Here is a 56,357-nt window from a genome sequence, read left to right on the forward strand (position 1 = left end):
GGCCTACGGATACCGGGACAGCGACTACTTCTTCCTGAAGATACGAGCCGCTTTTCCCGGTAATGCGCGATGAACCTAAAAAAAGCGGAGCCGCGGCTCCGCTTTTTTTATGCCTGTTGTGACGACTCAGTGGTTACACTTGCCGTCGGTGCTGACGCCGTACAGATAGAGACTGTGGTTGGTCAGTTTAATGTTGTGCTTTTGAGCAATCTCGTGCTGACGTTGCTCAATCACCTCATCACTGAACTCCACCACTTTGCCGCAATCGAGGCAAACCAGATGGTCGTGATGATGTTGAGTCGCCAGTTCAAACACCGCTTTACCGCTTTCGAAATGGTGGCGGGTCACGATACCGGCATCGTCAAACTGGTTGAGAACCCGGTAGACCGTTGCCAAGCCGATCTCCTCTCCCTGGTCCAGCAGAAGCTTGTAAAGGTCTTCTGCGCTGATGTGTTGATTGCCTGGGTGCTGCAACAACTCCAGAATTTTAACTCTGGGCAGGGTGACCTTCAGTCCAGCTTTCTTTAGTGCTTGGTTTTCGTCCGTCATAGCATTCTCTTGCTTGAAGTCAGTGGGCTGACATTTACTAATTAGACCATTATAGGTAGCTTGCCTTCAACATTAAACCTTCGATAATGCAGGTATTTGCGAATATCCGGAGGTTATGGCAAAAAGTGCCGCTGGAAAAAGCAAATAACACTCCGGAAAGGGGGGAAATTTTCACCAAACTGGAATCTGACGCACCGACAGGGTAAAAAGGGAGTGAGAACTGGCTCACTTCCTGACGTCAGCTCGATTGTGTCACCTCAGGGAAGACAGGATGTATAAAAAGATAGTGGTACTTACCGGGGCCGGCATCTCCGCCGAGTCCGGCCTTAAGACCTTTCGCGCCGAAGATGGTCTTTGGGAGCAGCACAACATTGAGGATGTGGCCACCCCTGAGGGGTATGAGCGCAATCCGGAGCTGGTGCGCGCGTTCTACAACGCCCGCTGGGACCAGTTAAGAAACGGCCAGGTCGAGCCCAATCCGGCTCACCTGGCGCTCTCCGAACTGGAGGCCCTGGAGGGGGTTGAACTGACCCTGATTACCCAGAATATCGACAACCTACATGAGCGCGCCGGCAGCCGCCGGGTGATTCACATGCACGGCGAGTTGGCCAAGGCAAGGTGTCCCCGCAGTCAGCAGGTGTTTCCCATGGCGCAACCCTTTGCCGAAGACAATTGTTGCACCTGCTGTATTCCCGGTGAACCCCTGCGTCCCCATGTGGTGTGGTTTGGTGAGATGCCCCTGCAGTTGAATCGCATCTATCAGTCCCTGTCTGACTGCGATCTCTTCATCTCCATCGGCACCTCAGGAACGGTCTACCCTGCTGCAGGCTTTGTGGAGATGGCCAGCCAGGCCCACGCCTACACCGTTGAGGTGAACCTGGAGCCCTCAGAGGTACACAGCCAGTTCCAATACCATATGCAGGGCAGGGCCGGCGAGATGGTGCCCAGATTGGTATCGGCCATTGCCGGCGGACAGTCCCTGGAAATGCTGTTGGGGCGCTGACGCCATCGAACTGTCAGACAGAAACACAAAGAGGGCTCGCAATGAGCCCTCTTTGTGTTTGAGGAGGAGGGTTACAGCAGGAAGCTGATGTCGCTGCCCGGCTCGATGGGCTGTTTCTGAGTGGTGCCTTCAAACAGGTAGGCATCCAGCTCTCCCTGAAGCACCAGGGCGTCTCCCTGACGGCGGATGGCGCTGCCTTCGCAGATCCCCACAACCGGGGAGAGGGGGTCGACACAGGTAAATTCCCGCAGACGGTCGGCGCGGGTCTCGCCGTTGTGACCCGGAGGCTGGTAGTCGGTGTAGTGGGGGTTTACCTGGAAGGGCACCAGGTTCAGTGCGTCGAAGCTGGGGGGTTCGATGATGGGCATGTCGTTGGTGGTGCGAATCGACTTGCCTGCCACGTTGGAGCCTGCGCTCCAGCCAATGTAGGGCATGCCGTTGTTCACCTTGTCGCGAATCGCCTCCACCAGGCCATGGCGATAAAGCTCATGCAGCAGATGGAAGGTGTTGCCCCCGCCGACAATCACGCCGTCAACCTCTTCCAGGGCGACCACCGGGTCTGGGGTTTCGTGGGCACTGACCAGTTGGCAGCCAAGGCCACCCAAGGCCTCCACCACCTTCTGATGATAATCATCGTAGCTGATGCTGACGCCAGCATAGGGGATGAACAACCAGCGACTGCCGGGGCTCATCATCTTTTCCAGCATGGGCAGGGCGTGGCTCAGGTAGGGGGTATCCCCGGCTCGGGAGCTGCTCAGCAGCAGGATGGACTGACTCATGGAGCTGATTCCTTAATTGGCGCTATCCATCTGATAATAAAGCCAAAACCACAAGATGTCTGCAACAATTCCAGAAAGATTAAAAACGTTTAGGGATCAAAAGGATAGGGCAGGATGCCAAGCTGCCAGCAACATGAGAACTAATTGTTATATAAATATAGGCCAAAAGTTATGGTGTGGCGCATCTTGTGGTTGAACAATGAGTTCTGTGGCATATACTGTATTTCGATACAATTTGGTTTCCCAAACCACTGTCAAAAGCCACCGCCCCCAACGGTGGCTTTTTCTTGTCTGGCCGCCTGGGTGTGAAAGCCGGGGTTCAGCCTTTTCTGTATACACTGTCCTTTTCAAGGATAAGTTGCAAAACAATCGGCATTGCCGAGGTGTTGGTGTAACTTTTCCGTAGATACAAGGCCTTGAAGAGGGGACTCTTTACCCCCAAATAGTGTCTATACAGGGGTGGCCGGAGTGGCCACCTTTGAACCTTGTGTTTTTAGGAGAATCAATGAAACGCATACTGTTGTTCCTGGCGACTAACCTGGCTGTGGTGCTGGTGTTGGGTATTGTTCTGTCCGTGCTGACGTCGGCACTGGGGATTGAGTTCCACAGCATGGGCGGCATCCTGATGCTGGCTCTGGTGTTTGGCTTTGGTGGTTCCCTTCTGTCTCTGCAGATGTCCAAGTGGATTGCCAAGCGCTCCATGGGCCTGCAGGTGATTGAACAGGCCAGGGATGAGACCGAAGCCTGGCTGCTGGACACCGTGGCCGACCAGGCGCGTCGCAGTGGCATCAAGATGCCGGAGGTGGCGGTTTACTCCTCCCCTGATATGAATGCTTTTGCCACAGGGCCAAGCCGTAACAACTCTCTGGTGGCGGTATCCACCGGTCTGCTTTACGGCATGAACCGGGATGAGGTTGAAGCGGTACTGGCCCACGAAGTCAGCCACGTCGCCAACGGCGATATGGTGACCATGGCGCTGATCCAGGGAGTGGTAAACACCTTTGTGATCTTCATCGCCCGGTTGATCGCCGGCACCGTCAGTAATGTGATTGGCGGAGACGAAGAGGGCAGTGGCGAAGAAGCCAGTTATATGACCTATTTCCTGGTCTCCATGGTGTTGGAGATGGTGTTTGGCATTCTGGCCTCGTTTATCGTCATGTACTACTCTCGCCAGCGCGAGTACCGAGCCGACGCCGGAGGTGCCGCCCTGGCCGGTCGTCACAAGATGATTGCCGCCCTGGAGCGACTGCGCGGTGGCCAGGAAAGTCAGATGCCGGCGACCATGGCCGCCTTTGGCATCAGCGGTAAGAAGAGCATGAGCGAATTGCTGATGAGCCATCCGCCACTGGAGAAGCGAATCGCCGAACTGCAGGCTTCTGCGTAAAAAACGGTGGTAATCCGACACAACAGGCGGCCCAGGGGCCGCCTGTTTTCATTCTATGAGCCAAATAGAATTAGTTTGTAAATTTAGACACCTGCAACAAATTTCCCCCTCCTTTTTTGATCTGAGCGGCATTTTCCCCGGTGCTTAGCTGATAAAGTTAGCCGGCCTCCGATTGCAGGGTTGATATTGATCAACTAGCTTAGTTGGAGACAAGAAAAAAACTGGCGGTCTGACCGCCTTTAATGCGTGTGAGGATGAGAATAATGTTTAAGCAACTGCTGTGCGCCATGTTTGGCATGGGGCTGGCCTTCAGTGCCGCCGCTGCCGACGTACTGGCCGATATGCATGCCGAGATGTCCGGCTGCGAAACCTGCCATGCCGATGGTGCGCCTTCTGAAGATGGTGCCCACGAAGCTGCTGCCTGTGCCGACTGTCACGGTGGCCTGGCGGATATGGAAGCTCCACACCCTGCCCACGACGGTATGCTGGAGTGCACCGACTGTCACATGATGCATGAAGATGAAGTGGGCTCCCGTCCTGCTTGTGATGCCTGTCATGATGACGGCCGCACCGCTGGTTAATCAGTGGCGCCAGTCAGAAAAAACCCGCCGGTTGGCGGGTTTTTTTATCTCTGAGCTCAGAGCTCTTTGAGGTAGTTCAGCACCACGTCGTGATGATCTTTGGTTTTGAACTTATCAAACCTGTGAGCCACCTTGCCCTCCTCGTCGATGAGGAAGCTGAGGCGGTGGATGCCATCGTATTCTCTGCCCATAAACTTCTTGGGGCCCCAGACGCCAAACAGGTCGGCCACCGCATGGTCTTCGTCGGAGAGCAGATCGAAGTTGAGGTTGTCTCGTTCGATAAACTTGGTCAGGCGTTTCACCGGGTCCGGGCTGATCCCCAGGACCACGGTATTGAGGGCTTCCAGCTCTGCCTTGGTGTCCCTCAGGCTGCAGGCCTGTACCGTGCAGCCGGGGGTCATCGCCTTGGGGTAGAAGTACACCAGAACCCGTTTGCCGCGAAGGTTCGCCAGGCTGATCGCTTCATCGTTCTGGTTGTGCAGAGTGAACTCTGGTGCCTGAGCACCGGGTTGAAGTGGTTGCATAACGTCCCTAGTTGGTGTTTTCGTTGAGATCCATTCGCCGTATACGGCAATCCAGGCCGATCTGATCACCCAGTTCCCTCAGTTGCACCTCCAGATGGTCGGTGTCGGTACCCTCGGGGATATTGATGAACAGCTCCAACTGCTGCAGTGCTGTGCCATTCTCGTCGGCATCTGCATGAGTCCGCATTCCAGCCAGATCCTGGCCCAGATCTTCCAGGCACTGGGTGATCTGCTTCATGGTTCCGCGGCGGTTTTCACCGGAGTACTCAACCGCCAGACGGGCAATGTGGTTTTGTGGAACGTGTTCACTGGTTCGCTTGGTGATGGTGAGCAGGTCCAGTTCCGCCGCCTTGGCGGGTAACTGGTTTTCCATCAGAGTAATGGCAGTGTGACTGCCCGCTACCAGCATAATCAGGTTGAACTCATTGCCGTAAGTCGCCATGCGGCTGTCGATGATGTCGCAGTCACAACTGGCGGTGAGTTTGGCCAACTGATTAACTATGCCAGGACGGTCGGTCCCCATAGCCGTTACCGCAAGATACTGGGTCATGGTGGTCCTTACTTGGCAGGTAATAACTTGTTATTGCTTTTATATCGGTCAATCATCCTAGCACAGTTGTTTCCCTCCAATCATGAGAAAAACTTATCAATAAAGGTTATGAGTTAACCGCGACCGGTGCAGTCCATCGAACCGGGGCCCGCCCTGGCGGTCCCTGACCTTGTCAATGTCCCTGGCCACAAGTACCATAGCTTGCTCAATGGTCTAGGGAATTCGAAAGATGTTTAGCGGAAGTATTGTTGCCTTGGTCACCCCATTTAATGAGGATGGCGCCGTCGATTTCAACGCCTTGAACGCGTTGGTTGAGTTTCATATCGAGCAGGGAACCGATGCCATCGTGGCGGTGGGGACCACAGGTGAGTCCGCGACTCTGAACCCGAAAGAGCATATAGAAGTGGTGGAAGCGGTGGTCAAAGCCGTGGACGGTCGGGTCAAGGTGATCGGCGGTGCCGGTGCCAACGCCACTCAGGAAGCGATCGACCTGACCCTGGCCTGTGAGGCTGCGGGCGTGGACGGTACCCTGTCTGTGACCCCTTACTACAACAAGCCGACGCAGGCTGGCCTGATAGCCCACTACAGTGCCATTGCCGAAGTGGCTGCCAAGCCCATCATCCTGTACAACGTCCCTGGCAGAACCTGTTGTGACCTGTTGCCGGAAACGGCGGCAGAGTTGTCGAAACTTCCTGGGATTATTGGAATCAAAGAGGCTACTGGAGACCTGTCCAGGGTGGCCAAGCTCAAAGAGCTCTGCCGGGAAGATTTCCTCCTGCTCAGTGGTGATGATCCGACGGCCATGGAGTTTATCCTCCTCGGTGGCCACGGGGTGATCTCCGTGACCAACAATGTGGTGCCTGGCGTGTTTAAGGCGATGTGCGCCGCCGCCGCGGAAGGTGATCGCGCTGCAGCAGCCGAGCAAAACGACAAGATGACAGGGCTCTACAGTGCCCTGTTTACAGAAGCCAACCCCATCCCTGTTAAGTGGGCCCTGGCTGAGATGGGCAAGATGCCCCTGGCAGACCTGCGTCTGCCGCTGACAACATTGTCCGAAGCGCATCACGACACGGTGCGCCAAGCACTGGCCCAGGCCGGTGCCCTATAAAAAGGAAAAAAGAATGAAGCGAGTTTTATTGGGGGTGCTGGTGGTATCGGCACTGGCCGGGTGTTCCACTCCTCTTGAGCGGCGTCAGGCCGAGGGCAACTACAACTACCTGGAGCAGCCTGAGCCGGTGCCTCTGGTGGTGCCCGAAGGGCTGAAATCCCCCAAGGTGAGCAGTGAGTACGTGATTCCTGCTCCCGCCACTGGTGACCGGATTCTGGGTGCCAGGATTGATGTTCGTTCTCCACTTCAGGTGCTGCCCCTGGGCGAAGGGGTGCGGCTGCAGGAGAGCGCCGACAGCGTCACCGTACTGCTCGAAAATCAGCGGGACGAGGTCAATCTGAAAGAGCAGATCATGACCAACCTGAGCGAATTCCTCGGCCACAAGAATATTGGCATTGCCAGTCAGGATGACCTTCAGGGTAGGGTGGATACCGACTGGATCGAGGTGGTTGAAGAACTGGGAGGCTCCTGGTGGAGCAAGGAGCAGTACAAGCTGCGTCAGCGTTATGGCTTTGAGGTGCAGGTCCGCGATAATGGCCATACCGGCTCCCTGACCATTGAGCTGCTGGATCACGAGGAGTTTGTTGACCAGCAGGATCAGGATATCGCCCTGACCGATTCGGATAAGCGTCGTTACACCATCGACATGCTGAACAACGCCATCTCCTACATGAACTTCAAGCAGACCCAGCAAAACAAGCTGCGGGACCTGGAGCGTGCGGAAGGGATGGCTCTGAGCCTGGCCACAGACGCCGACGGCAATACCACCTTTGAAACCCAAGCCGGCTTCGAGCGGGTGTGGAGCCGTTTGGACCGGGTGCTGCCGGTGCTTGGGTTTACCGTGAAGGACCTGGACAAGAGCCAGGGCACCTATTACGTGGACTATGACCCTAACGAAGGCTTCTGGGCCAACCTGTGGGGCAATAACGACATTCTGGCACTGACCTCAGGTGCTTACCGTGTCAAGCTGACCGAAGTGGCGCAGGGCACTCAGATTCTGCTGCAGGACGCCGATGGCGTTGCCTTGGACGGCGAACTGATGAATGCTCTGTTTGAGCAGTTCTCCGACTATATGCAGCGCAACGTAAAATCGTTGTAAATCAAGAGTTAATAGCAATCCCCGCTTCGGCGGGGATTTTTTTTGCCTGAACGTTTTGAGTAGAGGCAAAAGGGCATTCTCAGTATCTGTTGGCTAATGGTTTGATTTGTCACAAAGCTGGTTTGCCTCTGTTGCTGAACCGGGGCGAGATCGACCTGAATCCACCGAACTGCCTGAAAGGTAAACAGACAACCCGCATGAGTAATAAAAGGATTATGCGAGATGTCATAATTGTGATCTTTGGCAAGATAATTCAAGTTTGCCCGCTGAAGATCACATTTAACTTCTGGTTGACTCCCTTTTGAGCCGCGCGGTTTCCTCAATCCCACGGCCTTTTTCGAACCAGATCATCCACTGCTAAATTTCGTGACCCACTTCAAGTTAAAAAAGAGCCTTCGTTACAATTGGGTTACATGGTTTTTTGCTAATTCATTGATATACATTCGATTATAGGCACAATCTATCACAAACTAACTTTTGGTTATATTGGTCGTTAAACAAAATTATGTCTCTGATATTTAAAGAATTTAAGTGTCAGATTTAGGTATTTGGCCCTTTGGGTGAATCTGCGTCGATAAAGTTTTGATGAAATTAGAGCCTGAATTCCACTGTTTGATTTGCAGAATGCGTCTAACTAGAATTCGTCGACAACGAAAATGAAATGTAAGCCGACTGTTGCGGAAATAGTGGTCAGCCATTTCTCCAGCTAACTGTTGGATTAATCCCCAGAGGTTATCGATGTCAACACAAACTGCTTCCTATAAGGATCGCCATAAGCCGGCCAGTTCCTTCGAGAATCGTCAGAGCTATCTCGAAAACGAACTGACCATCATGAACTTCCGGCGCTGGCGTGTGCACCTGCCGTTTCGCGATTTCGGCATTGAATTCGAAGATCTGATCCCGGCTCTCGCCGCCACCATCGGTAAGGTGGTGATGGTGACTGCCATGGCAGCGGCCTTTGCTGCCCAGTTCGGTCTGTCTCCCGAGTTCATCGCCGAAAACGTGCGTTACGAGCTGCTGATTGCGGGTGTGCTGTTCGCAGTCGTCTTCTCAGCCATCCTGAACCCCAACACCAACCTGGCCGGTACCCACGGTCCGATGATTCCGTTGATTCCTCTGATTGCTGCGGCGGGTGGTCACCCACTGGCGCTGGGGATCATGGTGGGCGTCTTCGGCTTGCTGCTCAGTTGGAGTAAGGGCGGTTCCCGACTGGTGACCATGACCGGCGAAGGGGTGAAGGGCGGCCTGCTCATCTACCTGGGCGCCATCGGTCTGGTTGGTCAGATCACCAAGCTCGAAGCCTGGTCCTCTGGCATCGGCATGGGCTACGTGTCCTTCGGGGTTATCTTTGCCACCGTAGTGATCTACGCCTACCTGGCTCGCGTGAAGATGCGCTGGTTGGCGATTCCTCTGTGTTCCTTCCTGGCCGGTGTCGTTGCCTGGGCCATGGGCACGCCGTTCGAGTTCGTTACCGAACCCGGTCTGCCGCCGCTGAGCCCCTTCTTCTGGTGGGGTGAGAACACCGGCTGGCAGATGGGCTGGCCTGAGCTGAGCCACTTTGTTGCGGTAATTCCTTTTGCCATCCTGGCGGTTGCCATGTGGTCCCCTGATTTCCTGGGCCACCGCGTATTCCAGGAGCTGAACTATCCCAAGAAGGCCAAAGGCGTTCTGATGAACGTGGACGACACCATGACCGTGTGCTCCATCCGTCAGATCGTAGGTTCTGTGCTGGGCGGCGGTAACCTGGCCTCCTCCTGGGGTACCTACATGATCCCTGCGGCCATCGCCAAGCGTCCTATCCCTGGCGGCGCCCTGCTGACCGGTGTGATGTGTGTGCTGGCTGCTGTCCTGGGTTACCCCATGGACCTGGCCATGTGGGAGCCTGTACTGCGTGTGGCCCTGCTGGTAGGTGTATTCCTGCCTCTGCTGGAAGCGGGCATGCAGATGGTACGTGACAATCAGAGCGCCCAGAGCGCCGGTGTGTGCATGTTCTCCTGTGCCTTCGTAAACCCAGTATTTGGTTGGGCTCTGACCATGCTGCTGGATAACCTGGGCCTGATTGGTGACAAGGAGCGTTCCGCTCAGCTGTCCACCGCTGACCGTCTGGTTATCCCTCTGATCGCCTTCGTTATCTGTGTAGGCGCCCTGGCCCTGGTTGGTCAGCTGCCCGGTATTCCAGCCCTGCTGTAATGCCCTAGGGAATTGAGAGAGAGAAGAAGCGGCCCCAAATGGGGCCGCTTTTTTGTGTCAGGCACCTTGAGGCCCGCTGAGGCGCAGATGCTGTCGGTATAGGGCGATGCCGTCGCTTGGGGGGACGGCATCGCCCTGCTGAAGGGGTTATCCCCGCTGGAAGGGGTAGACGCTGCCCAGTTTCAGCAGCTGAGTCAGCTCGTCCAAAGCGGTGAGGGATTCGTTCAGCAGGGACGGGTCACGCAGGTCATCCAGGGTCAGCTGGTCGCGATAATGCTTGCTGACCCAGGCACTCAGGCTGGCGTGGCTGGCCTGGTTGATCAGCGTTGCCTGATTCACTCCGGCCAGCTCCTGCTCGTTCATCGCCACCCTCAGGCGCAGACAGGCTGGGCCACCCCCATTTTGCATGCTCTGCTTGACGTTGAAATAGAGCACCTTGGCGATGGGGTTGTTCTGGGCCACCAGGGTCTCCAGGTAGGCTGCCACCTGGGCATTTTCCTGGCACTCGGTGGGGGCAATGATCACCATCTCACCGCTGGGCAGGGTGAGGATCTGGGTATTGAACAGGTAGCTCCTGACCGCGTTGTCGATGCTGACCGCCTCGGTGGGCACCTTGATAAAGTGCAGTTCGCCCTCGCCGAACTTGCGGCGCACCTCCTCCAGCTTGGACTGGGTGTCGAGGAAAGCCTGCTCATGGTAGAACAGCACGTTGTGGTTGCCCACGGCGATCACATCGTTGTGGAACACCCCCTGGTCAATGACATCCGGGTTCTGCTGGATAAAGACGGTGTTGTCTTCATTCAGCTGGTGCAGCCTGGCCACCGCCTGACTGGCTTCCAGGGTCTGACGGGCCGGATAGAGGCTGGGCTTGGGGGCGGTGGGATCCGAGCCGTGCTGGCCATAGACAAACAGCTGAACCCCCTGCTGGCCGTAGTCCCGGCACAGTCGGGTATGGTTGGCGGCCCCCTCATCGCCGAACATCTCATGAGCGGGGAGGGCGTGGTGGTGGGCGAACCTCTGTTGGTCGACAAAGGTGGCCTTGAGGATGCGTCCGGTCACCCCATGCTCGATGGCCCGGTGGAATTTGTTCACCAGATTGGCCGGGGTGAAGTGGACCTTGCCGTCGGCACTGTCGGCACTGGGTGAGACGGTGGCGGCGTTGGCGGTCCACATGCTGGAGGCGGAGTAACAGGCCATCAGCAGGTGAGGAGCGGTATCGAAGGCTTTCTGCAGGATCTCACCGTCACTGCCGGAGAAGCCCAACTGCTTCAGGGTGTGGATGTCGGGGCGCTGCTGGGGGGCCAATACCCCCTGCACCATGCCCAGCTGCTGGACGGAGAGCATCTTATCCAGCCCCTGCAGGGCGGCGGCCCTGGGGTTTGAAACCGCCTGAGCGTTGGACTGGGAGGCAACGTTGCCAAAGGAGAGACCGGCATAGTTGTGGGTGGGGCCTACCAGGCCATCGAAGTTGGCTTCAAAAGCTCGCATGAAAATTCCTTTGCTTATTTATAGTTAAACCTCTCTGCCTGAGCCCGGGAGGGCCTGAACAAGCAGGTGAAGAAAGTCAACAGTATAAGGCGCAAACTGTGATGGACAAGGGGGGAACTGCTGCTCAGATGTAACATCTGCATAACTATTACTTGCGTTGCCTCCCTCATTGCATTAGTAATTTTTTTATATGCGAATCTAGTCCCAAAAAAATTCTCGATTGGACAAATTTCGACTAACTGATGGCTTCCTTGGGGGTCAAGGCTTGAAACTCACAGGTCTTCCCTCTATATATGGAGCCACTTTGTATAAACCGCTTGCAGACAGGTGTCCTAACCCCCGCCATGGCTAAATCACTGGTAATTGTGGAGTCGCCCGCCAAGGCGAAGACCATTAACAAATATCTCGGCAAAGACTTCATCGTGAAATCCTCGGTGGGGCACATCCGTGACTTGCCCACCTCTGCCAGTCAATCTGAGTCAGCGGCCCCGGCCAAGAGTGCCGCGGAAGTGCGCAAGATGGCCCCGGAGGCCAAGGCCGCTTACAAGCGTGAGCGTGAGTATCAGGGACTGATTGCCCGCATGGGCATCGACCCGGAACACGACTGGAAGGCCAACTACCAGGTGCTGCCTGGCAAAGAGAAGGTGGTCAAGGAGCTTCAGACCCTGGCTGCCAAGGCGGACCACGTCTACCTCGCAACGGATTTGGACCGCGAAGGGGAAGCGATCGCCTGGCATCTTCAGCAGGTGATTGGCGGCGACGACAGTCGCTACCGTCGGGTGGTGTTCAACGAGATCACCAAGGGCGCCATCAAGGAAGCCTTTGCTCACCCACTGGAACTGAATCAGGCCAGGGTCAACGCTCAGCAGGCCCGTCGTTTCCTCGACCGGGTGGTGGGCTTCATGGTGTCGCCTCTGCTGTGGAAGAAGATCGGCCGCGGCCTGTCTGCGGGCCGGGTTCAGTCCGTGGCGGTGCGACTGCTGGTGGAGCGCGAGCGTGAGATCCGCGCCTTCGTGCCGGAAGAGTTCTGGGACCTGCACGCCGATCTGGGTTCCGCCTCAGGCGATGCCCTGCGGATGCAGGTCGCCCGCTTCCAGGGGAATAAACTGGAACTGGGCAATGAGACCGAGGCGATGGCCGCGGTGGCCGCCCTGAAGGCCGCGGGCTACACCGTCGCCGGCCGCGAGGATAAGCCCAGTAAGAGCCGTCCCCAGGCTCCCTTTATCACCTCCACCCTGCAGCAGGCGGCCAGTACCCGTCTGGGCTTCGGGGTGAAGAAGACCATGACCCTGGCTCAGCGTCTGTATGAGGCCGGTTACATCACCTACATGCGTACCGACTCCACCAACCTCTCCAAAGAGGCGGTGGCCAACTGTCGTGATTACATCCAGCAGTGGCATGGTGATGCCTACCTGCCTGAGGCACCCAAGGTGTATGGCAGCAAGGAGGGCGCCCAGGAAGCGCACGAAGCGATTCGTCCTTCCGACGTGACCGTGAAGGCCGACGGCCTCTCCGGCATGGAGCGTGACGCCGAGCGCCTGTACGACCTGATCTGGCGCCAGTTTGTGGCCTGCCAGATGACCGAAGCCCGTTACGACGCCACCACCCTGACGGTGACCGCCGGTGACTATGAGCTCAAGGCCAAGGGCCGCATCATGCGCTTTGACGGTTGGACCGCGGTTCAGCCACCGTTGCGGCGCAAGGGCGAAGAGGATCTGATCCTGCCACCGGTCAAGGTGGGGGACAGCCTCAGCCTGAAGGAACTGGATCCACGTCAGCACTTCACCAAGCCACCGGCACGCTTCAACGAAGCCTCCCTGGTGAAGGAGCTGGAGAAGCGCGGTATCGGCCGCCCCTCCACCTACGCTTCCATCATCTCCACCATCGTGGACCGGGGCTATGTGAAGGTGGAAAACCGCCGATTCTTCGCCGAGAAGATGGGCGAGATCGTCACCGACCGCCTGGTGCAGAACTTCACTGACCTGCTCAACTACGACTTTACCGCGGAGATGGAGCAGACCCTGGATAAGATCGCCGACGACCAGCGCGACTGGAAGCAGGTGCTCAACGAGTTCTATGGCGGCTTCACCCAGCGCCTGGATCAGGCCGGATTGCCCGCCGACGAGGGTGGCATGGTGGGCAACGAGATGGTGTTGACCGACATCCCCTGTCCTACCTGTGAGCGCTCCATGGGCATTCGTACCGCCACCACAGGCGTGTTCCTGGGGTGCAGCGGCTACAGCCTGCCGCCGAAAGAGCGGTGCAAGACCACCATCAACCTCACCCCGGGTGAGGAAGCGGTTGCGGTACTCGAAGGCGAGGACCTGGAAACCGAAGCCCTGCGTCACAAGCGTCGTTGTCCCAAGTGCGGCACCGCCATGGACAGCTACCTGATCGACGAACAGCGTAAGCTGCATGTGTGTGGTAACAACCCGAGTTGCAGCGGCTACGAGGTGGAGAAGGGCAGCTTCAAGATCAAGGGCTATGACGGTCCCATCATCGAGTGTGACCGTTGCGGCGCCGACATGGAGCTGAAGAACGGCCGCTTCGGTAAGTACTTCGCCTGCACCAACACCGAGAACTGCAAAAACACCCGTAAGCTGCTCAAGAGCGGTGAGGTGGCTCCACCGAAAGAGGATCCGGTTCAACTGCCCGAGCTGCCTTGCGAAAAGTCCGACGCGCACTTCGTGCTGCGTGATGGCGCCGCCGGCCTGTTCCTGGCTGCCAGCACCTTCCCCAAGAGCCGGGAGACCCGCGCACCCAAGGTGGAGGAGCTGGTTCGCTTCAAGGATCGCATCTCGCCCAAGTTCCACTACCTGACCGAGGCTCCGGCCAAAGATGGTGATGGCAACCTGGCCGTGGTGAAGTTCAGCCGTAAAACCAAGGAGCAGTACGTGGCCACCGAGGTTAATGGCAAGGCCACAGGCTGGACCGCCAAGTACATCGAAGGCAAGTGGGTCGAGGAGCAGACCAAGAAGCGTGCCCCGGCGAAGAAGAAAGCCTGATCACCGCTTTTTCACTAAGAAACTAAAAAGCCCGCTGCAGTCAGCGGGCTTTTTTGTGCCTGTAAGCGCCTCAGCGGCATTCTCAGGCGCTTTGGCGCTCCAGTTGAACTCGGTATGCCACCAGGTCCTCAATGGTCAACAGAGGCATTTGACGAGCTTTGGCGAACTCTGCCAGGGCCGGTAGGCGCATCATCTCACCGTCGTCGTGATTCAGCTCGCAGATCACCGCCGCCGGTGAGAGGCCAGCCAGACGGGCCAGATCCACCGAACCTTCGGTGTGGCCACGGCGGGAGAGTACCCCCCCGGGCTGGGCACGCAGGGGAAAGACATGACCTGGACGGGCCAGATCTTCCGGGCGAGCGCCCTCGGCTACGGCGGTGCGGACGGTGACCGCCCGGTCAGAAGCGGACACGCCGGTGCTGACGCCGACCTTGGCTTCGATGGAGACGGTGAAGGCGGTCTGGTTGCGGCTGTTGTTGTCTGCCACCATGGCGGGCAGGGCCAGTTGCTCAACCCGTTCCGGGGTCAGGCACAGGCAGACGATGCCGGAGCCGTGGCGGATAAGCAGCGCCATCTGTTCCTTGGTGATGGTTTCGGCGGCGAAGATAACATCGCCTTCGTTTTCTCGGTCCTCATCATCCACCAGGATGATGCCCTGGCCCTGTTTCAGCGCGTCAATGGCTGCTTCCACACGGGAGTGGGGAGTTCCGATAAGTAGAGACTGATTCATGGTAGGTCCTTAAAAATACGTTAGTTACCAGAATCAGGGCATCAGGATTAGGTCGTGGCAAGCGGCCACGACCCGGCAGGCGGAGTGATGCTCCACCGTGCGGACGTACTTGTCCTCTCAAAGAGGCTGTTACGCCTATCCTCTTTCATCCGGACTGTGACCGTCGGCTCTGGCATCTCACCAGATCTGCTGACCCTGCCAGCAGGCAGGCGCTCGCGGGCTCATCCCTGGAAGGGGATATACCGCCGGTGGGGAGTTTCACCCCGCCCTGAGAATAGTTGCCCGAAGGCAGGGCCATGCTACTCCCGGGGCTGGCCACCGGCAAGAAGGGGTGACGAATTTGGAATGGGGATCCCAATCTGGAACCTGGGGGAGGGAACGCTCAAAAAAGGAAAGGGGCCATCAGGCCCCTTTTGATTACCACTTTTTCTTCGGCTGGAACAGCTCATCAAGGTCATCCTTGGGCTTGTTCTGCTTGCTCAGGTCCTGCTTGGAACCCTCAATCGCCTGCAGCAGTTCATTGGTTTTTGCCTGCATGCGTGCCCGATAGTCGGGGCCGGCCAGTACCTGGTTGTTCAGGGCCAGGGTAATCTTGGAGAGCAGCATCTTGGCGGAGCCGTGCTGGCGGGCGTTGACCAGGTTGCGTGCCCGGTTCATCAGCACTTCGATGTGGATGCGCAGCTGCAGCTTGTCTACCTTTAGCTCTTCGTCGGTGAACACTTCAGCGGCCATGCGGCCCTTGTTGTGCTCATTACGCAATACGGGTTTGAGCTTCTTCAGGGTCTGGATCAGCACCAGGGTCTGCTTTTCGTTGCTGGGTAACTGAAACAGATCGATGCTCTCCTGGCCCAATTGGCCCGCTTCCAGGGCGGACAGCTGGCCCACGGTGTGGCTGATGCGGGCATCAAATTCGCTGCTGCCGCCAGCCAACTGCTTGGACTGGTTCAGGGCATCGAGAATTCGGGTATTCAGGGTCTGCAGCAGGGCGTTGCTCATGGGAATGAGCGCAGCCTGGGAGAGGATCTCCTCGGTCTCTTCAATGACCGCGCGCTGTCGCGCCAGCTCCTTACGTCGCTGGGCTTCCTTGGCTTCATGATGTTGATATACCAGATTGATGGCGATGATCACCAGCAGGGCAACCACGACCATAACGACGACGGCGAAAAATGACATGCTTTAGCAAAGAGTTAGAATTTTTGTCAATGCTACACTATTGTCGGTTGATGTGCATCCCGTCATGGGAGGTCACACCATATTCCGATTGATGTCAAAAAGCCTTTTGGCTATAACTAATAGGAATTAATAGGCTCAGATAGTCGAGAAGCCCATGAAGCTGCAACAGTTGCGCTATATCGTAGAAGTCCTCAACAACAACCTCAACGTTTCTGCCACTGCGGAAAGCCTGTATACCTCACAACCGGGGATCAGCAAGCAGGTGCGGATGCTGGAGGATGAGCTGGGGATCCAGATTTTCGGGCGCAGTGGCAAACACCTGACCCATGTGACGCCGGCGGGCCAGCAGGTGATCGATATCGCCTCCGAAGTGCTGGGCAAGGTGGAGAGCATCAAGAAGGTGGCCCGGGAGTATACCCAGCCGGACCGTGGCGATCTGGTGATCGCCACCACCCACACCCAGGCACGTTATGCCCTGCCAGAGGTGATCAAGGGCTTTATTGAGCGTTACCCTCAGGTGAATCTGCACATGCACCAGGGCACCCCGGACCAGATCTGCGAGATGGCGGTGCGGGGCGATGCCGATTTTGCCATCGCCACCGAAGGGATGCACATGTATCACGATCTGCTGATGCTGCCTTGCTATCACTGGAACCGCTCCATCGTATTCCGCCGTGACCACCCCCTGGCCTCTGCCAGTCGGGTCACTCTGGCGGACGTCGCCCAGTATCCCCTGGTGACCTATGTGTTTGGCTTCAATCGCAGCAGTGCCCTGGAGAAGGCGTTCAACGCCCAGGGACTGGAGCCCAGGGTGGTGTTTTCCGCCACCAGTGCCGATGTGCTTAAGACCTATGTGCGCCTGGGGCTGGGCGTGGGCGTCATGGCCACCATGGCTCTGGACGAGATGGAGGACAGTGACCTGGTGGTGGTGGACGCCAGTGACCTGTTCGAGCCCAACACCACCAAGATCGGCTTCAGGAAAGGCAGCTTCCTGCGCAGCTATATGTATGAGTTTATGGAGCGGTTTGCCCCCCACCTCACCCGTGAGCGGGTAGAAAAGGCTCAGCTGCTTCGGGACCAGCAGCAGGTGGATGAGATGTTCGCCAATGTCGAGCTACCCATGAGGTAATTCCGAGTATTTCACCGAGAACACTTCGGCCAAGTCGATGTCAAAAACTGTCGGCAGGCCAAAGAAAAAGCAGCCAACTGGCTGCTTTTTTTGTGGGTTATTTTCCCCGGTAGCGGCAACCTGCGGTGCAGGTCTCCTTGATCTCCACCATGGAGAGCTCCGGAAGAGTGGGCTTGAGCTCCTCCCAGATCCAGCGGGCCAAAACCTCGCTGGTGGGGTTCTCAAGCCCGGGGATATCATTCAGGTAGTGGTGATCCAGGCGATCATAGATGGGCTTAAAGGCCGCTTTCAGATCGCCGAAGTCCATGATCCAGCCGGTGTGGGCGTCCACTTCTCCCTGGATATAGATCCTGGCCAGGAAAGAATGACCATGCAGCCTGCCACATTTATGGCCCTCGGGCACATGGGGCAGCCTATGGGCCGCTTCAAAGTAGAACTCTTTGTAGATCTCTGTTGACATAATGGACTCCTAAAATTGCGGGCGGAAGTTTGGCACGGAGGTGGCGGTGATGCAACCGTAGTCAGTACGGGCCTTGAGATGGTGCCCAGATGACCAACTTTGACGTACTATGTCTGAGGGTCAGTGACGACCAAAACTGGAAAAGGAAAACTGCTATGCGACTTGGATTTTTGGGATTATGCGGAGTGTTGTTGCTCAGTGGTTGTGGAGAACCTGAAGCCTCCTGGGTGCACGATACTAAGGACAGCCAGGCCTTTATGGCCGATCGGGACAGGTGTAACAGCCGTACTGATGACAGTCAGGCCAATTTCAACGACCGCTTTGCCACCTGTATGAAATCTGCCGGCTGGCGCCTGGAATCCCATTAGGGTGTGTTGATCTTTGCCGAATCTAAGGAGAGTCTATGCCCAAGCGTCCACTAACTCCTGATGAACAGCAGGTACTCCACCACAAGGGAACCGAGCCCCCCTTCAGTGGCCGGTTCCTCAATCACAGCAGCGACGGTCACTATCTGTGTCGCGATTGTGGAGCACGCCTGTATCACAGCGACGGAAAGTTTGACGCCGGGTGCGGCTGGCCGGCGTTCGAAGTTCCGGTGGCGGGGGCGGTGACCGAGCAGGTGGATGCCGATGGCCGCCGCACCGAGATACTGTGCAGCGCCTGTGGTGGTCATCTGGGCCATGTGTTTCGAGGAGAAAGGCTGACTCCGGCCAACGAGCGTCACTGCGTCAACTCCCTGAGTCTGGCCTTCGAGCCTCAGCAGGCGCCAGGCAGCGATACTCTCACCCTTGGTGGAGGCTGTTTCTGGTGCATTGAGGCGGTATTTCGCCGGGTCAAAGGGGTAACCTCGGTCCTGAGCGGATACGCCGGTGGTCAGGGCGACAACCCCAGTTATCAGGCGGTGTGCAGCGGCAGTACCGGGCACGCCGAGGTGGTGCGCATCAACTACGATCCCGCCCTGGTGGATCTGGATTCTCTGCTGGAACTGTTTTTTGCCGCCCACGATCCCACCACCTTGAATCGTCAGGGCGCGGATGTGGGGAGCCAGTACCGCTCTATCGTACTGTGCAACGGCATGGCGCAGCGGCGGGGGGTTGAGGCCTTTATCAGCCGCCTGGAGGCATCCGGCCTGTTCTCCTCACCCATAGTGACCGAAATTGCCGATGACGCGCCCTTCTATGTCGCCGAGGAGGGGCATCAGGAGTATTACGAGCGTCATGGTGGGCAGCCCTACTGCCAGGTGGTGATCTCCCCTAAAGTTGCCTCTATTTATCAGCGTTTTGCAGATAGGCTTAAGGAAGAGTAATGGTCTAAGCTTATCCTCAGACTCCTTCTCCATGCCAGGGAGGCAAAATGCAAGGTATTATTTTTACGGAGTTTTTGGATCTTGTTGATAACACCTTCGGCCCGGACGTTACCGAAGTCATGTTGGAACGAGTCTCTCCTGCCAGCGGAGGGGCTTACACCCGGGTCGGCAACTACGATCACCAGGAGATGGTTCAGCTGGTGGCGACCCTGTCCGATCTCGTTGGCAAGCCTGTCCCTGACCTGCTCTACACCTATGGCTATCACCTTTTCCCCAGGCTGCTGACCCTCTATCCCGAGCGTTTGGCACAGTGCCATGAAAGTTTTGAGTTTCTTCAGGTGGTGGAGAATGAGATTCACACCCAGGTGAAGAAGATCCATGCCCACGCCGAGGTGCCCACCTTTGAATTTCCCCACACCGAGGACGGTTACATGGAAGTGATCTACAACTCCGAGCGGGGGTTGGCCGACATCGCCCATGGCCTGATTGCCCACTGCTGTGATCACTTCAAGGAGCAGGTCAGGATCGACATGGAGGATCTCAGTGAGGAGCGCAAGACGCGAGTGGCTTTCCGGTTGACCAAGCAGGTGAACTGATGTCCGACATCTGGCTGAAACGCTATCAGAGAGAGCGCCTGGCCAGAGAGGAGGCGGAGGCGCTGCTGGAGAGTAAGAGCCTGGAGCTCTACCAGGCCAATCAGCGGCTGGAAGCGGTGAACCAGCAGCAGGCCGGGGAGATCCGCCTGCGTCAACGCTATGATACCTACCTGCTTGGCGTCAGCCGTGAGTTGCTGGCCTGCAATGTTGTTGCGCCCTTTGATGCCATCCGAGAATGTCTCAACCGCCTGGGGTTACTCCTGGATGCCCAATGGGTGGGGCTGGAGTGGGGCCGAGGCCGGACCCTGGGGTGGCCCAGTCTGTATAACGGCCCCTGGCCCAAGCGTCAGAGTGGTCCTCTTGTCAGCGGTGAGGCGATGCTCAGGGAGTCTGGCTATCTCTGTGGTCATCAGTCGGTGGACGTCGGGGTGCGCCTGGTGGTGCTGTTTGAGCGGGAACTGCCTTGGCAGGAGACTCAGCAATCTCTGCTGCGGGATCTGTGCTCTTTGCTCAACGCCTTCTATGACAACTGGTTGGCCTTTACCCAACTGAAGCTGGCGGAGCAGGAGACCCACAGGATGTCCAACCTTCGCTCCCGGTTCCTGGCGATGGTGACCCATGAGCTGCGCACCCCAATGAATGGCGTGCTGGGCTGTGCCGACCTGCTGGCCTCCACCGATCTGGAGAGTGAGCAGCGTCAGTTGCTCAGGGTCCTGACGCAATCCGGTCAGAGCTTGTTGGCACTCATCAACGATGTGCTCGACTACAACAAGATCGACTCAGATCAGTTCTGCCTGAATGACAAAGCCACCGACCTGCACCAGCTGTGTCGCGACACCCTGGAGATTGTCCGGCCCATGGCGGCGGATAAGGGGTTGGAATTGGATTATCGGCTGGAGGGCAGGCTGCCAGAGCTGGTCAAACTGGACCCCAGCCGCTATCGCCAGGTGCTGCTCAACCTGTTGGGTAACGCCATCAACCATACCGAGTCCGGGAGCGTGGTACTCGGCCTTAAGGGGGCGGTATCGGAGAAGGGGACCGAGGTCATCACCTCGGTGACCGACAGCGGCCCCGGAATCAACGCCGACTTCATGGGCCAGTTGTTTGAGCCTTTTTCACAGCAGAAGGGCGAGAGCAACGGCACCGGCCTCGGGCTCTCCATCAGCCAGAAGCTGGTGAGGCGACTTGGCGGCGAGCTGCAGGTGGAGAGTCATCTCGGGGAGGGCAGCCGATTCCACTTCACCCTGGTGCTGGAGAGCTGCAAGCTGCAGAGCGCTGAGCGGGAGCAGAAGCCTGTCCACAAGAGTGGCAACATCCTGGTGGCCGAGGACACCAAGGCCAATCAACTGGTGGTGCGGATGATGCTGGAGCGCCAGGGGTGTCGGGTGACCATAGTGGAAAACGGTAAGGAGGCGCTGCAGCAGGCCAGTACCCAGCCCTTTGACCTGATCCTGATGGACTGCAGCATGCCGGAGATGGACGGCTACTCCGCCACCGAAGCGCTGCGTCGCAGAGGGTGTCGGATGCCGATACTGGCATTGACCGCCACCACCACCGCCGAGGCCCATCGCATGTGCCTGGATGCCGGTATGGATGCGGTGCTGCATAAGCCGATCCACAGGGAAGCCCTGGTGAATGCCCTGAATCAGTGGCTGTGATCTGCGCCCGGTCAGCCCGTGAGTCTTCTACCTCCAAATAGGCAGTGGCCGGGGTAGCTCTGGTCTATGCTTGATGGACATTGGCCATCTGGAGTCTCCCATGCTGAAGCTGTTTGCCCCCCTGTTGCTCTCTCTGCTCTGTGTTTCCGCGCCGGTACAGGCGATGGATGACCTTCTGGGTCTGGTGACTTCCCAACTGGGGGTGTCCCAGGAACAGGCCAGTGGTGGAATAGGTGCCCTGTTGGCGACCGCCGAGCCCAACCTGGCGCCAGAAACCCTGAGTCAGCTGTCCCAGGTGTTGCCTGAGATGGACGGCCTGGTGCAGATGGGCGGGGATTTGCTGGCCAAAATGGGGGAGGGCAACGGAACGGCCGGTTTGCTCGGAACCGTGCTGGGGCAGAGTGGCGGTGCCCTGATGGGATTGAATGACGCTTTTGCCTCCTTGGGGCTGTCGCCGGAGATGGTGGCCAGTTTCAGCCAGATACTGCTCGACTATGTTAATCAGCAGGGGGGAGAGGGGCTGATGCAACAACTGCAGAGTGCGCTGCTCTGACTGGTAAAACTCACAGAATTTTCAGTGTGATCTTCCTAGCATAACCTGGAGTGGCGGCGGCTAAAATTTATTCGGCAGCCCCCCAAAACAGGAGAGCCTCCACAACTGGTGAAAATCCTTTTTTCAGATATTGAAATATTGTCTCCAGCTTTATTAGATATGGCTTAAATAAAGGTCGGCTGGAGCCCCTGATGACCCTCACCATTCGCTGGAAATTGGCCATTCTTATTGCCGGAGTGCTGCTGGCTGTCAGCAGTTTCTTCGGTGCCAACCTCTATTGGATCGAATCCAAGGTGCTCGACCAGCAACAACAGCAGGTCTCTGCCCGGGTTGAGGGGCTGATACGGGATAACCTGGCTGGGCAGGTGGAGACCCTGGTTCGGGGAGTGGGGGTGGCTTACCGGGCCACAGAGGAGCAGCAGATTCGACAGGCGCTGGCCAAAGAACTGATCTCGGTGCGTGACTCGGTGGCAAGGATGTATGAGAACAACCTGACCGACGATGAGATGATGCTGCTTTACACCTTCATCAATGAGTATCGCTGGGGAGAGGGGCGTTACCTCTTTGCCTACGATGCAGAGACCCTGGCCAATGAAGCCTCGGGAAATGGTGAAGTGGCGGTGGGGAACTCCAGGGATGCCCAGGATGAGAAGGGCAATTTCTACGCCCGAGACATCGTGGGCTCCGCCCGCAGCAGTGACATCGGTTTCGCCAGTTATTTCTTTACCAACCCGGCCACCGGCCTGGTGGAGGAGAAACTCTCCGCCTCCTTCTACTTTGAACCCCTGAACCTGGTCATCGGCACAGGGGAGTACCTGAGTACCCTCAAGACCTCAGCCAGGGAATCGGTACTGACGGCGGTGGCAGAATCCAGATTTGGGGAGTTTGGCTATTTCTGGATCCAGGACCGTCAGGGGCAGATTCTCGCCCATCCGGACCCGGCTCTGGTGGGGACGATGACCCCGGCGACCCAGGCGGTGACCGAGGCACTGGCCAGTCGCAAAGAAACGGTGCTTAAGACCCTGGAGCCTAACCCCTCGACCGGTGAACGAGCGTCGCGCATCACCTATGCCCGGGCGGTATTTCCCCGTTGGGACTGGATCATCGTCACCGGCGCCTTTGAGCAGGAGGTGACTGACATCGAGCAGGGGCTGAGCGGGGCAATGGCTGAGCTGTTCAGTGCCGAGGTGCTGAAGAGCATCAGCTATTCTCTGGTACTTCTGGTGCTGACCATGGGACTGTCGGTATTCCTGCTCAATAAGATTATCGCTGAGATGCGCGATCTTCAGGCCAGAATCGAAAACCTGTGTACCGGAGACGCGGATCTGACCGCCAGGCTGGAGGTGAAGACCGAGGATGAGCTTGGGGCGATTCGTAAGGCGTTTAATCAGTTTGTGGAGAACTTGCAGGGGATGATGCTGGAGGTGAAGCAGACCAGTGACCACATCACCCTGTCCCTGGCGGAGCTGGACAACCAGACCCAGCGCAACAGCCTGGCACTGGAGCGTCATGCCAGGGAGACCTCCCTGGCGGCCACGGCCATTACCCAGGTCAGTGCCAGTGCCGACACCGTTGCCGAGGGAGCCGCGGATACCTCCGCCATGACCCACTCGGCCACAGGTCAGGCCCAGGAGTCGCGCACTACGGTCAAACAGGCCTCGGACAGCGTCAGGGCGCTGATCGGCGAGATGGAACAGGCGGCGGGCGGCATAGATTCCATGAACCGGGATACCCAGAAGATCGCCTCGGTGCTGGGGGTGATAGGCGAGATCGCCGAGCAGACCAACCTGCTGGCCCTCAACGCGGCCATTGAAGCGGCCAGAGCCGGGGAGCAGGGACGAGGGTTCGCCGTGGTGGCCGACGAGGTACGCAACCTGGCTTCCCGTACCCAGGGCAGTACCGCCGAGATCAATCAGATCATCAGCCAACTGACTCAGAGTGCCGGCGATGCGGTCGCCATGGTCCACAACACCCGAAGCAGTTGCACCCTGGTGGCGGAAAACACCGAGCGGGTGACTGACAGTCTGGAGCTGATGGGCAGTGCCATTGGCGACATCGATCAGCTCAGTGGCCGCATCGATCAGGCGGCGCGCCAGCAGAGCGCCGTCAGTGAAGAGATCAGCAAGAACGTTCACTCCCTCCAGTCCATGGCCATGGAGCTCAGTGATAATGGCGAAAAGGTGGCCAACAGCGCCCGCAGCCTGGCTGCCGCCAATCAGCAGCTGAGTGGCCTGGTGGACAGATTCAAATTGCAACCCTGACCCTGGAGCCTGGGGGTGTCTGACTTCGGTTGGACACCCCCTTTTTCCCTAGGCTTATCAGTTAACTAGAGGCAAGCTGCCAACAGCCACAGACAAGGCAGACTATACTTTAAAGGCAGGCTCCATAGTAAAGGGGGTTGCCCAGGCGAGTTGGTCAGCCTCCTCCTCCGCCTTCTCTGTCAAAGGAGGTACCCATGGACTGGTATTTCATCTCTCATGTGTTATTCACCCAGGATGTGCTGGGTCAGTTGCTGCTGATTGTGCCCATTGTGGCTTTCATCTACTGGACCGCAACCCGGACCTGAAACAGGTCAGCACCCCCCCTGCATGCCATTCTGCTCCCGAGTTGGACTGGCAAGGACAGGCGTGAACAAAAATTAGGCGGAAATGCCTAAAATTTCAGATTACCCTCTAAGTACAAAGGATTGGGTCTGAGCAGCAGGTCGACAACAAGCCGGTTTCAAGCGGTTTGGTGAAAGCCCCTGTTGCCAGGCAAGTCATCGATACTGGAGAGGTGGTCATGTCTGTATCTTCAACTCTTGTTACCGCAATCATCCATTTTATCCTGACGTTGATGTTTGTTGTGGCCCTGGCCCTGGGGTGGGTGTGGCTGGTTCGTTGGCGCTTTGATGTGCCCGAGCAGATCACCGATGAGGAGATCGACGCGGATCTGCATTTTCATTGAGTCGGCTGAGGCTGGCCGAGTGCTCGCCGTCCCTCACGGGTTCTGTTAGGCTGGGCCCGTTATTGCAGATTCGACTTAGATTGGCCTTATGAATTACAAGACTGTTTCCTCTGTACTTTTTGTCTGCCTCGGCAACATTTGCCGCTCGCCGTCGGCGGAGGCGGTGTTTCGTCACCGGTTTGAGTCCGCCGGCCTGCCACTGATGCTGGACTCTGCCGGGACCGATGCCTACCACGCCGGAGAGCAGCCGGACAGGCGCTCCGCCGCCGCCGGGCGTCAGCGAGGCTATAACTTTTCCGGGATGCGGGCGCGGCGGGTCACCGATGAGGATTTTGAGCAGTTCGATCTGATTCTGGCTGCCGATGGCAGTAACTTGCTGGACCTCAAGTCACGTTGTCCGGATCACCTGGCGTACAAGCTGGATATGATCGTGGAATCCGGGGAGGTGCCCGACCCCTATTATGGTGGCAGCGATGGCTTCGAGCTGGTGCTCGACCTGCTGGAGCAGGCGGCGGACCGCTGGATAGAGCGTTTGGCGCGTTAGGCCCGCCAGCGACAAGGAATGAAAAAGCCGGCTCAATCAGCCGGCTTTTTCTTGTCTGCAAGCCTTAGGGCGTGCTTATCTTTGCTGGTTAGATTTTGGCCGATAATGGCGGCAAGCAATCAAGGAGTTCGATTGTAGGCATAGTGGTTCTACGTCAAAATCGAACGACGCCGAGTGGTTGTCGCCAGGCCGGCCCCGGAGGGCGCGGCGAACTAACCAGTTATAAACCCAGCTTGAGCAATCTCCGGCTAACTTGGTTCTATCGCAGGCAAACACGTTAGCGCAAAAATATTCAGCAAAGGTCAGCATGCCCTTACGCCTGTTTGCGCTCCCAGCGGCGCTTGATGGGCACGACGATGGCGGTGACCACTATGGCAGCCAGAATCATGCCGATGGCCACTACGGGACTCTGAAGTGCATTGGGGTTGATCGCCAGGGTGCCGCCCAGAGAGAGCATCATCACGCCGGACATCAGCTTCAGGGTCTGGCCCTCCTTCTCGGTCAGCTTGCGCTTGCCCATGGTCAGGGCGAATACGGTCACAATGGCTGCCAGAGGGATCACATACACCACGTTGTACATCACCAGGTACATGTAACGGGTGCTCTCAGCCATGTCGTGCATGGAGAGCACGCTGGTGTAGATCATCGGGAAACCGGCGGTGCACAGCAGTTCGTAGGCATTGGCCAGAATCGCCAGCACGGTGGAGCCGACGATCATTGCCGCCAGGCTGGAGGCGCTGGAGAGCTTGCCCATACGTTTGATCAGGCCTGTTCGGTTCTCTGCCGACATGGAGAGGGAGATCTCTCCCCGTTGCAGGAAGAACTCTTTGACGTTGATGATACCGGCGACAATGGCCAGCATCCCCGCAGCCAGGATGATCCAGCCGCCATCGGAGCCGTCGCCCAGCAGTTGGAACAGGTTGAGCCAGGCGGTCATGAACAGGAAGTAGATCAGGCCTGAGAAGAACACGAAGATGCCGCCCACAATCAGCATGCGGCCCCGGCTCTTGGCGTTCACCATCACACTCAGCAGGAACAGCAGAACAAAGAAGGCGCAGGGGTTGAAAGCGTCCACACCGGCCAACACCACGGTCAGGGCGGGCAGGGAAAGCTTCTCAGGGTTGACCACCCCGATAAAGGGCAGCTCCACGGGCTGTACCGCGGGTGCATTCATATCGGTGATGCCGCAGGTGCCGTCGTCACTGTCGCCACACTGGGCCCCCAGGTCCAGAGGCGCGTCCATGTCGATGCTGTCGCTGGCCACAGGGGCGATGCCGCTGAGGTTGCCCCCCAGGCGTTGGTAACAGGCGCGCAACTGGTTCTCCAGGAACTGTCCGGTGGTCTGTTCGCTGGTGTAGCCCACAATGGGTGTGCCGCATACCGCCATAAAGGGTACCGAGGTGGGCTCGGTCCCGGTCAGCTTGGCCACCTTCTGCCAGTGGGCGCGAGTGCCTGCATCCTGTACCTTGTAATCCTTGAGATCAATCCAGGGATACTGAGCCAGCAGCTTGTCCTCGATGAAGGGGTGCGCTTCGGCGCAGTGCGGGCAGGTTTCAGACCAGAAGAAGTAGAGGGTGACTCTGGGTTCGCCAGCACTGTCATGGGTAAACCAGTCCGCATCGGCGGCTTGGCTCAAAGGGGAGAGGAAAATAAGTAGCAGACCCAACAACAGGCCTCTGATGGGATTCATCAAGAATCACTCCTAAAACCGATTAACTACCTTCTTAGTATTCACTCTAATGGTCCAAGTTCAGTGCTCGTAAAGGATTTTTATCAGGATGTTATCCACGGCACATTTTGGCCTTCATTCCCGATAAAAAACTGCAAAGGCGCGCAAATTCAGGGCCGAGATAAAGGTTAAAGCCGGGGCATAAAAAAACCGGCAGACTGGGCTGCCGGTTTTTCTGGTCGCTGCGCTTACTCTGCGTCGGTCGGCTTGGTCGTGCCGGCGTTGGAGGAGAAGCGGTAGCGGCTCTGAGCAAAATCGTTAGGCTTGGCTTCCACCTTAGCCTCTTCACTCTTAGGTACGACCACAGGCTCAAACTCCGGAACCTCTACCTCTGGGGTGGCGGCTTGGGAGAACGCGGCCTTGGCAAAGCGGCTGCCAGCAGCCTTAGGCTCGGCGGCTTTGGCTTCCACAGCCTTGGGCTCGGCGGCCTTGGCTTCCACTACCTTAGGTTCGGCGGCTTTGGCTTCCACAGCCTTGGGCTCGGCGGCCTTGGCTTCCACCGCCTTGGGCTCGGCGGCCTTGGCTTCTGCGGCCTTGGCTTCCACCGCCTTGGGCGCTTCGGCTTTGGCTTCTGCCTTGGGGGCTTCGGCTTTGGCTTCTGCCTTGGGCGCTTCGGCTTTGGCTTCTACTGCCTTGGGGGCTTCGGCTTTGGCTTCTACCGCCTTGGGGGCTTCGGCTTTGGCTTCTACCGCCTTGGGCGCTTCGGCTTTGGCTTCTACCGCCTTGGGGGCTTCGGCTTTGGCTTCTACCGCCTTGGGTTCGGCGGCATCGCTGCTCTTGGCTTCACCCTTGTCCGATTTTGGCTTGCGGCTGCGAGGCTGACGGCTGCGGCGAGGCTTAGGCGTTTCCGCTTTCTCCTCAGAGTCAGTTTGAGGGGCATCTGCCTGAGCGTCGAACATCTCCAGCTGGGTCTCTTCCGCCATCTCGGTGGCTTCAGGGTAGCGGGCGGTCACAGGATCTTTCTGCGCTTCCGCTTCCAGGTCGGCAGAGTCCGCTTCGCCTTCACCATTGTCATCATCGCGCTTGCGACGACGGCGCTGGCCGGCGGCACGCAGGTGACGTGGGCTGCGACGGCTGCGGCGGTTGTTTTCACGCTCGCCCTCTTCGCCGTTCTCGCCGTTTTCACCCTCGGCAGCCTGAGTCTCCTCGGCCTTGGCCTCCATGCTCTCCTGAGCCTTGGGCATGGCGTCGGCTTTGGTTTCCACTGGGGCTTCGGTGGCAGTGACTTCAGCAATCTGAGTCTCAACGGCCTTTGGTGCTTCCTCGGCAACAGGGGCGGTCTCTTCAGCCTTGGCAGCTGGGGCGCTGTCGCGGCCCTCTGCGCTCAGGCGAACAGATTTGTCCATCTTGCGGCGTTGACGACGCTCCTTCACCACTTCGCGCTCACGCTTCTCCTGCTTTGGAGACTCCTGAGTTTCAGCGGCTACTCCGGCTTCGGCGGCGTCGGGTTCCAGATCCTTGCGACGACGGCGCTGGCGGGTCGGCTGCTCCTGCTTCTCTTCAGAGCGGGCCTGTTGCTCGGACTGACGACGCTCCTGCCGCTCTTGAGACTTTTGCTCGTCGCGACGGTCATCACGGCGACGGCGGTCTTTACGCTCGCCGCGCTCCGGACGCTCGCCACGCTCCTGGCGTTCGCCGCGTTCCTGGCGTTCGCCACGCTCCTGGCGTTCGCCACGCTCTTTGCGCTCGCCACGCTCTTTGCGTTCGCCACGCTCTTTGCGGTCGCCACGCTCTTTACGGTCGCCACGCTCTTTACGGTCGCCACGCTCTTTGCGGTCACCGCGCTCGCCACGACGACGGTCGTTACGACGGCGGTCGCCGCGCTTACCGTCACGGGATTCCCTCTTCTCTTCCTGCTTAGGCTGCTCCTCTTCGCCGCCGAACAGGGACTTGAGGGCGCTGGCCAGCTTGGTCAGCAAAGAGGGCTTCTCCTCCTCAACCTTGGACTTATTATCCTTCTTAGGCTGAGGTTTGGCTTTCTCCTGCTTCACCTTGGATTGCAGCTTCAGCTCTTCAGGCTTAGGCGCCTCCATGGCACGGATGGCAGGACGGTCAGCAATCTTCTTCTCCAGTTTGCGCGGCTCATAGAGTACCGGCTCTGGCGCTTCAGCAATGGTGTAGCTGGCTTCGGTGATGGTGTCATCCTTACGGTGACGTGCCACGGTGTAGTGTGGGGTCTCCATGTGCGGATGAGGAATCACGTACACCTCAACCTTGTGACGCTCCTCGATGATGCGAATCGCTTTGCGCTTTTCGTTCAGCAGGAAGGCGGCCACGTCGGTGGGCACCTGGGCTTCGATCTGGGCGGTGTTGTCCTTGATCGCTTCCTCTTCCATCAGGCGAAGGATGGACAGAGCCAGGGACTCGGTGCCACGCACCACACCCTGTCCGCTACAGCGGGGGCAGATGTGTGCCGAGGACTCACCCAGGGAGGGGCGCAGGCGCTGACGGGACATCTCCATCAGGCCGAAGCGGGAGATGCGGCCGATCTGGACGCGGGCCCGGTCCTGACGTACGGCGTCACGCAGGCGGTTTTCCACTTCACGCTGATGGCGCACAGGGCCCATGTCGATAAAGTCGATAACCACCAGGCCGCCCAAGTCGCGCAGACGCAGCTGGCGGGCGATCTCATCGGCGGCTTCCAGGTTGGTCTGCAGCGCGGTCTCTTCGATATCGCCACCCTTGGTTGCACGGGCGGAGTTGATGTCGATGGCGGTCAGCGCTTCGGTGGGGTCGATAACGATGGAACCGCCAGAGGGCAGGCGCACTTCACGCTGGAAGGCAGACTCAATCTGGCTTTCGATCTGGTAGTGGGTAAACAGCGGCACTTCGGCCTTGTACTGTTTGACGCGGCTGACGTAGTCGGGGCGCACCAGGTTGATGTGCTGGACCGCTTCGTCGTAGATGCGGGGGTGATCCACCAGGATTTCACCGATGTCACGGCGCAGGTAGTCGCGAATGGCGCGCACAATCACGTTGCTTTCCTGGTGAATCAGGAAAGGTGCGGCACGGGATTGGGAGACCTCCTGGATCTTGTCCCAGTGGTTCAGCAGTACCTTGAGATCCCACTCCAGCTCTTCGGCGGCTTTGCCGACGCCGGCGGTGCGAACAATAAGGCCCATGCCCTGGGGCACGGTCAGCTGGCTCAGGGCATCCTTGAGTTCGGTGCGCTCATCGCCTTCGATACGGCGGGAGATACCACCGGCACGAGGGTTGTTGGGCATCAGAACCAGGTAGCTACCGGCCAGGCTGATGAAGGTGGTCAGGGCGGCGCCCTTGCTGCCACGCTCCTCTTTGTCCACCTGAACGATCACTTCCTGACCCTCTTTAATCACCTCTTTGATGTTGGGGCGACCTTGGAAGGAGTAACCTTCAGGGAAGTACTCGCGGGCGATCTCTTTCAGGGGAAGGAAGCCGTGACGCTCTGAGCCGTAGTCCACGAAGGCGGCTTCCAGAGAGGGCTCTACGCGGGTGATTTTACCCTTGTAGATGTTGGCTTTTTTCTGCTCGTGACCTGGTGCTTCAATATCCAGGTCGTATAAACGTTGCCCATCAACCAGGGCAACACGCAACTCTTCGGATTGAGTTGCGTTGATCAACATTCTTTTCATTTTGGGTGGTCCAATTTTCCATTGGTCACCGCTTTCAGGTCGAGCGTCGGCTGCACCGGCGCCCCAGAATCAATTTTTAGGCAGTCTCACGACTGGTTGACCGGGGCTTTGCCCATCAACACATCAGGTTACTTGGGGGGTTGGCTGCGGGCACGCCGCAGATGCTCTGTCTCAACCCCGGTTCACTTTGCTGTGCAGCTTACAACTGCTGCCGCAGCGCCATGGGGCGTTGCGGCCGAAATTCTATCCCGGTACGTCACCGGACGGAGGACCTGAAACGGTTTCCGATTTTGCATTCCTGTTTAGGGGGTCAACTGCTCGGTTGGAGGTTCGTGCCGGTCCTATGGCAGGAGAGAGTTCCTCACTGTCCCGGACCTGGCATCGAAGGTCTTATCTATAAAAACCGATAGCAGGACCAAATCTGTGCAGACGCGCTAAAAATTCAACTTTTAGTCAAGCTGCAACGGCAAGAATATAGCAACTTACGCCTCTTGCGGCAATCAACATTCTCCATATTGTCCGCCTGAGTGCGAATAGGTGTACAATGGCGCCCATGACTGATTCATCACAGAGTAATTCACCCAAGGTGCAATGGGTGACCGTGGAGCCCGACTACGAGGGCCAGCGGATTGATAACTTTTTGCGCACTTTCCTCAAAGGGGTTCCTAAAAGTCTTATTTATCGACTGCTTCGCAAAGGTGAGGTCCGGGTCAACAAGAAACGGATCAAGCCCGAGTACAAGTTGCAGGCCGGTGACCAGCTGCGGATCGCCCCCATTCGTGTTTCTGAAAAGTCTCAGCAGGACAACCTGCCCTCGGCCAAGCTCACCAAGGTGGCTCAGCTGGAGGAGTGCATCGTCTATGAGGACAAGCTGATCCTGGTGATCAACAAGCCCTCCGGCATTGCGGTGCACGGTGGCAGCGGGGTGAACTTCGGCGTCATCGAGGCCCTGCGTGCCCTCAGGCCCAAGGAGAAGAACCTGGAGCTGGTGCATCGGCTGGACCGGGCCACCTCAGGCCTGCTGATGCTGGCCAAGCGACGCAGCGCCCTGAAGCATATGCAGGACCAGCTGCGCAGCAAGACCATGAAGAAGCAGTACCTGGCGTTGGTGAAGGGCAAATGGCAGGACAGAGACCGTGTTGTCAATGAGCCCCTGCTGAAGAACACCCTCAATTCCGGTGAGCGCATGGTGCGGGTCAGCGGCGACGGCAAGCCGTCAGAGACCCGCTTCCGGGTGCTGGAGCGTTTTGGCTCCGACGCCACCCTGGTGGAGGCCAGCCCCATTACCGGCCGTACCCACCAGATCCGGGTGCACACCCAGTGCAAGGGCCACCCCATAGCCTGTGACGACCGCTACGGTGACGATAGCTTCGACCGTACCATGAAGGGCAGGGGGCTCAATCGCCTGTTCCTGCACGCTCACAAGCTGCGCTTCCTCCATCCGGGGGAGGAGGTCACCATGGAGCTGGAGGCGCCTCTGGAGCCCAAGCTGCAGAAGCTGATTAAGCAGATGAAGACTGAGGGGGCCGCATGAGCCACTGTGACCTGGTGATCTTCGACTGGGACGGCACCCTGATGGATTCGGTGGACCGCATCGTCGACAGCTGGCAGCGTGCCTGCGCCGAGCTGTCCATGGCGGTGAACTCTGCCGACTCGGTCCGCTCCATCATTGGCCTCTCCATCGAGTCTGCCATCGACACCCTGGTGCCGGAGATGGCGCCAGAGCGGGTGGAGCCCTTTATCCAGGCCTATCGCAGCTGGTACCTGGAGCGCTCCGATGTGCCCACTCCTCTGTTTGATGGCGCCGAAGCGCTGCTGCATGAACTCAAGGGGCAGGGGTATCAGTTGGCGGTGGCCACAGGTAAGGGACGCCAGGGCCTGGAGAGGGTGCTGGACGTGTCTGGACTGCGTCCGCTGTTCGACGCCAGCCGGACCCCCAGCGAGGCGGCCTCCAAGCCTCACCCCGACATGATCCTGCAGCTGTGCGGCGAGCTGAACTGCCAGCCGGGCAGGGCGGTGATGGTGGGCGATGCCCTGTTTGATCTGGAGATGGCCAACCGGGCCGGCGCCATCGGCGTGGGGGTGTCTTACGGGGCGGGCTCTGTCGATGTTCTTCGCTCCGCCTCGCCGAAGGGGATCATTCATCACCCCATGGAGCTGCTTGAGCTGCTCTGAATCGGTCAAAAAGGGAGTTGGCGCAAAGATATTGTGGGTATTTTTCGATTGAGGCAATCGATTCCACCGACAGAAACGACCCGCTGACGGCCTGTCAGGCATAAAAAAACCCGGAACCTGGTTCCGGGTTTTTCTGTTTTTGGCCGTTAGTCTCTGTCAGACAGTTCGGCGTAATCGCGCTTTTCGGCACCTGTGTAGAGCTGGCGAGGACGGCCAATCTTGTGGCCTGGCTGGCTCAGCATCTCCTGCCAGTGGGCAATCCAGCCCACAGTACGGGACAGGGCGAAGATTACGGTGAACATGGAGGTCGGAATACCAATGGCCTTCATGATGATGCCGGAGTAGAAGTCGACATTGGGGTAGAGCTTCTTCTCGACGAAGTAGGGGTCTTCCAGCGCAATGCGCTCCAGCTCCATGGCCACATCCAGCAGTGGATCGTTGATGTCCAGCTCTTTCAGAACCTCGTGGCAGGTCTCGCGCATCACGGTGGCACGGGGATCGAAGTTCTTGTACACCCGGTGGCCAAAGCCCATCAGGCGGAACGGGTCTTCCTTGTCCTTGGCACGGGCGATGAACTCTGGGATGCGGTCAACGGTACCGATCTCGGCCAGCATCTCCAGGCAGGCTTCGTTGGCGCCACCGTGGGCGGGGCCCCACAGGGAGGCCACACCGGCCGACACACAGGCAAAGGGGTTGGCACCGGAGGAGCCGGCCAGTCGCACCGTGGAGGTGGAGGCGTTCTGCTCGTGGTCCGCATGCAGAATGAAGATGCGGTCCATGGCGCGCTCCACCACGGGGTTCACCGTGTAATCTTCACAGGGCACAGAGAACATCATGTGCAGGAAGTTGCCGGCGAAGGAGAGGTCGTTGCGTGGATACACGAATGGCTGGCCAAGGTTGAACTTGTAGGCCATGGCCGCCAGGGTCGGCATCTTGGAGATCAGGCGGTAGGCGCAGATCTCACGGTGTTTGGGGTCGTTCACATCCAGGGAGTCGTGGTAGAAGGCGGACAGAGCGCCAACCACACCACAAAGAATCGCCATGGGGTGGGCATCGCGACGGAAACCTTTAAAGAAGGTGGAGATCTGTTCGTGGACCATGGTGTGGTAGGTCACTGTTTTCTCGAACTTCTCCAGCTGCGCCTTGCTGGGCAGCTCACCGAACAGCAATAGATAGCAGACTTCTATATAACTGGAGCGGGTCGCCAGTTGGTCGATGGGGTAGCCGCGGTGCAGCAGCACGCCCTTGGCGCCATCGATGTAAGTGATCGCAGACTCACAGGAAGCGGTGGCCATGAAGCCCGGGTCAAAAGTGAAGTACCCATGCTTGCCCAGAGAGCTGATGTCGATTACATCATGGCCTGCGGTGCCCTGTTTGATAGGCAGTTCCACCGCTTCCTGGCCTGGAACCTGAAGTGTGGCTTTAGATTCAGCCATACCGTGTTCTCCTTACTACATTCTTGTTATCTATCCGTAACGTCCGTCCCATTTTAAGAGACAGTAATCACAAAAATCAATTGCCTGGTCGGATGTTTAATCGAAATTGCTTCACTTTCATGCACTTTTGGACGCTATTCACAGCTCACTGTCGGTTCGGATGGATCTGTGTGGCAAATCTCAGAAATTGGCAAAATGTGATGTTTGTAATCAAAAACAGCGCTATGTATACTGGGCGCGGGCCGCTGAAAAGAGGCAGTAGAGCGGTGAGGTCATGGGGAATTTTCCAGCAATCACTCGGCTAAAATATTGCCTATTTTCTGTTTAAAACGCCTACCTAGGAGTAGGGACGGATGTCCCAATTTCGGTGGAAATAACAAAAAGTGCTCAATGGAGCTGAGTGAGCAGCTGTGAATAAGCAAAGACCTGTGTACCTGGATTTGAGTCAGATCCAGTTTCCCGCCACGGCGATTGCGTCGATTTTGCATCGCGTCAGTGGTGTCATCACCTTCGTCGCCCTCGCCATCCTGCTATGGCTACTGGCCACGTCCCTGAGCGGTGCTCAAGGATTTGCCCAGGTTCAATCCTACTTCCAGACGTTCTTCGTCAAATTCATCGTATGGGGAATCCTCACCGCACTGGCGTATCATGCCATCGGCGGCATTCGTCACCTGTTCCAGGACCTGGGACACTTTGAAGAGATGGAGTCCGGTAACGCGTCCGCCAAGGCCAGCTTTGCCATTACTCTGGTGGTATCCGTTCTGGCAGGAGCCTGGTTATGGTAAAGAATGCCGCGACATTTGGACGCAGCGGCGTCCAGGATTTCGTTCTGATTCGAGCCAGCGCATTGGTGATGCTGGCCTACGTTCTGTTTCTGGTGGGTTACCTGGTGACCTCCCCCTCACTGACGTTTGACACCTGGCAGGGGCTGTTTGCTTCTGTGGGCATGAAAGTTTTCACCCTTTTGGCGCTGTTCAGCGTATTGATTCACGGGTGGATCGGTATGTGGCAGGTGGCCACCGACTACATCAAGCCCGCCAAGCTTCGTGCTTTTGTCCTGTTTGCGATCAACGTTGTCCTGTTGGCCTATCTGGCCACCGGTGTTGTTATTCTGTGGGGTGTGTAAGTGAGTATTCCAGTACGCGAATTTGACGCTATCGTCATTGGTGCCGGCGGCGCAGGTATGCGCGCAGCACTGCAGATTTCTCAGGAGGGCAAATCCTGTGCCCTGCTGTCCAAAGTATTCCCGACCCGTTCCCACACCGTGTCCGCCCAGGGCGGCATCACGGTCGCCCTGGGCAATGCCCACGAAGACAACTGGGAATGGCACATGTACGACACCGTCAAGGGCTCCGACTACATCGGAGACCAGGACGCCATTGAATATATGTGTAAGACCGGCCCTGAGGCCATCATCGAGATGGAGAACATGGGCCTGCCTTTCAGTCGTTTCGACAACGGCAAGGTGTATCAGCGCCCCTTCGGCGGCCAGTCCAAGAACTTCGGCGGTGAGCAGGCGGCCCGGACCGCAGCCGCGGCCGACCGTACCGGCCACGCCCTGTTGCACTGTCTGTATCAGCAGAACGTCAAGAATAAGACCGAAGTCTACTCCGAGTGGTACGCCCTGGATCTGGTGAAGAACCAGGATGGTGCCGTGGTGGGTGCCACCGCCATCGACATCGAAACCGGTGAGATTGTGTTCTTCAAGGCCAAGGCCACCGTGCTGGCCACCGGCGGCGCCGGTCGCATCTATGCCTCCACCACCAACGCCCACATCAACACCGGAGACGGTGTCGGCATGGCCCTGCGCGCCGGTGTTCCGGTTCAGGACATGGAGATGTGGCAGTTCCACCCCACCGGCATCGCCGGCGCCGGGGTACTGGTGACCGAAGGGTGTCGTGGTGAAGGTGGCTACCTGCTGAATAAGGATGGCGAACGCTTCATGGAGCGTTACGCCCCCAACGCCAAGGATCTGGCCGGACGTGACGTGGTGGCCCGCTCCATCATGACTGAGATCCGCGAGGGTCGAGGCTGTGACGGCCCCTGGGGTCCCCACGCCAAGCTGAAGCTGGACCACCTGGGTGAAGAGGTACTCGAGTCCCGTCTGCCGGGCATCTGCGAACTGTCCCGTACCTTTGCCCACGTTGACCCGGTGAAGGAGCCGATTCCGGTGATCCCAACCTGTCACTATATGATGGGTGGCGTGCCCACCAACGTGAACGGACAGGTGATTGGCATGGGTGACAAGCCGGTTCAGGGTCTGTTTGCGGTCGGTGAGATCGCCTGTGTATCGGTACACGGCGCCAACCGTCTGGGCGGCAACTCTCTGCTGGATCTGGTGGTATTTGGCCGCGCGGCCGGTAAGCACCTGGGTGAAACCCTGGCTGCTCAGACCGAAGCCCGCGATGCGTCCGAGTCTGACATCGACGCCTCCCTGGCTCGCTTCAATCGCTGGGAGAATAACCAGAGCGGCGAGGATCCAAACCAGATTCGCAAGGACCTGCAGAACTGCATGCAGCTCAACTTCTCCGTATTCCGCCAGGGCGACGCCATGGCGGAAGGCCTCAAGGAACTCAAGACCATCAAGGCCCGCCTGGAGAACGCCAAGCTCGACGATCGCTCCAAGGCGTTCAACACCAACCGCATCGAGTGCCTGGAACTGGACAACCTGATGGAGACCGCGCTGGCCACCGCCGAGGCGGCCAACTTCCGCACCGAGAGTCGCGGCGCCCACTCCCGTGAAGATTTCACCGAGCGGGATGACGGCAACTGGCTGTGCCACTCCCTGTATGATCCCATCACAGGTGAGATGTCCAAGCGCGATGTGAACATGACGCCCAAGCTGCGGGAAGCCTTCCCGCCCAAGAAGCGTACCTACTAAGGAGTGACAGGGAATGAGTTTGCAAGTTTCTGTCTACCGCTATAACCCGGAGACTGACGCCAAGCCCAGCATGCAGGATTACACCCTGGACCTGCCTGAAGGCAAGGACATGATGGTGCTGGATGTGCTGATGATGCTCAAGGAGCAGGATCCCGGCCTGACCTTCCGCCGCTCCTGCCGTGAAGGCGTGTGCGGCTCCGACGGCCTGAACATGAACGGCAAGAACGGCCTGGCCTGTATCACCCCCATCTCCGCCTTCAACGGCAAGAAGCTGGTGATTCGTCCGCTGCCCGGCATGCCGGTGATTCGCGACCTGGTGGTGGATCTCAGCCTGTTCTACAAGCAGTACGAGAAGGTGAAGCCCTACCTTATCAATGACGATAAGAACCCGGGCCGTGAGCACCTGCAATCCCCCGAAGAGCGTGAGAAGCTCGATGGACTGTATGAGTGCATCCTGTGCGCCTGCTGCTCCACATCCTGCCCCTCGTTCTGGTGGAATCCGGACAAGTTTGTCGGCCCCGCCGGCCTGTTGCACGCCTACCGCTTCCTGGTGGACAGCCGCGACACCGCCACCGACGAGCGCCTGGCAGAGCTGGATGACGCCTTCAGCGTGTTCCGCTGCCACGGCATCATGAACTGCGTGAATGTTTGCCCCAAGGGTCTGAACCCCACCAAGGCGATCGGCCACATCAAGTCAATGTTGCTGCAACGGGCGGTGTAGTTATGCAACGCGTTGTTTATCGTTGTATTTAATATCAAGGTCACCTCTTCGGCTGCGAAGTGCGTGACCTTTTTGTATAGTGCTCTAACGCCCCGAGTCGATAAATTACGACTAAAGGGCAGTGGTAAAAACAATAACAATGCCTTAGAAAGGCAACAGGTATAACCAGGCTTGGTTGATAAAGGAATACAGATGCAACAAGGCTCACTGCAGGACTGGCTGGACAGCTCCCATCTAGCCGGTGCCAACGCAAGTTACATCGAAGAGCTGTACGAACTCTACCTGGACGAACCAGAAGAGGTATCGCAACAGTGGCGTGAGATCTTCGACCGGTTGCCCACCAACGGAGCGGGCCAGGAGGCGAATCACCGTCGCATCCAGGACTACTTCCGTCAGGTAGCCATGGAGCAGACCAGTTCGGTGAAGACAGCCGTCGACCCAGAACTGACCGCAAAGCAGGTTAAAGTCCTGCAGATCATCAACGCATACCGCTTCCGTGGCCATCAGGCCGCCGACCTGGATCCCCTGGGTCTGTGGAAGCGCGACCCTGTCCCCGAACTGACCCCAGAATTCCACGGTCTCACCGACACCGATATGGAGCGCGAATTCAATATCGGCTCCTACGCGTCGGCCAGCGGTGACACCATGAAGCTGTCCAAGTTGCTGGACGCCCTCAAGGCCACCTACTGTGGGTCCATCGGCGCCGAGTACATGCACATCACCTCCACCGAGGAGAAGCGATGGGTTCAGCAGCGCCTGGAGCCCACCTCCGGCAAAGCCAGCTTCGACAGCGAACACAAAAAACGGATCCTAAGCGGCCTCAATGCCGCCGAAGGCCTGGAGAAATACCTGGGGGCCAAGTTCCCCGGGGCCAAGCGTTTCTCCCTGGAGGGCGGTGATGCCCTGATCCCCATGATGCGCGAGCTTATCTACCGCGCCGGTCACCACGACACCAAAGAGGTGGTGGTGGGCATGGCGCACCGTGGTCGCCTCAACGTGCTGGTGAACGTACTGGGCAAGAAGCCCCAGAACCTGTTCGACGAGTTCGCCGGCAAGCACGACGAGACCCTGGGCAGTGGTGACGTGAAGTACCACCAGGGCTTCTCCTCCGACTTCGCCACCCCGGATGGCAATGTCCACCTGGCCCTGGCCTTCAACCCCTCTCACCTTGAGATCGTCAATCCGGTGGTGATGGGCTCGGTGCGCGCCCGTATGGACCGCCTGGGTTGTGAGAATGGTCAGAAGGTGATGCCGGTGACCATCCATGGCGACTCTGCCATTGCCGGTCAGGGTGTGGTGCAGGAAACCTTCAACATGTCCAAGACCCGCGGCTTCAGCGTAGGCGGCAGTGTGCGGGTGGTGGTCAACAATCAGGTGGGCTTTACCACCTCCAATCCGGAAGATACCCGCTCCACCGAGTACTGTACCGACATCGCCAAGATGGTGCAGGCGCCCATCTTCCACGTGAATGCCGACGATCCGGAAGCGGTGGCTTTCGTGGCCCAGCTGGCGGTGGATTACCGACAAGAGTTTGGCCGCGACGTGGTGATTGACCTTATCTGCTACCGTCGACACGGTCACAATGAGGCGGATGAGCCCAATGCCACCCAGCCTCTGATGTACCAGAAGATCAAGAAGCACCCGACGCCACGCAAGGTGTACGCCGACCGCCTCATCGACAGCCAGGTGATGAGCCCGGAAGAGGTCACCGAGCAGATCAACGCCTACCGTGAACTGCTGGACCAGGGTGAGTGTGTGGTGCCCGAGTGGCGCACCATGGAAGCCCACTCTGTCGACTGGAGTCCCTTCCTGGGCCACGACTGGGATTCTGAGTACCAGTCCCAGGTGCCCATGCCGGAACTGACCGAACTGGCCAAGGCCATTTGTGATGTGCCCGAGTCCCACAAGCTGCAATCCCGGGTGGCCAAGACCTACAAGGATCGCCAGCTGATGGCGGCCGGTGAGAAGCCACTGGATTGGGGTATGGCCGAGACTCTGGCTTACGCCACCCTGCTGGACAAAGGTACCCGAATCCGCCTGACCGGTCAGGATTCAGGCCGGGGCACCTTCTTCCACCGCCACGCGGTGCTGCACAATCAGGACGATGCCACCACCTACATGCCTCTGCGCCACCTGCGCGATGGTCAGGGCACCATTGAGATCTACGACTCGGTGCTCTCCGAAGAGGCGGTGCTGGCGTTCGAATATGGCTACGCCACCGCCGAACCGGCCACCCTGACCATGTGGGAAGCCCAGTTTGGTGACTTCGCCAACGGCGCCCAGGTGGTGATTGACCAGTTCTTAAGCTCAGGTGAGCAGAAGTGGGGCCGCCTGTGTGGCCTGACCATGCTGCTGCCACACGGCTATGAGGGCCAGGGACCGGAGCACTCCTCCGCCCGACTGGAGCGATTCCTGCAGATGTGCGCCGACCACAACATGCAGGTGTGTGTGCCCTCGACGCCGGCCCAGGTGTATCACATGCTGCGCCGCCAGAGCGTGCGCCCCATGCGCCGTCCATTGGTGGTGATGTCGCCCAAGTCTCTGCTGCGTCACCCACTGGCGGTGAGCGACCTGGAGGAGCTGGCCAACGGCACCTTCCAGAACGTCATCGGCGAACTGGACGAGCTGGATCCCAAGGCGGTGAACCGGGTGGTGTTCTGCTCCGGCAAGGTCTACTTCGACCTGCTGGAGAAGCGCCGTCGCAATGAGATTACCGACGTGGCCCTGGTTCGGGTCGAGCAGCTCTATCCCTTCCCCCATGAGGAGATGGCCAGGGTGCTCGAAGCCTATCAGCACGTGACCGATTTCGTCTGGTGCCAGGAGGAACCCCAGAACCAGGGGGCCTGGTACTCCAGTCAGCACCATTTCTGGCAGGCGATCCCCTCCGGGGCGAACCTGACTTACGCGGGCCGTCAGGCGTCCGCGGCACCGGCGGTGGGGTACCCCTCTGTCCATAACAAACAACAACAGGCGCTGGTGAATGCCGCCCTGAATATTGAAGAATAATTGCACAAGGAAAGGTTCAGATGAGCATCGAAATTAAAGTCCCCGTACTGCCAGAGTCAGTCGCCGATGCCTCCATTGCCACATGGCACGTCCAGCCCGGTGAAAGCGTCAGCCGCGACCAGAACCTGGTGGATATCGAAACCGACAAAGTGGTACTGGAAGTGGTGGCGCCGGAAGACGGCACCATAAGCGAGATCATTCACGCCGAGGGTGACACCGTCCTGGCGGAGCAGGTGATCGCCATGTTCAAGGCTGGCGCCGCGCCCGGTGCCGAGGTGACCAAAGAGGAAGCCCAGGCCAAGGCAGAAGCCCCCGCAGTCGAAGAGGCCGACGCCAATGATGCGCTCAGCCCATCAGTGCGTCGCCTGATTGCCGAGCACAACCTGGACGCCGCCCAGATCAAGGGCACCGGCGTTGGCGGGCGCATCTCCAAAGAGGATGTGGAAGCCTTCCTCAAATCCAAGCCTGCCGCCACGCCGGCTGCTGCTGCCGCTGCCCCTGCGGTTGAGCTCAATGGCCGCACCGACAAGCGGGTGCCCATGACCCGCCTGCGTAAGCGCATCGCCGAGCGTCTGCTGGATGCCAAGAACTCCACCGCCATGCTGACCACCTTCAACGAGGTCAACATGAAGCCTATTATGGAGCTGCGCAAACAGTACCAGGACATCTTCGAGAAGCGTCACGGCATCCGCCTGGGCTTCATGTCCTTCTATGTGAAGGCGGTGGTGGAAGCCCTGAAGCGCTACCCCCAGGTGAACGCCTCCCTGGACGGCGACGACATGGTCTACCACAACTACTTCGACATCAGCATCGCCGTGTCCACCCCACGAGGCCTGGTGACCCCGGTTCTGCGTGACGCCGATAAGCTGTCCGTGGCCGAGATCGAGAAGGGCATCAAGGAACTGGCCATCAAGGGCCGCGACGGCAAGCTGACCGTCGAGGAGCTCTCCGGCGGCAACTTCACCATCACCAACGGTGGGGTGTTTGGCTCGCTGATGTCCACCCCCATCATCAACCCGCCTCAGAGCGCCATCCTGGGGATGCACGCCATCAAGGATCGTCCCATGGCGGTCAATGGTCAGGTTGAGATCCTGCCGATGATGTACCTGGCGCTGTCCTATGACCACCGCGTCATCGACGGCAAGGAGTCCGTGGGCTTCCTGGTGACCATCAAGGAGTTGCTGGAAGATCCGACGCGCCTGCTGTTGGACATCTAATACCAAAATGCGACCGCACCGGATTGCTGGTGCGGTCACCCCATGCCTGGTCGGAATACGACTGGAATAACAAGACGTTATATGGATAGAACATATGAATCTGCATGAGTATCAAGCTAAGCAGCTGTTCGCTGAGTATGGCCTGCCCGTGTCTGAGGGCTACGCCTGTGACACCCCTCAGGAAGCTGCCGAAGCCGCCGATAAGATTGGCGGTGACAAGTGGGTCGTTAAGTGCCAGGTGCACGCCGGTGGCCGTGGTAAGGCCGGTGGTGTGAAGCTGGCGTCCAGCAAGGACGAGATCCGCGAGTTCGCACAGAACTGGCTGGGCAAGAATCTGGTGACCTACCAGACCGACGCCAACGGCCAGCCCGTGGCCAAGATCCTGGTGGAATCCTGCACCGACATCGCCAATGAACTGTACCTGGGCGCCGTGGTTGACCGTGGCACCCAGCGCATCGTCTTTATGGCCTCCACCGAGGGTGGCGTAGAGATTGAGAAGGTGGCGGAAGAGACCCCCGAGCTGATCCACAAGGCCGCCATCGATCCCCTGGTGGGCCCTCAGCCTTACCAGGGCCGTGAGCTGGCGTTCAAACTGGGCCTGAAGGGTGACCAGATCAAGCAGTTCACCAAGATCTTCATGGGCCTGGGCCAAATGTTCCTGGACCTGGATTTCGCTCTGCTGGAGATCAACCCTCTGGTGATCACCGACCAGGGCGACCTGCACTGCCTGGATGGCAAGATCAACATTGACTCCAATGCTCTGTACCGTCAATCCTCCATCCGCGAGCTGCACGATCCTTCCCAGGAAGACGCCCGTGAAGCTCACGCGGCTCAGTGGGAGCTGAACTACGTGGCCCTGGACGGCAGCATCGGCTGCATGGTGAACGGCGCCGGTCTGGCCATGGGCACCATGGACATCGTCAACCTGCACGGCGGCCAGCCTGCCAACTTCCTGGACGTGGGTGGCGGCGCCACCAAGGAGCGCGTTACCGAAGCGTTCAAGATCATCCTGTCCGACGCCAACGTGAAGGCGGTACTGGTGAACATCTTCGGCGGTATCGTACGTTGTGACCTGATTGCCGACGGCATCATCGGTGCCGTGGAAGAGGTGGGCGTAGAGGTGCCTGTGGTTGTTCGCCTGGAAGGCAACAACGCCGAGCTGGGCCAACAGCGCCTGGCCGAGTCTGGTCTGAATATCATCGCTGCCACCAGTCTGACCGACGCCGCGCAGCAAGTAGTGAAAGCCGCGGAGGGTCAGTAATGAGCGTTCTTATCAATAAAGACACCAAGGTGATCTGCCAGGGCTTTACCGGCGGTCAGGGGACCTTCCACTCTGAGCAGGCGATTGCCTACGGTACTCAGATGGTAGGCGGCGTGTCTCCAGGCAAGGGTGGCACCACCCACCTGGGTCTGCCCGTGTTCAACACCGTACGCGAAGCGGTAGAGGTCACCGGCGCCACCGCCACCGTCATCTATGTGCCAGCGCCCTTCTGTAAGGATGCCATCCTGGAAGCCATCGATGCCGGTATCGAGCTGATCGTCACCATCACCGAAGGCATCCCGACTCTGGACATGCTGGAAGTGAAGGTGAAGCTGGACCAGGCAGGCGTGCGCATGATTGGCCCCAACTGCCCCGGCGTTATCACCCCCGGCGAGTGCAAGATCGGCATCATGCCCGGTCACATCCACAAGCCTGGCAAGGTGGGCATCGTCTCCCGCTCCGGCACCCTGACCTATGAAGCGGTTAAGCAGACCACCGACGAAGGCTTCGGCCAGTCCACCTGTGTGGGCATCGGCGGTGACCCAATCCCAGGCTCCAACTTCATCGACGTGCTGGAGATGTTCGAGAAGGATCCGGCCACCGAAGCCATCGTGATGATCGGTGAGATTGGTGGTACCGCAGAAGAGGAGGCGGCCGCCTTCATCAAGGCCAACGTCACCAAGCCTGTGGTCTCCTACATCGCCGGTGTGACCGCACCTCCGGGCAAGCGTATGGGCCACGCCGGCGCCATCATTGCCGGTGGTAAGGGTACCGCCGACGAGAAGTTTGCCGCCCTGGAAGACGCCGGTGTGAAGACCGTGCGCTCCCTGGCCGAGATCGGTTCCGCCCTGCGCGAAATCACCGGTTGGTAATGCCAGTTTCATTAGGTAGATGTTCAATCTAATGCGACGAAGAAATTGTTCCAATCAAGGCGTAAGACGCCGCTGCTAGTGGCCCTAACAGTCAGTCTTACAACGCAGAGTGGGACAAGTTAAGCCAGCAGTAGTGAACAGATATTTAGTGAAATTGGTATCATCTGAATCGTGTCGGTGCTCACTCACTGACCGGTACAGAGGCGGGCCCCGAAAGGGGCCCGTTTTTTTGTTAGTCTTAAACCACCTACTATGGAGGTGGTGAGCGTAGGTGCCAGTATCACATCGTCTGGACACCGAAGTACAGGTACTGAATTCTCAAAGGAATGCAGGTAAAGAGCTGTATAGGGCGATTTATGTCTACTGTAGTATGAAAAAATGCCGCGTGGTTGAGTTAAACGTACAAGTTGATCATGTCCATTTGGTCGTGCGACTGCCTCCGAGCTTAAGCGTGTCGGAGTTTATGGGGTTCGTGAAGGGAAGAAGCGCTATACGGTTGTTTGGCAAATTCCCTTATCTTCGCAAGAAAAAGCTATGGGGTAATCACTTTTGGCAAAGAGGGTACTTCGTAGATTCAGTTGGAGCCAACGAAGCTATCATTCGACGCTATGTCTGGTACCAGGACAAGGCAGCTAAAGAAGAGCACGAAAGGCAGATGGCGTTGGAAAGTCTTTAACAAAACAAAAGCTCCCTTGTAGGGGGCAGGATCAGGGCTGTGTCAAAGCCACCTGCTATACAGGTGGATTTTTACATGTCTGTGTTTTGTAGTGGTCAACTAATTCCGGACGGTAAGTTAGGACGATTCTAGAGTGGGAGTACTGCTGTTAGAAAAGGTGTGGGATAGGATTTTTATACGACAGATCAACGCCTTGCAATTTTACTGCCAAGGCTTCTGGTTTGACAATCTCAATTGAACCATAGTGAACCGAAATTGTATTATCTTTTTCCATCTGCTTTAAAATCTGGTTTAGCTTTGGTCTTGAGACACCTGCAATTCGAGAAAGTTGAACTTGAGATACTTGGACATGACTGGACTTATGGGAGTACCTTCTTACTTTTGTCAAAAGATCCAAGAGGACGTAGGAAACTTTAGGTATCATCTCTGCGAGAGATATGATGTGGCATTGCGCAACAGTGACGTGAGACTCTCTTGTGATAAAGTATAGAAGCTTATAGATTTCATCATTTTTTTTAAGCAGTTGGAGTAACTGATTTCTGTGGAAAAAATGAAACTTGCATGGTTCAACAAGCTCTGCTTGTATAAATGTTTGCATCGGATTCGCAATAGAGGATGCGCCAAACCAATCTCCTTGACCAAAAGTAGCACTGACACTTGTTAAACCTCGATTATTTTCTGTTTCATACCCAAATGAAATGATACCTCTCGAGATACAATATAATCCATCGAATGGCTGATAAGAACGAAGAAATGACAGCTGGCTGTCTTCCTTATGTATAGAAATAGATTCTAATTGTTCTTTTGTTTCTTTGCTTAAGCCACAGGGCCAGGAGATGCCATCGGTCATGCATTTCTCTATTTAGTTAAGCTTAATGGTTAATGGTAGTCTTTTTTTGGCTTTGAGTTTTTATGTGATTTTTAATCAAGGCGTTTGAAATTTATCTCAGCAATAATATATTATAAATGCAGCTTTTCGATCGGCAATGGTCGCGAGATAAAGTACCCTTGAAATAGGTCTACACCGAGAGCCAATGCCTTAAGGTAAGTTGCTCGATCTTCGATACCTTCAGCAACAACCATAGCACCTTGACGATGGCATTGCTTTATGAATTTTTCTAATTTCCTATTGGCGGTTTCATTACACTCTTCACCAATCAGTGAATGATCGATTTTAATGATGGCCGGTTTTAAGGAACCCATTCTTAATGTGTCTAAGTCACACATTGTGACATCATCCAAGGCTAGAAGCACCTGACCTAGTACGGATTTGTTGCAACTGGACTTCAAAGCAGCCTCATCTGGAGAGGCACATTCTTTGACTTCTAAAACAATACTTTTCTGGGGTATGCCAAGGTTACTTAATAGTTGTTTTAAGAAATACTTGGTCTCAAAGCTTTGCGACAAAGTGATAAGACTTCCCGGAGAGACATTTATGAATAATTTCTCGTCAATGAACCAACTATCTGCATAATTCTGCAAGTGAAGTTCGATAATTAGTTGTTCTAATAAGGTACGTTGCTTTCCGCTAAATGAATCAATGAACTCGTCTGGAGGAGTCAAACTACTTGTCTCATTTATATTAGAAACTCTCAATAATGCTTCATAGCCAAACGTTTTCCAATCTTTTGTCAATATTGGTTGGAACACGCTTGTTAAAGTATGATTTTTTAAGGATAAGAGACATTGATGACTCTGCCAGTTTGTTGGTGGTTGATTGAGCATGTGAACGTCATGTGTTGAACTTTGTTTGTTATTATAAGTGAGGTGTGGCCGCGAGTCTGTTACTTAAGGAACAGACTGAATTTTTTTTGGGGGGGTCATATAAAAGTAAGAAGGGAGCCCCGACTATGCCTCCAGCGAGACAGTTTGCCATCTTGACCTGCATGGATGCCCGGCTGGACCCGGCCAAGTTTGCCGGACTGGCGGAGGGGGACGCCCACGTCATCCGTAATGCCGGCGGCCGCGCCAGCGACGACGCCATCCGCTCTCTGGTGGTCTCCTACAAGCTGCTGGGCACTCGGGAGTGGTTTGTCATCCACCATACCGACTGCGGCATGGAGACCTTCACCAGCGAGGTGATGGGAGAACTGCTGTCCGGCAGTCTGAACACCGCCTCATTCACCGAAGGCGGCTGGCAGGACAGCAAGGCCGGGGGCGGTACCGTGGAGGGTAAGTACATCAACTGGCTGACCTTCAAAGACAACGCCACCAGTGTGGTGGAGGATGTCAGCCGAATCCGGCAAAGCCCCATGGTGCCGGCCACCATCCCTATCTATGGCTACATCTACGACTGTGCCAGCGGTGAGCTGCTTGAGGTGCCTGAGGCGACAGAGGCGGGCAGGGCGGCGTAGCGGCCGGCTCAGGGCCGGATACGCCGTCCTGGAGACCGGGCTACTGACAGGTGCCCGGACTGGCGCTAAACGCCTTTAGGTGCGCCTGCGCTTGCCCCAGTGATGCCTCATCGGCACAGGCGACCAGGCTCTGCCAGGTCGCGGCCTTGGGGCAGCGGCGAAAGTTCATTGAACACTCCCGTCCCTGGGCCTGGCTGACCGGCGTGTCGTAGTAGGAAGGGGAGACAAACAGGCCGGCCAGTTTGTCCATCTCGGTTGCATCAGCAGCAAACTGTAAGCCGGTGGGCGCAGAGATGCGCTTATCGGTGACGTCCAGAATCAAAGAGTGGCCATCCAGTGGGCTCAGCCGATACAGGGCCTGCAGCCTTCCCTGGGCATCGTGCATCTCCAAGACTTTGTACTCCTCCTGGATCCGCTGCGACACCAGTGCCAATGCGGCGTCTTTGGGCCGGGTCAGCCCATAGGTCTCTTTTACTACACCGGACAGATTGGACTGGGTTGCTTGTGGGTCGGCGACCCGCCCGTCGACAGACCAGAGTTGAGTGTGAACCCGAGTATTCAGGTGGGCGGTCAGCACGGCTTCCGGCAGCGTGCCTATGAGGGCGGCGATCTGCTCAGGGGATTTGCGCTGGCACCGATCGCAATTCACCACCAGCTTGATGCCCTGGCGAATCACCGGCTTGCCATTGAGCTCAAGAGTGCGGGTGTAGAACTGGAAGCGGGCATGGTCGTTGCCCTCGACCTCATGGACACGAAACACATCTTTGTAGCCGTGAGAGTCGCACCCCTCGAGGCGCTGGCGCTTTTTCCACTGACTGGTGCAGTGATCTAACGCCTCAGTCACGCTCATTTCGTTGAGCTCTTGCGAGTGGACATGGCTGCTGAACAGCAGAGCGAGGCCCAAAATCCATTTTCCTGGCATAACTTCTCCTTGTTGCGCCAATTGGCTAATGCCGTGTTCGGGCTTTACCCTATTTTGTTGTGCCTAAGCTGTCAATGGCGCGGGCTGGCGGAGGGGCAGGAGCAAACCGGTCGCCAGACCCTTTAGGGAGATGGCAGAAAAAAAGCTTGCCTGGGCAAGCTTCGTTACCGGAAATAGGGGAAACCTTAGCGCACAAAGAAATCCATTCTCACCTTGGTGGTGGCCGCTACCGGCTGGCCATCCTGGAACTTGGGGGCGTAGCGCCACTTCTTCACCGCTTTTTTAGTCTCTTTGACAAAGTCCTTGTGGCCCTGGCTGTCGAGCACCTCCATGTCGGTCACAAAGCCCTGTTTGTCAATGGTGATGTCCAGCACGACAGAGCCCTTCTTACCGCGCTTGAGGGCGGCCGGTGTCCATCTTGGCTCCTGACGAAACAGTGGTTTCTGCTCCTGGTTGTTGTCCCAGGGTTTCATCTGGGCGATGGCCAGACAGTGAGCGGTGGCATCGTCGCTGCGACCGCTCTGCTCCAGCAGGGGGACCAGGCGGGAGTGGGCGGCCAGGGCATAGGGGTGGCTGTACTCCAGCACATCCAGCAGTTCGATGACGGTGCTGAAATGCTCAATGGCCGCCTCCTTTTTCTGAAACCCGTCGGCCCACAGGCCGTTGAGGTACTCCGCCTCGACCCGCTCCAGGGTTTCCCGGGGGGCCTTCTCTTGGATGATCTCCAGGGCGTCACTGGCCAGGTTGCGGCCCTCTCTGGCCAGTTGGCTGTCGCGCATGCAGATGCGTGATGCTTCCAACATCAGATTGGCGTAGGCCAGGGAATCTTCCGCATAGAGCTCTTCACCGAGGGCGAGCAGAGCGCTGAGGTGGCTCTTGCGATGGTCGAAATCCTTTTCGACCAGCCGAGCATAGATCTCCAGCAGCTTTTCACTCTGACTGCCATAGGCTTTTTTGTAGCTCTTTAAAGCCTGTATAAGCAGGGAGGCTGCCTCGTCTTGTTCGTCGGGGGGCAGCTGCTTGGCCAGGTTGATACCCAGGTTGGCGTAGTCGACCGAGTCGACATCATAGAGGTCGGCACCCAGCCGATAGGCTTCCCGGGCATGGACCAGGGCGGCCTGTGTGTCCTTGGCGGCAATCGCCTGCTGGTAAGCACGGTAAGCCTGGTCAAATGCCGAGGTCTCGGACGCGGCTTGCAGGGGCAGGCTCAGGCTCAGTGCCAGGGCTCCGATGAGTAGGGAACGGTTCATGGTGACATCCTTGTTTTGGGAATAGCCGAAAAATAATAATTATATTCAGTCGAATGTAAAGAGAACCCACTGCTGGAACGGTTTGGTCCGGCAGAGTAAAAAGTTCCTTTTCTCTGCAACTTTTTTTGGGGTTTGCGCGCCATCTAGCAGAGTTGCCGCAAAAGCTGGTCCCAAGCGCTCATCACTGCTTTAATTGCACCAATAGCTCACTGAAATCCATACAAGGGATGAACATGTTTAAGACTTTGGTTAAAGCAGCCAGCACTGCGATTCTGGCTCTGGGTATGGCTGCGGCAGCGCACGCGGGCCAACTGCACACTGGCGAAGTGGTGGAGACCATGAACGCCGGCGGTTACACCTATGTGCAGATCAAGGAAGAGGGCAAGCTGGTGTGGGCCGCCGCGCCAGAGACCAAGGTGCAAAAGGGTGACAAGGTGGAGTTTGACGAGCAGATGAACCTGCCCAGCTTCGAAAGCAAGAGCCTGAAGCGTACCTTCTCCCCCATCATCTTCGCCGGTAAGATTGTGGTGAAGTAAGGCCAGACAGGCTGAAAAAAAACGGGGTCCTCAGGGACCCCGTTTCTGTTTGTGCTGCGACCCTTTAAGCGCGGCGCTGGCGGAAGGCGTGGGCACCCAGGCGTTTGAAGGTACCGGCCACCGCCAGCCAGGCCGACAGGTTGGGTTTGGGGGCCTGGCCGCGACCCATGCGCTCCAGCTGGAACTCGTACCAGGTGATCCCCAGCATCGCCATGGCGTCCACCCCTTTAAAGCCGGTGGTGGGCTCCTTGAAGCGTATCTCAAAGTCCTCATCGGCCATGGCGCGGTTGGGCATGTCCGGCATCACCGACAGCGGCCGAGCCAGGCCCACCATATCGACGGCGCCGCTGGCCAGGGCCTGGTTCATGCCTCGGCTGCTGCGGAAACCGCCGGTGACCACCAGGGGCACGGACACCCGGCTGCGTACCTGTTCGGCGTACTCCAGGAAGTAGGCCTCCCTCGCCTTGGTGGAGGCCTTGCGGTTGCCGGACATCATCGCCGGCGCCTCGTAGGTGCCGCCGGAGATCTCAATCAGGTTGACCCCCTCCGCTTCAAGGGCTGCCACCACCGCCATGGATTCCTCTTCGCTGAAGCCGTCCTTCTGGAAATCCGCCGAGTTCAGCTTGATGCCCACCGGATACTCATCGCCCACCTCGGCGCGAATGGCCCGGTAGACCTCCAGCACGAAGCGCATCCGTCTCTGGGCATCGCCCCCCCACTCATCCTCTCGCTGGTTGTGGCGAGGCGACAGGAACTGACTCACCAGGTAGCCGTGGGCGCCGTGGATCTGTACCCCGTCGAATCCGCTCTCCTTGGCCAGGCGGGCGGCGGTGGCAAAGGCGCCAATGGTCTGGGCTATCTCGTCACCGGTCATCGCCCTTGGGGTATTGAAGGATTTCTCCAGGCCGCCGCCCAGGGGGATGGCGGAGGGGGCCAGAGGCTCCTTACTGAGCATGGCGGGGATCTGTTTGCCCGGATGGTTCAGTTGCATCCAGATCTGACTGCCGTTTTTGCTGCCGGCCTCGGCCCAGGCGCGAAAGGCGTCCAGATCACTTTGCCCATCCAGCACCACGTTGGCGGGTTCACCCAGGGCGGTTCTGTCCACCATTACATTGCCGGTCATGGAAAGGCCGATGCCCCCGTCGGCCCAGGTGCGGTACAACCGGGGCAGGGCGGAGGTGGGGTTGTGGTTGCGATCGCCCAACTGTTCGCTCATGGCGGATTTGAACAGGCGGTTGCTGACCTGCAGCTGCGGGGTCAGTTGCAGGGGGGTGGAAATATCAGTCATCCGTTTCTCCTATTAGACCGGTCGTCTATAAATGATCTCTAAAAAAGCGCAGCCTGTGCTGCGCCCGGTATTCGTTGGGGTTAGCGCAAGATGACCTTGAGCATCAGCTCCATATCATTGCGCAGTTCTTCAGTACTGCCTTTGAGCTTGACGTGCAGCAGGCCCCCCTGCCATCGGTCCCAGAACAGTCTGGCCATCTGCTCGGCGGTCAGATCCTGGCGAACCTCTTTGCGTTGCTGGGCCTCTTCGAACTGTTGAGTCAGCCAGCCCTGCCACAGGGTCCAGCCCTGGAGCATCACCTGGGTGCACAGCTCGCTCTGGCCGCCTATCTCTGCGGTCAGGTTGCCCAGCATGCAGCCCTTGGTCATCCCCTCCTGCTCCAGGCGGGCCAGGCTCATGTCTATGGCCGCCAACAGGCGATCCATCGGAGCCCGCTCCGGCAGATCCGTTGCCTGCTTGAGTTGCTGCAGGTACTGGTCGATGTAGTGGCTGATCACCTCGGCGGCAAACTGCTCTTTGCTGTCGAAATAGTGGTAGAAGGAGCCCTTGGGGATCTTCACCCTATCCAGGATCTGCTTCAGGCCGGTGCCGTGGTAGCCCTGTTCACTGAGCAGGCTGATGCCCGCCTCCAGCAGAGGTTGCCGATTGTGATCACTTCGTCTTGGTCTTGCCATGGGAGTATTATATGACCGGTCGTCTAGGAATGTGAAGCCCAAATTTCAATCTTGGCTAAATCAGCCGAAATGGCGGCCATTTTCGTAGTATTTGAAGGGATCAAGCGGGAAAAAGCGGATACAGATGTCCAGTCCCTCTTCCTCCTCTTTTAACTGGTTGCGTACCTCAGTGGTGATGATTTCAGCCAGTTTATCCTGGATCTGCTGACCCCGTTCAAACCACTGAACGTCGATGAATGGGTAGCGATTTGCATCCATCTTGTCGTCAAATATGAACTCAGTGGGTAACAGCTCTATGGTGAAATGATCCCGTGGACAACCCACCACGTCGGCCAACTGGTCCACCAGGGTCTCGCTCATGTGCATCACCTGTTGACGCTCCATTCCACTGATTCTGATGTGGGGCATCCCTCTCTCCTGTTCTCTTTTCTGTCGACTACTACCGGCATTGTAGGTGTTGGTCATTGATTTTTCACTGGCAAACGAGCACCTCGGTGGCGGCAGGAACGGGAACGCTCTTCGTTGTTTAGGCTGCGGAAATGGCGGAAAAATGTGAAATAAGTTGGTGTGAGGAAAAGAGATGTGTGCGGCAGTCTCCAAATGTGACCATTTTGTGAGGTCGAAAAGCAACCAAAACAAACGAATTTATTGATGAGGATCAATCGAAACTCCATCTATTTCCTATTGGGTATATCCCCCACTTGAACCCGGCGGTTACATTGCGTCCGAGTTTGAAGATTTCTCAGGCAGAAGCCTGATTTATTTGACTGGGACAACAAGATGGCACGTTCTCCGCTGTGGCGCAGCGCCACCGGCCGCAAGGCCCAGGTACTGCGGATGCCACACCTGGTTTCAGAGGAAGAGTTTGTTGATGGTTGCACGCGCTGTCACCAATGCCTCTCCTCCTGTGAAACCGGCGTTATCGTCATCGGCGCAGGGGGTTTCCCCGAGCTGGACTTTAACAAGGCGGAGTGCAGTTTTTGTGGACAGTGCGCCAAGGCATGTGGGGAGGCCCTTTTTCGGGATTCGGAGCACTCCCCCTGGCCCTACCGCGTGGCACTGGACGACACCTGCCTAACCTTGCAGGGCATAGAGTGTCGCAGCTGTGCCGACGCCTGCGATATGGCCGCCATCAGCTTCAAGCCGACAATTGGTATCTCTCATCCGGTTCTCTCAACGGCTTGTAATGGTTGCGGCGCCTGTCTACCTCGTTGTCCCAGTCAATCCCTCTCTTTGCAGATACCCAAGGAGTCTGCCCATGAATGAACACATCTGTTCATTGGTTGTGAACACCCAGCCGGAGAAACGGTTCGCGGTGGAAACCAGCCTCAATGAGCTGCCCGGAGTCAGCGTCGAGGTCAACGACCCCTCCGGCAAGATGGTGGTCCTGCTGACACACACACATCAAAACTCCCAGGTGGAGTGCATTGACCAGATCAAAGGGTTGCAGGGTGTAGGCGCAACCTCCCTGATCTATCACCAAAAAATTTCTAACGACTGACCGTAAAAGGTTCAAGGAATAGATGATGAAACTATCACGTCGAGACTTTGTAAAAGCGCAAGCCATCGCGGCCGGCGCTGCTGCGGCTAACCTGGCCGTCCCCGCTGCTGCCAAGGGGATCATCGCCACCCGCAACGACGACACCATTGTTTGGGATAAAGCGCCTTGCCGTTTCTGTGGCACCGGCTGCTCCGTTCTGGTCGGCACCAACCAGGGTAAGGTGGTGGCGGTCCAGGGTGACCCTCAGGCGCCGGTGAACCGTGGCCTGACCTGCATCAAGGGCTACTTCCTGCCCAAGATCATGTACGGAAAGGACCGTCTGACTCAGCCCATGCTGCGTAAGAGCAACGGCAAGTACGACAAGAATGGTGAGTTTACTCCGGTCTCCTGGGATGAGGCCTTCGACGTGATGGCCGACAAGTTCAAAGCGGCCCTGAAAGAGAAGGGCCCGACCTCTGTGGGCATGTTCGGCTCCGGTCAGTGGACGGTGTGGGAAGGCTACGCCGCCGCCAAGCTGTATAAAGCCGGTTTCCGTTCCAACAACATCGATCCCAACGCCCGTCACTGTATGGCTTCCGCCGTGGGTGGCTTCATGCGAACCTTCGGCATCGATGAGCCCATGGGCTGCTACGACGACCTGGAGCAGGCTGATGCCTTCGTCCTCTGGGGCTCCAACATGGCTGAGATGCACCCCATCCTCTGGTCTCGCTTGAGTGCCCGCAAGCTCTCCGCAGAGCACGTGAAGGTGGCGGTACTCTCCACCTATGAGCACCGCAGCTTCGAGCTGGCGGACAACCCAATGGTGTTCACCCCTCAGACTGACCTGGCGATCCTCAACTTCATCGCCAACTACATCATTCAGAATGACAAGGTGAACCACGACTTCGTCAACAAACACACCAACTTCCGCAAGGGGATCACCGACATCGGCTACGGCCTGCGTCCCGAGCATCCTCTGGAGAAGGCGGCGAAGAACCCCGGCAAGGGCGGATCCGAAGCCATCGACTTCGAGCAGTTCAAGAAGTTTGTTGCCGACTACGACGTCGACACCGTTGCCAAGCTCTCTGGCGTGGAAGCGGACAAGCTGATCGCCCTGGCAGAGCTGTATGCCGACCCGAATCGCAAGGTGGTGTCCTACTGGACCATGGGCTTCAACCAGCACACCCGCGGCGTGTGGGCCAACAACCTGGTGTACAACATCCACCTGCTCACCGGTAAGATCTCCCAGCCCGGCAACGGTCCCTTCTCCCTGACCGGCCAGCCCTCCGCTTGTGGCACCGCCCGGGAAGTGGGCACCTTCGCCCACCGTCTGCCCGCAGACATGGTGGTGAAGAACCCCAAACACCGAGCCTACTCAGAGAAGATCTGGAAGCTGCCCGAGGGCACCATCCCGCCTAAGCCCGGCTACCACGCCGTGCTGCAGGATCGCATGCTCAAAGACCGTAAGCTCAACGCCTACTGGGTGATGTGCAACAACAACATGCAGGCCGGCCCCAACATCAACGAGGAGCGTCTGCCCGGCTATCGCGACCCTGCCAACTTCGTGGTGGTGTCCGATCCCTACCCAACGGTGACCGCCATGGCCGCCGACCTGATCCTGCCCACCGCCATGTGGGTCGAGAAAGAGGGCGCCTACGGCAACGCCGAGCGTCGTACCCAGTTCTGGTACCAGCAGGTGAAGGCGCCAGGGCAGGCAAAATCTGACCTGTGGCAGCTGGTGGAGTTCTCCAAACGCTTCAAGGTTGAAGAGGTGTGGCCCGAAGAGCTGCTGGCCCAGAAGCCTGAGTACCGCGGTAAGACCCTGTTCGATGTTCTCTACGCCAATGGCCAGGTGAATCAGTACAGCCTGGATGAGGTGCCCGCCGAGCGTCTGAATGACGATGCCCGCGCCGCAGGCTTCTACATCCAGAAGGGGCTGTTCGAGGAGTATGCCACCTTCGGTCGCGGCAAGGCCCACGACCTGGCGGACTTCGACACCTATCACCAGGTGCGTGGCCTGCGCTGGCCCGTGGTCAACGGTCAGGAGACCAAGTGGCGCTTCAAAGAGGGAGCCGATCCCTATGTGAAGGCGGGCAGCGATTTCCAATTCTATGGCAAGCCTGATGGCAAGGCGGTGATCTTCGCACTGCCCTTCGAGCCGGCGGCGGAGTCCCCGGATGGCGAGTTCGACCTGTGGCTCTCCACCGGCCGGGTTCTGGAGCACTGGCACACCGGCACCATGACCCAGCGGGTACCCGAGCTGTACAAGGCGTTCCCCGATGCCGTGGTGTTCATGCACCCACTGGATGCCAAGGAGCGCGGCCTGCGCCGTGGCGACAAGGTGATGGTGAGCTCTCGCCGCGGTGAGGTGGAGACCATGGTGGAAACCCGTGGTCGCAACAAGCCGCCTCGTGGCCTGGTCTTCATGCCCTTCTTCGACGCCAGCACCCTGGTCAACAAGCTGACCCTGGATGCCACCGACCCGCTGTCGAAGGAGACCGACTACAAGAAGTGCGCCGTCAAGGTGCGTAAGGCCTGATTGAGAGATGGGCCCTGCGGGGCCCCTTGCCAAAAGAATTGGAGAACACCATGAAACTTCGAATTGCCCTGTGTGGCGCACTTCTGCTTCCCCTGGCGGTCTTTGCCGTCGAAGAACACCAGTTTGGCATGCGCTCAGACGTGCCTCTTGAAGAGACCAATAAGGCTCCGGGATTGAAGAAGGTCCTCAAGGAGATCGACCGTCAGGCGCTGAACTATGTGAACCAGCCACCGCTGGTGCCTCACAAGGTTCAGGGTTATCAGATCACCCAGTCCACCAACCGCTGCCTGCAGTGCCACGACGTGGACAACTACCTGACCACCGGCGCGCCGCGGGTCAGCCCAACCCACTTTACCGATCGTGACGGCATCGTT

50 protein-coding genes, 1 pseudogene and 1 riboswitch (1 of these 52 running past the window's edge) are annotated in these 56,357 nt (G+C 57.8%); of the genes and pseudogenes, 33 read left to right on the forward strand and 18 right to left on the reverse strand.

Translation table 11 applies throughout. The features are described from left to right. Window positions 1-126 precede the first annotated feature (126 nt). The gene (gene fur / locus ACN0RV_RS16790; RefSeq protein ID WP_028108813.1) at window positions 127-549 is read right to left on the reverse strand and encodes a ferric iron uptake transcriptional regulator; all 423 of its coding nucleotides are present in this window, start codon (window positions 547-549) and stop codon (window positions 127-129) included. 271 nt (window positions 550-820) lie between these two features. On the opposite strand from fur, the gene cobB reads away from it, so the two are divergent. Beyond that, entirely contained in the window at window positions 821-1,552 is a 732-nt protein-coding gene (gene cobB, locus ACN0RV_RS16795) for a Sir2 family NAD+-dependent deacetylase (protein ID WP_417349389.1), read from the forward strand. A gap of 71 nt (window positions 1,553-1,623) precedes the next feature. Here the strand turns inward: cobB and pepE are convergent, their stop codons facing one another. Beyond that, complete coding sequence (gene pepE / locus ACN0RV_RS16800) at window positions 1,624-2,331, reverse strand: dipeptidase PepE (protein WP_417349390.1); 708 nt, start codon at window positions 2,329-2,331, stop codon at window positions 1,624-1,626. Window positions 2,332-2,836: 505 nt separating this feature from the next. Here pepE and htpX point away from each other — a divergent pair. Together htpX and ACN0RV_RS16810 are read left to right on the forward strand one after the other, a co-directional pair. Continuing rightward, complete coding sequence (gene htpX / locus ACN0RV_RS16805) at window positions 2,837-3,715, forward strand: protease HtpX (RefSeq protein WP_028108816.1); 879 nt, start codon at window positions 2,837-2,839, stop codon at window positions 3,713-3,715. A 263-nt stretch (window positions 3,716-3,978) separates the two neighbouring features. Further along, complete coding sequence (locus tag ACN0RV_RS16810) at window positions 3,979-4,296, forward strand: cytochrome c3 family protein (RefSeq protein WP_028108817.1); 318 nt, start codon at window positions 3,979-3,981, stop codon at window positions 4,294-4,296. Between the two features lie 56 nt (window positions 4,297-4,352). On the opposite strand, the gene bcp is transcribed toward ACN0RV_RS16810, so the two are convergent. Together bcp and ACN0RV_RS16820 are read right to left on the reverse strand one after the other, a co-directional pair. After that, the gene (bcp, locus tag ACN0RV_RS16815) at window positions 4,353-4,820 is read right to left on the reverse strand and encodes a thioredoxin-dependent thiol peroxidase (protein WP_417349392.1); all 468 of its coding nucleotides are present in this window, start codon (window positions 4,818-4,820) and stop codon (window positions 4,353-4,355) included. A 7-nt stretch (window positions 4,821-4,827) separates the two neighbouring features. Then, window positions 4,828-5,370: a glycine cleavage system protein R gene (locus ACN0RV_RS16820; protein ID WP_417349394.1), complete on the reverse strand. Its 543-nt coding sequence runs from the start codon at window positions 5,368-5,370 to the stop codon at window positions 4,828-4,830. 229 nt (window positions 5,371-5,599) lie between these two features. Between ACN0RV_RS16820 and dapA the strand changes: the two genes are divergently transcribed. The 3 genes from dapA to ACN0RV_RS16835 all read left to right on the forward strand — a co-directional run bounded on the left by dapA (window position 5,600) and on the right by ACN0RV_RS16835 (window position 9,767). Then, window positions 5,600-6,478 (forward strand): 4-hydroxy-tetrahydrodipicolinate synthase, encoded by an 879-nt coding sequence (gene dapA / locus ACN0RV_RS16825; RefSeq protein WP_417349395.1) that lies wholly within the window; start codon window positions 5,600-5,602, stop codon window positions 6,476-6,478. Between the two features lie 13 nt (window positions 6,479-6,491). Beyond that, window positions 6,492-7,577 (forward strand): outer membrane protein assembly factor BamC, encoded by a 1,086-nt coding sequence (gene bamC / locus ACN0RV_RS16830; protein WP_417349397.1) that lies wholly within the window; start codon window positions 6,492-6,494, stop codon window positions 7,575-7,577. Between the two features lie 738 nt (window positions 7,578-8,315). Next, a complete protein-coding gene (locus ACN0RV_RS16835) occupies window positions 8,316-9,767 on the forward strand; it encodes a DUF3360 family protein (protein ID WP_417349398.1) in 1,452 nt (483 codons plus the stop codon). 147 nt (window positions 9,768-9,914) lie between these two features. On the opposite strand, the gene astB is transcribed toward ACN0RV_RS16835, so the two are convergent. Then, window positions 9,915-11,255 (reverse strand): N-succinylarginine dihydrolase, encoded by a 1,341-nt coding sequence (gene astB / locus ACN0RV_RS16840; RefSeq protein WP_417349400.1) that lies wholly within the window; start codon window positions 11,253-11,255, stop codon window positions 9,915-9,917. A 344-nt stretch (window positions 11,256-11,599) separates the two neighbouring features. Here astB and topA point away from each other — a divergent pair, with 344 nt between their 5' ends. After that, a complete protein-coding gene (gene topA / locus ACN0RV_RS16845) occupies window positions 11,600-14,260 on the forward strand; it encodes a type I DNA topoisomerase (RefSeq protein WP_417349402.1) in 2,661 nt (886 codons plus the stop codon). An 82-nt stretch (window positions 14,261-14,342) separates the two neighbouring features. Here the strand turns inward: topA and ribB are convergent, their stop codons facing one another. Beyond that, window positions 14,343-14,990, reverse strand: a complete 648-nt coding sequence (ribB, locus tag ACN0RV_RS16850; protein WP_417349403.1) for a 3,4-dihydroxy-2-butanone-4-phosphate synthase — start codon at window positions 14,988-14,990, stop codon at window positions 14,343-14,345. Window positions 14,991-15,123: 133 nt separating this feature from the next. Further along, a riboswitch (FMN riboswitch) is annotated at window positions 15,124-15,270 on the reverse strand. A gap of 137 nt (window positions 15,271-15,407) precedes the next feature. Further along, a complete protein-coding gene (locus ACN0RV_RS16855) occupies window positions 15,408-16,163 on the reverse strand; it encodes a hypothetical protein (RefSeq protein ID WP_417349404.1) in 756 nt (251 codons plus the stop codon). Between the two features lie 154 nt (window positions 16,164-16,317). Here ACN0RV_RS16855 and cysB point away from each other — a divergent pair, with 154 nt between their 5' ends. Then, window positions 16,318-17,292, forward strand: coding sequence for an HTH-type transcriptional regulator CysB (gene cysB, locus ACN0RV_RS16860; RefSeq protein WP_028108827.1), 975 nt, complete (start codon window positions 16,318-16,320; stop codon window positions 17,290-17,292). Between the two features lie 97 nt (window positions 17,293-17,389). Here cysB and queD read toward each other — a convergent pair whose 3' ends face one another. After that, complete coding sequence (gene queD / locus ACN0RV_RS16865; protein WP_417349407.1) at window positions 17,390-17,752, reverse strand: 6-carboxytetrahydropterin synthase QueD; 363 nt, start codon at window positions 17,750-17,752, stop codon at window positions 17,390-17,392. Window positions 17,753-17,907: 155 nt separating this feature from the next. Between queD and ACN0RV_RS16870 the strand changes: the two genes are divergently transcribed. The 8 genes from ACN0RV_RS16870 to ACN0RV_RS16905 all read left to right on the forward strand — a co-directional run bounded on the left by ACN0RV_RS16870 (window position 17,908) and on the right by ACN0RV_RS16905 (window position 25,355). Beyond that, entirely contained in the window at window positions 17,908-18,120 is a 213-nt protein-coding gene (locus ACN0RV_RS16870; RefSeq protein ID WP_417349409.1) for a hypothetical protein, read from the forward strand. Between the two features lie 35 nt (window positions 18,121-18,155). Next, entirely contained in the window at window positions 18,156-19,058 is a 903-nt protein-coding gene (locus tag ACN0RV_RS16875; protein WP_417349411.1) for a bifunctional methionine sulfoxide reductase B/A protein, read from the forward strand. Window positions 19,059-19,105: 47 nt separating this feature from the next. Then, on the forward strand, window positions 19,106-19,654 hold the full coding sequence (locus ACN0RV_RS16880) for a heme NO-binding domain-containing protein (RefSeq protein ID WP_417349413.1): 549 nt from the start codon (window positions 19,106-19,108) through the stop codon (window positions 19,652-19,654). After that, window positions 19,654-21,312, forward strand: a complete 1,659-nt coding sequence (locus ACN0RV_RS16885; protein ID WP_417349415.1) for a response regulator — start codon at window positions 19,654-19,656, stop codon at window positions 21,310-21,312. The genes ACN0RV_RS16880 and ACN0RV_RS16885 overlap by 1 nt, the downstream gene beginning before the upstream one ends. Window positions 21,313-21,412: 100 nt before the next feature. After that, the gene (locus tag ACN0RV_RS16890; RefSeq protein WP_417349417.1) at window positions 21,413-21,865 is read left to right on the forward strand and encodes a DUF2780 domain-containing protein; all 453 of its coding nucleotides are present in this window, start codon (window positions 21,413-21,415) and stop codon (window positions 21,863-21,865) included. Between the two features lie 191 nt (window positions 21,866-22,056). Next, window positions 22,057-24,126, forward strand: a complete 2,070-nt coding sequence (locus ACN0RV_RS16895; RefSeq protein ID WP_417349419.1) for a methyl-accepting chemotaxis protein — start codon at window positions 22,057-22,059, stop codon at window positions 24,124-24,126. A gap of 520 nt (window positions 24,127-24,646) precedes the next feature. Beyond that, window positions 24,647-24,811: a hypothetical protein gene (locus tag ACN0RV_RS16900; protein ID WP_417349421.1), complete on the forward strand. Its 165-nt coding sequence runs from the start codon at window positions 24,647-24,649 to the stop codon at window positions 24,809-24,811. 88 nt (window positions 24,812-24,899) lie between these two features. Beyond that, on the forward strand, window positions 24,900-25,355 hold the full coding sequence (locus ACN0RV_RS16905; RefSeq protein WP_417349423.1) for a low molecular weight protein-tyrosine-phosphatase: 456 nt from the start codon (window positions 24,900-24,902) through the stop codon (window positions 25,353-25,355). 313 nt (window positions 25,356-25,668) lie between these two features. Here the strand turns inward: ACN0RV_RS16905 and ACN0RV_RS16910 are convergent, their stop codons facing one another. After that, entirely contained in the window at window positions 25,669-27,045 is a 1,377-nt protein-coding gene (locus ACN0RV_RS16910) for a cytochrome C biosynthesis protein (RefSeq protein ID WP_417349425.1), read from the reverse strand. A gap of 227 nt (window positions 27,046-27,272) precedes the next feature. Beyond that, a complete protein-coding gene (rne, locus tag ACN0RV_RS16915) occupies window positions 27,273-30,695 on the reverse strand; it encodes a ribonuclease E (protein WP_417349427.1) in 3,423 nt (1,140 codons plus the stop codon). 553 nt (window positions 30,696-31,248) lie between these two features. On the opposite strand from rne, the gene rluC reads away from it, so the two are divergent. Then, the gene (gene rluC, locus ACN0RV_RS16920) at window positions 31,249-32,229 is read left to right on the forward strand and encodes a 23S rRNA pseudouridine(955/2504/2580) synthase RluC (protein WP_417349429.1); all 981 of its coding nucleotides are present in this window, start codon (window positions 31,249-31,251) and stop codon (window positions 32,227-32,229) included. Then, a complete protein-coding gene (locus ACN0RV_RS16925) occupies window positions 32,226-32,870 on the forward strand; it encodes an HAD-IA family hydrolase (RefSeq protein ID WP_417349431.1) in 645 nt (214 codons plus the stop codon). The genes rluC and ACN0RV_RS16925 overlap by 4 nt, the downstream gene beginning before the upstream one ends. 146 nt (window positions 32,871-33,016) lie before the next feature. Here the strand turns inward: ACN0RV_RS16925 and ACN0RV_RS16930 are convergent, their stop codons facing one another. Further along, on the reverse strand, window positions 33,017-34,306 hold the full coding sequence (locus tag ACN0RV_RS16930) for a citrate synthase (protein ID WP_417349433.1): 1,290 nt from the start codon (window positions 34,304-34,306) through the stop codon (window positions 33,017-33,019). Window positions 34,307-34,716: 410 nt separating this feature from the next. Here ACN0RV_RS16930 and sdhC point away from each other — a divergent pair, with 410 nt between their 5' ends. From sdhC to tnpA, 9 genes and pseudogenes are all read left to right on the forward strand, one after another. Beyond that, on the forward strand, window positions 34,717-35,091 hold the full coding sequence (sdhC, locus tag ACN0RV_RS16935; RefSeq protein WP_417349435.1) for a succinate dehydrogenase cytochrome b556 subunit: 375 nt from the start codon (window positions 34,717-34,719) through the stop codon (window positions 35,089-35,091). Beyond that, window positions 35,085-35,432 (forward strand): succinate dehydrogenase, hydrophobic membrane anchor protein, encoded by a 348-nt coding sequence (gene sdhD / locus ACN0RV_RS16940; RefSeq protein ID WP_417349437.1) that lies wholly within the window; start codon window positions 35,085-35,087, stop codon window positions 35,430-35,432. Before sdhC ends, sdhD begins: the two co-directional genes overlap by 7 nt. Continuing rightward, entirely contained in the window at window positions 35,433-37,187 is a 1,755-nt protein-coding gene (sdhA, locus tag ACN0RV_RS16945) for a succinate dehydrogenase flavoprotein subunit (RefSeq protein ID WP_417349438.1), read from the forward strand. Window positions 37,188-37,200: 13 nt separating this feature from the next. Further along, window positions 37,201-37,908, forward strand: coding sequence for a succinate dehydrogenase iron-sulfur subunit (locus ACN0RV_RS16950; RefSeq protein ID WP_417349440.1), 708 nt, complete (start codon window positions 37,201-37,203; stop codon window positions 37,906-37,908). 192 nt (window positions 37,909-38,100) lie between these two features. Next, the gene (sucA, locus tag ACN0RV_RS16955; RefSeq protein WP_417349442.1) at window positions 38,101-40,914 is read left to right on the forward strand and encodes a 2-oxoglutarate dehydrogenase E1 component; all 2,814 of its coding nucleotides are present in this window, start codon (window positions 38,101-38,103) and stop codon (window positions 40,912-40,914) included. A gap of 20 nt (window positions 40,915-40,934) precedes the next feature. After that, complete coding sequence (gene odhB, locus ACN0RV_RS16960; RefSeq protein WP_417349444.1) at window positions 40,935-42,131, forward strand: 2-oxoglutarate dehydrogenase complex dihydrolipoyllysine-residue succinyltransferase; 1,197 nt, start codon at window positions 40,935-40,937, stop codon at window positions 42,129-42,131. 94 nt (window positions 42,132-42,225) lie between these two features. Further along, the gene (gene sucC / locus ACN0RV_RS16965) at window positions 42,226-43,392 is read left to right on the forward strand and encodes an ADP-forming succinate--CoA ligase subunit beta (RefSeq protein ID WP_286339779.1); all 1,167 of its coding nucleotides are present in this window, start codon (window positions 42,226-42,228) and stop codon (window positions 43,390-43,392) included. Continuing rightward, window positions 43,392-44,264, forward strand: coding sequence for a succinate--CoA ligase subunit alpha (gene sucD, locus ACN0RV_RS16970; protein WP_028108847.1), 873 nt, complete (start codon window positions 43,392-43,394; stop codon window positions 44,262-44,264). The genes sucC and sucD overlap by 1 nt, the downstream gene beginning before the upstream one ends. 284 nt (window positions 44,265-44,548) lie before the next feature. Next, window positions 44,549-44,940: pseudogene (tnpA, locus tag ACN0RV_RS16975) on the forward strand (IS200/IS605 family transposase). A gap of 148 nt (window positions 44,941-45,088) precedes the next feature. On the opposite strand, the gene ACN0RV_RS16980 reads toward tnpA, so the two are convergent. Together ACN0RV_RS16980 and ACN0RV_RS16985 are read right to left on the reverse strand one after the other, a co-directional pair. Then, window positions 45,089-45,790 carry a Crp/Fnr family transcriptional regulator gene (locus ACN0RV_RS16980; RefSeq protein WP_417349446.1) on the reverse strand — a complete coding sequence of 234 codons (702 nt, stop codon included), beginning with the start codon at window positions 45,788-45,790 and terminating at the stop codon, window positions 45,089-45,091. Between the two features lie 110 nt (window positions 45,791-45,900). Further along, the gene (locus ACN0RV_RS16985; protein WP_417349448.1) at window positions 45,901-46,665 is read right to left on the reverse strand and encodes an EAL domain-containing protein; all 765 of its coding nucleotides are present in this window, start codon (window positions 46,663-46,665) and stop codon (window positions 45,901-45,903) included. Window positions 46,666-46,790: 125 nt separating this feature from the next. Here ACN0RV_RS16985 and ACN0RV_RS16990 point away from each other — a divergent pair, with 125 nt between their 5' ends. Further along, window positions 46,791-47,294, forward strand: coding sequence for a beta-class carbonic anhydrase (locus ACN0RV_RS16990; protein WP_417349450.1), 504 nt, complete (start codon window positions 46,791-46,793; stop codon window positions 47,292-47,294). A 40-nt stretch (window positions 47,295-47,334) separates the two neighbouring features. On the opposite strand, the gene ACN0RV_RS16995 is transcribed toward ACN0RV_RS16990, so the two are convergent. Both ACN0RV_RS16995 and ACN0RV_RS17000 read right to left on the reverse strand, forming a co-directional pair. Continuing rightward, window positions 47,335-48,216 (reverse strand): hypothetical protein, encoded by an 882-nt coding sequence (locus tag ACN0RV_RS16995; protein WP_417349452.1) that lies wholly within the window; start codon window positions 48,214-48,216, stop codon window positions 47,335-47,337. 185 nt (window positions 48,217-48,401) lie between these two features. Beyond that, on the reverse strand, window positions 48,402-49,466 hold the full coding sequence (locus ACN0RV_RS17000; RefSeq protein ID WP_417349454.1) for an energy transducer TonB: 1,065 nt from the start codon (window positions 49,464-49,466) through the stop codon (window positions 48,402-48,404). 233 nt (window positions 49,467-49,699) lie between these two features. Here ACN0RV_RS17000 and ACN0RV_RS17005 point away from each other — a divergent pair, with 233 nt between their 5' ends. Beyond that, window positions 49,700-50,002 (forward strand): NrfJ, encoded by a 303-nt coding sequence (locus tag ACN0RV_RS17005; RefSeq protein ID WP_286339774.1) that lies wholly within the window; start codon window positions 49,700-49,702, stop codon window positions 50,000-50,002. 64 nt (window positions 50,003-50,066) lie between these two features. Here ACN0RV_RS17005 and ACN0RV_RS17010 read toward each other — a convergent pair whose 3' ends face one another. From ACN0RV_RS17010 to ACN0RV_RS17020, 3 genes are all read right to left on the reverse strand, one after another. Then, entirely contained in the window at window positions 50,067-51,290 is a 1,224-nt protein-coding gene (locus ACN0RV_RS17010) for an NADH:flavin oxidoreductase/NADH oxidase family protein (protein ID WP_417349456.1), read from the reverse strand. An 80-nt stretch (window positions 51,291-51,370) separates the two neighbouring features. Beyond that, a complete protein-coding gene (locus ACN0RV_RS17015) occupies window positions 51,371-51,964 on the reverse strand; it encodes a TetR family transcriptional regulator C-terminal domain-containing protein (RefSeq protein ID WP_417349457.1) in 594 nt (197 codons plus the stop codon). Window positions 51,965-52,024: 60 nt separating this feature from the next. Beyond that, the gene (locus ACN0RV_RS17020; RefSeq protein ID WP_417349459.1) at window positions 52,025-52,372 is read right to left on the reverse strand and encodes a DUF1904 domain-containing protein; all 348 of its coding nucleotides are present in this window, start codon (window positions 52,370-52,372) and stop codon (window positions 52,025-52,027) included. Between the two features lie 372 nt (window positions 52,373-52,744). Here ACN0RV_RS17020 and napF point away from each other — a divergent pair, with 372 nt between their 5' ends. The 4 genes in view from napF to ACN0RV_RS17040 are tightly spaced (at most 50 nt apart) and all read left to right on the forward strand, a layout consistent with a single transcriptional unit that may run on beyond the window. After that, window positions 52,745-53,230 carry a ferredoxin-type protein NapF gene (napF, locus tag ACN0RV_RS17025; RefSeq protein ID WP_417349461.1) on the forward strand — a complete coding sequence of 162 codons (486 nt, stop codon included), beginning with the start codon at window positions 52,745-52,747 and terminating at the stop codon, window positions 53,228-53,230. Further along, window positions 53,223-53,465: a chaperone NapD gene (locus tag ACN0RV_RS17030; RefSeq protein ID WP_417349462.1), complete on the forward strand. Its 243-nt coding sequence runs from the start codon at window positions 53,223-53,225 to the stop codon at window positions 53,463-53,465. Before napF ends, ACN0RV_RS17030 begins: the two co-directional genes overlap by 8 nt. A gap of 25 nt (window positions 53,466-53,490) precedes the next feature. Continuing rightward, the gene (gene napA / locus ACN0RV_RS17035; protein WP_417349464.1) at window positions 53,491-55,983 is read left to right on the forward strand and encodes a nitrate reductase catalytic subunit NapA; all 2,493 of its coding nucleotides are present in this window, start codon (window positions 53,491-53,493) and stop codon (window positions 55,981-55,983) included. Window positions 55,984-56,033: 50 nt separating this feature from the next. Continuing rightward, window positions 56,034-56,357, forward strand: partial view of a nitrate reductase cytochrome c-type subunit gene (locus tag ACN0RV_RS17040; RefSeq protein WP_417349466.1) — the 5' portion only. Its footprint extends 123 nt past the window's final position; only the first 324 of its 447 coding nucleotides appear in the window; its start codon is at window positions 56,034-56,036; the stop codon falls past the right edge of the window.

The sequence above is a fragment of the Ferrimonas sp. genome (assembly GCF_048263965.1).
Lineage (GTDB): Bacteria > Pseudomonadota > Gammaproteobacteria > Enterobacterales > Shewanellaceae > Ferrimonas.

What these genes read in the sequence shown, in the direction of transcription:
- ACN0RV_RS16855 (WP_417349404.1), bottom strand. Translation starts at nt 16,163, where the DNA reads ATGTCATTTTTCGCCGTCGTCGTTATGGTCGTGGTTGCCCTGCTGGTG.
- bcp (WP_417349392.1), bottom strand. Translation starts at nt 4,820, where the DNA reads ATGCAACCACTTCAACCCGGTGCTCAGGCACCAGAGTTCACTCTGCAC.
- ACN0RV_RS17000 (WP_417349454.1), bottom strand. Translation starts at nt 49,466, where the DNA reads ATGAACCGTTCCCTACTCATCGGAGCCCTGGCACTGAGCCTGAGCCTG.
- ACN0RV_RS16930 (WP_417349433.1), bottom strand. Translation starts at nt 34,306, where the DNA reads ATGGCTGAATCTAAAGCCACACTTCAGGTTCCAGGCCAGGAAGCGGTG.
- ACN0RV_RS16835 (WP_417349398.1), top strand. Translation starts at nt 8,316, where the DNA reads ATGTCAACACAAACTGCTTCCTATAAGGATCGCCATAAGCCGGCCAGT.
- bamC (WP_417349397.1), top strand. Translation starts at nt 6,492, where the DNA reads ATGAAGCGAGTTTTATTGGGGGTGCTGGTGGTATCGGCACTGGCCGGG.
- cysB (WP_028108827.1), top strand. Translation starts at nt 16,318, where the DNA reads ATGAAGCTGCAACAGTTGCGCTATATCGTAGAAGTCCTCAACAACAAC.
- ACN0RV_RS16900 (WP_417349421.1), top strand. Translation starts at nt 24,647, where the DNA reads ATGTCTGTATCTTCAACTCTTGTTACCGCAATCATCCATTTTATCCTG.
- sucD (WP_028108847.1), top strand. Translation starts at nt 43,392, where the DNA reads ATGAGCGTTCTTATCAATAAAGACACCAAGGTGATCTGCCAGGGCTTT.
- sucC (WP_286339779.1), top strand. Translation starts at nt 42,226, where the DNA reads ATGAATCTGCATGAGTATCAAGCTAAGCAGCTGTTCGCTGAGTATGGC.
- ACN0RV_RS16985 (WP_417349448.1), bottom strand. Translation starts at nt 46,665, where the DNA reads ATGCTCAATCAACCACCAACAAACTGGCAGAGTCATCAATGTCTCTTA.
- ACN0RV_RS16880 (WP_417349413.1), top strand. Translation starts at nt 19,106, where the DNA reads ATGCAAGGTATTATTTTTACGGAGTTTTTGGATCTTGTTGATAACACC.
- ACN0RV_RS17005 (WP_286339774.1), top strand. Translation starts at nt 49,700, where the DNA reads ATGTTTAAGACTTTGGTTAAAGCAGCCAGCACTGCGATTCTGGCTCTG.
- pepE (WP_417349390.1), bottom strand. Translation starts at nt 2,331, where the DNA reads ATGAGTCAGTCCATCCTGCTGCTGAGCAGCTCCCGAGCCGGGGATACC.
- ACN0RV_RS16990 (WP_417349450.1), top strand. Translation starts at nt 46,791, where the DNA reads ATGCCTCCAGCGAGACAGTTTGCCATCTTGACCTGCATGGATGCCCGG.
- ACN0RV_RS16885 (WP_417349415.1), top strand. Translation starts at nt 19,654, where the DNA reads ATGTCCGACATCTGGCTGAAACGCTATCAGAGAGAGCGCCTGGCCAGA.
- ACN0RV_RS17030 (WP_417349462.1), top strand. Translation starts at nt 53,223, where the DNA reads ATGAATGAACACATCTGTTCATTGGTTGTGAACACCCAGCCGGAGAAA.
- sucA (WP_417349442.1), top strand. Translation starts at nt 38,101, where the DNA reads ATGCAACAAGGCTCACTGCAGGACTGGCTGGACAGCTCCCATCTAGCC.
- ACN0RV_RS16895 (WP_417349419.1), top strand. Translation starts at nt 22,057, where the DNA reads ATGACCCTCACCATTCGCTGGAAATTGGCCATTCTTATTGCCGGAGTG.
- odhB (WP_417349444.1), top strand. Translation starts at nt 40,935, where the DNA reads ATGAGCATCGAAATTAAAGTCCCCGTACTGCCAGAGTCAGTCGCCGAT.
- cobB (WP_417349389.1), top strand. Translation starts at nt 821, where the DNA reads ATGTATAAAAAGATAGTGGTACTTACCGGGGCCGGCATCTCCGCCGAG.
- ribB (WP_417349403.1), bottom strand. Translation starts at nt 14,990, where the DNA reads ATGAATCAGTCTCTACTTATCGGAACTCCCCACTCCCGTGTGGAAGCA.
- ACN0RV_RS17020 (WP_417349459.1), bottom strand. Translation starts at nt 52,372, where the DNA reads ATGCCCCACATCAGAATCAGTGGAATGGAGCGTCAACAGGTGATGCAC.
- ACN0RV_RS16890 (WP_417349417.1), top strand. Translation starts at nt 21,413, where the DNA reads ATGCTGAAGCTGTTTGCCCCCCTGTTGCTCTCTCTGCTCTGTGTTTCC.
- sdhD (WP_417349437.1), top strand. Translation starts at nt 35,085, where the DNA reads ATGGTAAAGAATGCCGCGACATTTGGACGCAGCGGCGTCCAGGATTTC.
- ACN0RV_RS16820 (WP_417349394.1), bottom strand. Translation starts at nt 5,370, where the DNA reads ATGACCCAGTATCTTGCGGTAACGGCTATGGGGACCGACCGTCCTGGC.
- ACN0RV_RS17010 (WP_417349456.1), bottom strand. Translation starts at nt 51,290, where the DNA reads ATGACTGATATTTCCACCCCCCTGCAACTGACCCCGCAGCTGCAGGTC.
- rne (WP_417349427.1), bottom strand. Translation starts at nt 30,695, where the DNA reads ATGAAAAGAATGTTGATCAACGCAACTCAATCCGAAGAGTTGCGTGTT.
- astB (WP_417349400.1), bottom strand. Translation starts at nt 11,255, where the DNA reads ATGCGAGCTTTTGAAGCCAACTTCGATGGCCTGGTAGGCCCCACCCAC.
- ACN0RV_RS16950 (WP_417349440.1), top strand. Translation starts at nt 37,201, where the DNA reads ATGAGTTTGCAAGTTTCTGTCTACCGCTATAACCCGGAGACTGACGCC.
- dapA (WP_417349395.1), top strand. Translation starts at nt 5,600, where the DNA reads ATGTTTAGCGGAAGTATTGTTGCCTTGGTCACCCCATTTAATGAGGAT.
- ACN0RV_RS16875 (WP_417349411.1), top strand. Translation starts at nt 18,156, where the DNA reads ATGCCCAAGCGTCCACTAACTCCTGATGAACAGCAGGTACTCCACCAC.
- htpX (WP_028108816.1), top strand. Translation starts at nt 2,837, where the DNA reads ATGAAACGCATACTGTTGTTCCTGGCGACTAACCTGGCTGTGGTGCTG.
- napF (WP_417349461.1), top strand. Translation starts at nt 52,745, where the DNA reads ATGGCACGTTCTCCGCTGTGGCGCAGCGCCACCGGCCGCAAGGCCCAG.
- rluC (WP_417349429.1), top strand. Translation starts at nt 31,249, where the DNA reads ATGACTGATTCATCACAGAGTAATTCACCCAAGGTGCAATGGGTGACC.
- ACN0RV_RS16925 (WP_417349431.1), top strand. Translation starts at nt 32,226, where the DNA reads ATGAGCCACTGTGACCTGGTGATCTTCGACTGGGACGGCACCCTGATG.
- ACN0RV_RS16905 (WP_417349423.1), top strand. Translation starts at nt 24,900, where the DNA reads ATGAATTACAAGACTGTTTCCTCTGTACTTTTTGTCTGCCTCGGCAAC.
- queD (WP_417349407.1), bottom strand. Translation starts at nt 17,752, where the DNA reads ATGTCAACAGAGATCTACAAAGAGTTCTACTTTGAAGCGGCCCATAGG.
- ACN0RV_RS16995 (WP_417349452.1), bottom strand. Translation starts at nt 48,216, where the DNA reads ATGCCAGGAAAATGGATTTTGGGCCTCGCTCTGCTGTTCAGCAGCCAT.
- ACN0RV_RS17015 (WP_417349457.1), bottom strand. Translation starts at nt 51,964, where the DNA reads ATGGCAAGACCAAGACGAAGTGATCACAATCGGCAACCTCTGCTGGAG.
- topA (WP_417349402.1), top strand. Translation starts at nt 11,600, where the DNA reads ATGGCTAAATCACTGGTAATTGTGGAGTCGCCCGCCAAGGCGAAGACC.
- ACN0RV_RS16810 (WP_028108817.1), top strand. Translation starts at nt 3,979, where the DNA reads ATGTTTAAGCAACTGCTGTGCGCCATGTTTGGCATGGGGCTGGCCTTC.
- ACN0RV_RS16980 (WP_417349446.1), bottom strand. Translation starts at nt 45,790, where the DNA reads ATGACCGATGGCATCTCCTGGCCCTGTGGCTTAAGCAAAGAAACAAAA.
- ACN0RV_RS16910 (WP_417349425.1), bottom strand. Translation starts at nt 27,045, where the DNA reads ATGAATCCCATCAGAGGCCTGTTGTTGGGTCTGCTACTTATTTTCCTC.
- napA (WP_417349464.1), top strand. Translation starts at nt 53,491, where the DNA reads ATGAAACTATCACGTCGAGACTTTGTAAAAGCGCAAGCCATCGCGGCC.
- ACN0RV_RS16870 (WP_417349409.1), top strand. Translation starts at nt 17,908, where the DNA reads ATGCGACTTGGATTTTTGGGATTATGCGGAGTGTTGTTGCTCAGTGGT.
- fur (WP_028108813.1), bottom strand. Translation starts at nt 549, where the DNA reads ATGACGGACGAAAACCAAGCACTAAAGAAAGCTGGACTGAAGGTCACC.